Below are 55,441 nucleotides of genomic sequence, written 5' to 3'. Positions count from 1 at the left end.
ATCGTCATCTACGACGCCACCCGCTCGGCTCTGATGGTCGGCATGGTGGGCGTCGCCCAGTTCGGACCTCAGCTGCTGCTCACCCCGACCAGCGGCAAATGGGCCGACACCGGGAATCCGGTACGGCAGATCCTGCTCGGCCGAGTGTTCTGCGCGATGGGCTCCGGCCTGGTGGCGGTGTGGTTGTTCGCCACGCCGTCGGCGCACGGAACGGCGGCAGCAGCGGCGGTGCTGCTCGGCTCGCTGCTCGTCGGCTTCGGGTTCGCCGTCGGGGGTCCGGCGATGCAGTCCATCGTGCCCAGCCTGATCAGGGACGGCGAGCTGTCCACGGCCATGGCGCTCAACAGCATGCCCATGACGATCGGCCGCATCCTCGGTCCCGCCGCCGGCGCGTACCTGGCCGCCCACCTGGGACCGGCGTACGCGTTCGCTGCGAGCGCCGGTCTGCACCTGGTCTTCGCGGCACTCCTGATCGTGGTGCGCTTTCCGGCACCCGCGCCTCGGCGCGCGGGCGCCGACTACCGGGTGCGTGTCGCGGTCCGCTACGTGCTGGGCGACCGCAGGCTACTGCTGGCACTCATCGCGGTGACGGTGGTCGGCGTCGCGTCGGACTCGTCGATCACCCTCACTCCGTCGGTGGCCGACGCGCTCGGCGGTGGCCCCCGGATGGTCGGCATGCTCTCGGCGGTCTTCGGGATCGGCGCCGCGGTCGGGATGGCACTGCTGGCGGCGCTGCGCGGCCGCATCGCGGCCGACCTCGTGTCGTGGCTCGGGCTCTGGGGGCTGGCGGCGGGCTGCGCGGTGCTGGCGGTCGGCGGCGTCGCCGCCGTGGCCGTCGCCGGGTTCGCGCTGGCCGGGCTCGGTTTCGGGTGGGCGATGACCGGACTCGGCACCGTCGTGCAGGAGCAGGCGCCCGAGGAGCTTCGCGGCCGCATCATGGCGCTATGGCTGGTGGGTTTCCTCGGCTCACGACCGCTGGCGGCGGCACTGCTCGGCGGGACCGCCGACGCAGTCAGCGTGTACGCAGCGTTCGGCGTCGCCGCCGTGCTGTGCGGGGTCGTCGTGATGCTGTGCCGACCACGTCAGATGACACCGTCGACCGGAACACCTCCGGCCACGTCACCACACGGCAGCTAACCGCAGCGGGCCCGGAAGTCGACCGAGGGCTGCCGGATCGCGCGCAGCGAGTCCCCCACATCCGGGCGTGCGGTGACGTACGCCTCGACCGCGGCCTTCATGTCGTCGCGGCTCTTGTCCCGCAGGCTGGTGAAGAAGTCGTTCACGTCCGGGTGGGTGAACAGATAGGCCGAGGTGGCGGCGGTGACGCCGGCCATGACGCCGGCCAGGTCGGCGGCCGTGCAGTTCGGCGGCGGGGCCGGCGCCGGTTGGGCGGACGCCGGGCCCGCGACGGCCAGCAGCGCCGCTGCCGGTGCGAGTGCCGTCATCACGGCACGGGCGAGGAGAGTGCTCATGGTGCTCCTGTTCGCGTTCAGTTGCGTCCGGGCGAGAAGATGATCGAGAGCCCGCCGTCGTCGCAGTACCAGTCGTAGTCGCAGGGATAGGGCCACGCAGGTCCGGTGTCGAGCGTTCCGGGACCCTGCCCGTTGTTGGTGCCACGCACGGAGCCCTGCGAGCAGACCGTGGTGCCGTTGGAGCTGACGCACTCCGCACCGGCCGCCGGCGCGACGGCCAGCGCGGCGGCGAACAATGCCGACGACCCGTACAGTGCCGCCGCGGCCCGCAGCCTAGACACAGCCACTCACGCTGATGCACACGTCAGCCGACGCCGTGGGCGCAGACACCGCACCGCTCAGCAGCGTCGCACCCAGACCGGCCAACACGCCGATGCGCCGATGACTCAGCAGGCACGTCACACGTGAGATTCTGACGCTGCCGTCACGCCTCGTCCAGATTTCGCGCGTATCGGTGACGGAAGTCCTTTCCGCTACCGTGCGAATGGAGACATGCGCATCGGGAGGGTCGATGACCGAGACCACCGCCGCGGGAGCCGCACCGCGCCAGGGTGCGCTCGACCTCTACCGGTCCGCCGCAGTGCTGCTCGTCGTGATCGGGCACTGGCTGCTGTCGGTGATGACCTACCGCGACGGCTCCTTCGGTCGGGACAATCCGCTGGTCCTGATGCCGTTGACGCAGTGGATCACGTGGTTCTTCCAGGTCGTACCGGTCTTCTTCGCCGTCGCCGGATACGCCAGCGCGACATCATGGGAGCGGCTGCCCGCCGATGCGGGTACCGCGGGCAGGCAGGACTGGATCCGGCGCCGAGTGGCCGGCACGCTGGGTCCCACCGGCGTCTATGCGGGATTCATCGTGGTGGTGATGGCGGTGCTGCTGGCGCTGGGCGTCAGCGGATCGGTGCTGGAACTGGGCGGTTGGGCCGTCGCGATGCATCTGTGGTTTCTCGCCGTGTACCTGATGGTCGTCGCGCTGACACCGTTGGCCGTCGCGGCGAACCGGCGGTGGGGGCTGCGGGTGCCCCTGACCCTAGGAATCTGCCTGGTGCTCGTCGACGTGGTCGGCATCGCGGCGGATCACGCCGAGATTCGCATGGCGAACTACTTCTTCTGCTGGGCCGCCGTCTACCAGCTCGGCATCGCGTTCCATGACGGCCTGCTGAGCCGGCGTGTGCTGCTCTCCACAGCGGCGGCCGCTGCGCTGACGCTTCCCGCGCTGGTGACGTGGGGGCCCTATCCCATCGCGATGATCGGTGTCCCCGGCGACCGCGTGGAGAACAGCGCACCCCCGTCGGCGGCGCTGCTGGCGCTGGCCCTGCTGCAGTTCGGGGTGCTGTTCGCCCTGGTTCCGGCGCTGAACCGGGTACTGGCGCGTGGTGTCTGGCCGCGGGTGATCGGCCTGGCCAACCAGAACGTGATGGCGCTGTACCTGTGGCACATGCTGCCGGTGATCGTCGTGACCCTCGTCGGCTATCCCACCGGGCTCCTGCCGCAACCACCGCTGGGCTCGGGCGCGTGGTGGCTGGCCCGCCTGGAGTGGGAACTGGTGCTCGCGGTGGTCGCGGCGGCACTGCTGGCGGTGCTGCACTGGCAACGCCGATTCGTCGCGGCCGCGATGCCGACGCTTGCCGTCCCGCTGCCGGGGGTGGTCGCCGAGGCAACGCTGTACGCGGGTACCGCGGCATGCGCTTTGGCTCTGGCAGTCCTGTCGGCACAGGGATTCGCGCCCGGCGGCCGCCTCCCGGTGCTCGCGGCGGCACTGTTCGTGGGTGGTGCACTGCTCGTCGCGATGCGCCCTCGCGCCGCGGCTCAGTCGCGGTCGGCGTCGGGCATTCCCTCGGGCGGCGGCGTCGCGTAGGCCGGGTTGGCCGGCGGCACGCCCTCTCCGGAATCGGTGACGGACTGGTCCGGATCGTCGCGAGTTGGGTCGGTTGTCATGGCAGCGGCGTTACCCGTTTCCGTCCCGAACACTCCTGCGTGACGGCGCTCACTGTCCGCAAACTCACACGTCAGCAAGTTGATTTACGTGGAATTAACACGGAAGCATGTCCGGTTGTGCCTGCTGGGCGGGCGATCCTCGCCCCGCAGGCCACACCGAAGCACCCCGGCACCCCGGGAACCGAACAAGGAGTACACGCACCATGTCTGTCGCGCAGTTCCGCGCCAACCTCAAGCTCGCCAGGGATCGGCGTCGTCTGTACGCGCGGATCCGTTCGCTGCCCGATTCGTCGATCCGCGACGAACTCGTGGCCGTCGCCGAGCGGTACGAATCCGCTCAGGGCTGACGAACGCACAGCGACGCGCTGGGGAACGCCCAGTGAAGCCGTAGAAGCCGGTGACCTCGCGGTCACCGGCTTTTTTGGTACTCGTCCATGGTCACGTCCCTGGCCGCCCACAGTGCGGAGACCGCTTGCGGAACGAGGACCAGAGCGAGCACGGTCATCGCGACGGTCCACGATCCCGTCACGTCGTGCAGCGCGCCGATCGCGACCGGCCCTATCGCCGCCACGACGTATCCGACGCTCTGCGACATGCCCGACACCTGGCTGGTCTGGTCCGTCGAGGTGCTGCGCAGGACCATGAACAGCAGCGCCAGGCTGATCGATGCACCCGGGCCCGCCATCACCAGCATCGTCCACAGCGTCGGGGCCGACGTCGTCGTCACCAGACCGACGAACCCGACGGCGGTCAGCGCCAGCGCCGCCAGCGTGACGGCGCGCTGGTCGGTGAACCGACCCGCCACGATCGGCGCCAGCAGCGACATCACGAGCCCGGCCACCTGACCGAGAGCCAGTACCGCGCCGGCACTGCTGGCCGACATGCCGCGATCCACCAGGACCTCGGGCAGCCAGGCCGTGAATGTGTAGAAGATGAACGACTGCGACGCCATGAAGGCGGTGACGGCCCAGGCGATCGGATTGCGCCACAGCGACGCCGCGGGGCGCCCGGCGCTGACCCGGTGCACGCGGGCCAGTTGCGGCACCCAGATCAGCAGCGCCGCCGCCGCGCAGACACCCCAACTCGCCAGCGCGAGCCGCCAATTGCCGCCCAGCGCATCGTCGATGGGGATGGTCAGCGCCGCGGCCGCGGCGGCGCCACCCGACAGCGTCATCGAGTACAGGCCGGTCATCAGGCCGGAATGATGAACGAAGTCGCGCTTGATCAGCGACGGCAGGACCACGTTGCAGATCCCGATGCCGACGCCGGCGAGCGCGGAACCGGCGAACAGCGCCCACGGGCTGGGAACCAGCCGCACGGCGCTGGCGACGACGAGAACCACCAGCGCTCCGAACACCGTGCGTTCGATGCCGAAGCGCGCCGCGCACCGGGGCGCCAGCGGAGAGACGAGGCCGAACACCAGCACCGGCAGGGTGGTGAGCAGGCCGGTGACCCCGCTGCCCCACCCGGTTGCCGACTTGATGTCCCCGACCAGGGGCGCCACCGCCACCACGGCCGGCCGCAGATTCGCCGCGACGAGCATGATCGCGACAGCCGACAGAATCGTCACAACTCCCATCCGCGGCCGATGATGCGTTACCGTCGAAGGAACAGCTGCAGTGCTGGGGGCCTTGCTCACTTCTTCCAGGGTGGTCCGACCACTGCAGTCAAGGCAAATCGCTTCAGCGCTGTTCCGGCGTAGAGTGATCAACAACATCGAATGGGGGTTGACGTGCGTAAGAACGCTACCCCCGAACTGGCCGTCGGCGCTGTCACCGAAACCATCGCCGCAGAGCCCACCTGGGACCCCACCTGGGCCAAGGTCCCTCACCCCGTGATCGTCGTGGACGCCGATGGCGTCGTGAGCGCCGCGAGCGCCGCCGCGCTGGCGCTGCTGCCCGCGGCCCGGCCCGGCGCGGCGCTGCTCGACTGTGCCCCCGACTGGCTGATCGCCGCCCACATGGGGCTGCCCGCCACCGCCGTCGGTGAGGTCGCCGGCCGCGAGATCGAAGCGCGACCGACCCGGTTGCCCGACGGTGCGATCGCCCTGGTGGCTCTTCACCGACATCGACCAGGCCCTGCTGCTCGCCCAGGAGGCCGTGGGTCGCGAACGCGACCGCGCCGCGTTCCTCGACGAGGCCTCCACAGAACTGATGGCCTCGCTCAACGTCGAGCGCTGCATGGAAGCCACTGTCCGGATGGCGGCGCGGCACCTCGCCGACGCCGCGGTCGTGGTGGCGCCCGCGACGCGCCGACAGATCTCGCTGGTGTGCGCGGGTCCCGACGGCACGGTTGTGCAGCGCACCGTGGAGGGCGGACCTGAGCTGGTCGCCGGCCTCGCGGAGGCCCTGCGGGGATTCCCGCCGGTGCCGTCGCGGTGGATCGATGCGGCCACGGTCCCCGAATGGCTCATTCCGGAGGGTTTCTCCGGCCCCGTCGGCTCCGTCGTCATCACGCCACTGCCAGGCCACGGTGTCCCCGCGGGCGCGTTGGTGCTACTGCGCCAGACCTCGCAGATGGCGTTCAGCGACGGCGAGGAAGTCTTCGCCCGTCTCTTCGCCGCCCGCGCCGGCACGGCGCTGTCCGCCGCCCGCCTCTACGGCGAGCAGGCGGCGATCACCCGCACGCTGATGCGGGACCTGCTGCCCCCGCAGCTGCATCGCTTCCACGGCATCGAATTGGCAGGCGGCTACCGCGCCTCCGAGGACGACCACCTGGTCAGCGGTGACTTCTACGACGTGCATCCCGCGGCGAGCCCGGAGGACGAGACGTTGGTCGTGCTCGGCGACGTCTGCGACAAGGGTCTCGAGGCCGCGCTCGTCACCGGGAAGATCCGCAACACCCTGCAGGCGCTGGCGCCGCTGGCCGACGACCACGCCGGCGTGCTGCGTCTACTCAACAGTGCGCTGCTGTCAGCCGAGCACACGAAGTTCGCCACGCTCGTGCTGGCGTCGGTGTGCCGCCGCGACGGCCAGGTCTGCCTGCGCCTGACCAGTGCCGGACATCTCGCGCCGCTGATCGTGCGTGCCGACGGTCGGGTGGAAGAGGCCGATACGCGCGGCACTCTGGTCGGGGCGCTGCCCGAGATCAGGTCGTCCACCTTCGAGACCACGCTGGCTCCTGGCGAGACCTGCCTGCTGTTCACCGACGGGGTGACCGAGGCACACGGCGGGCCGACGGGCTCGGAGATGTTCGGGGAACCACGGTTGACCGCTGCTCTGCGAGAGTGCGTCGGTATGCCCGCCGAGGCTGTCGTCGAGCGCATCATGATGCTCACCTCGCAATGGGTGAAGGGCCGCCCTCACGACGACATCGCCGTCGTGGCGATCACATCGCCCCGCCGCACTCACCTCAGCGCGGTCGACGGGCACACGGCCGGGAGGTTCACGGCGTCCGCATGAGCACCACCATCGACAGGCTGTGGGCCGCGCTCCTCGACGGTGACGAATACGCCGCCGCAGCAGCGGTTCTCGAGGCCGCCGACGCCGGGGTTCCCTGCGAGGAGCTGCTTCTCGACGTCATCGCGCCCGTGCAGCGTCGAGTGGGCACGGAGTGGGCGGCCAACCGGATCACGGTCGTGCAGGAGCATGTGGCCACCGCCATCAACGACCGGGTCATCGCGGCCCTGGCGCACCACGGTGCGTGCCGGTCGGCGCAGGCATCAGCGGGCCGCGTGACGGTCGCGTGCGTCGACGGTGAGTGGCACGCGCTGCCCGCGCGGCTGCTGGCCGAAGTACTGCGGCTGCGCGGGTGGCAGGTCGACTTCCTCGGCGCCCAGGTACCCACGCCCCATCTGATCGCGCACCTGCATCATCACGGCCCCGACGCGGTTGCGCTGTCGTGCATGATCCCGACCCGTCTGCCCACCGCGCACGCCGCGATCACGGCGTGCCAGGCCGCCGGAGTCCCGGTTCTCGCCGGTGGCGCCGGCTTCGGAATCGACGGCCGCTACGCCACACTTCTGGGCGCCGAGGCGTGGGCGCCCGACGCGAGGACCGCAGCCACGTTGCTCGCGGACGGGGTGCCGCGCCGTACGCCGTGCGCGCCGCACCAACCCATCGACGACCTGCCGCACCTGGCCGACCAGGAGTACACGATGGTCAGCACGGCGGCAGGCAACCTGGTCGCGACGACGATGACCGAGCTGGAAACCCGCTTTCCCGCGATGCGCGACTACACCGAGCAGCAGCGCCAGCACACCGTCGAGGACCTCGCGCACATCGTCGACTTCCTGGCCACCGCGTTGTACACCGACGACGATGCGCTGTTCACCGACTTCGTCACCTGGACCGCCGAGATCCTCTCCGCCCGTGGGGTGCCTGCGGCGTCGCTGCATCCCGCGCTCGACTCGCTGGCCGCCCACCTGTCCGAATTCCCCCGTACCCAGCGCCTCCTCGCCGCGGCACACCGTGCACTCGGCAGGGCCCCGATCGACCAGGCAGCATCTGCATGAATCTCACGCTGAGCACCGACTTCGACGGCACGTCGACCAGGCTGACCGTGGCCGGAGACCTCGACTACGAGAGCACGCCGAGGCTCGTCTCGGCCGTGACGGACCTGCTGGCCGGTTCGCCGTCGGTCACCGACCTGCGCCTCGACTTCGCCGGCCTGACGTTCTGTGACTCGGCCGGTCTGTCCGGCCTCCTGCTCGTTCATCGCAAGACCTCTGTCTCAGGGGTGCAGTTGCACCTCGACCGCCGGCCTGCGCAGTTGCAGCGGCTGCTCGACATCACCGGCGTGCTGGACCACCTGACCACCAGGCCCATCCGCGAAGCGGCGAGCGAATCCCGCAGCGTCTGAGACCGCGTGCCCGAGGGTGACACCGTCTACGCGCTGGCCCGGCGCCTCGATGACGCCCTGAGGGGCCGCACCCTCGTCCGTGGCGACCTGCGCGTGCCCGCGCACGCGACCGACGATCTCTCGGGCCACACCGTGACGGCGCACCTGACTCACGGCAAGCATCTGCTGACGCGGCTCTCCGGCGATGTCACGCTGCACACCCATCTGCGCATGTCGGGATCGTGGACGGTGTCGCCGACCGGGCGCTGGCTGCCGCGGTCGGTGATGCCCGACGTCCGGGTGGTGCTGCGCACCGACGGGCCGGCCGCCTACGGGGTGAGGCTGCCGGTGGTCGAGCTGGTGCGCACGGCCGACGAGGATCGCTGCGTCGGCCACCTCGGACCCGATCCGCTGCGCGACGACTGGGATCTCGACGAGGCAGCCCGGCGCGTCGGCGCCGACCCGCAGCGACCGCTGGTCGCCGTCCTGCTCGACCAGCGGTGCGTCGCCGGGTTCGGCAATCTGTGGGCCAACGAGCTGTGCTTCCTGCGTGGGCACGATCCGTGGACACCGGTCGGACAGGTCGACGTCGCCGCGCTGCTGGAGTTGGGTGCGCGGGCGTTGCGCCACTCCGCGACGGTGCCGGGCGCGATGCAGGTGACGACCGGGGTGCGACGCAAAGGCGAGCAGCACTGGGTGGCCGGGCGCGCGGGACGTCCGTGCCTGCGCTGCGGGACGACGGTGCGGGTGGTCGCTGAGGTGGCGGGAGATCCGGAGCGCAGGCGCACCTGGTGGTGCCCGACCTGTCAGAGATGAATCGAATGGGCCGCGGTGGGCACCCGAGCGTCATGGACACCATCGAGTACGCACCGGGCCGCCACGCGGACATCTACGGTGAGCCGGCCGATGCGCCACTGCTGCTGTGGCACGGGACCCAGACCGACGCCCGTGCCACCGTCGCTCGGCTGGCCACCGCGCTCGTCGAGTGGGGCTTCGGAGTGGTGGCGCCGGATTGGAATTCGCATGCACCCGATCACGGCCGGTCGGACCTGCTGGCGTCGGTCGACTGCGTGCGTGACTGGGCGGCCGCCCCGGATCGGCTCACGCTCGTCGGATGGTCGCTCGGGGGTGCTGCGGCTGCGGGCCTGACACTGCACGCCGACGAGTTGGACGTGTCACTGGCGCACACGGTGTGCCTGGCCGGCGCGTTCATGGTGGCCGATCCGATCAGCGGGGTACCGCCGGCTGATGCGCTCCCGCGAGCCGTTGCCGGCGCGCCGTTCACGCTGCTGCACGGCCGTGCCGACGACGTCGTCGGCGTGGAGGTGAGCCGTCGGTTCGCCCAGCGGCTGGAATCCGCCGGGTGGCCTGTGCGCGTGGTCGAACTCGACACCGATCACGGCGGGATCGCCGGGGCTTGCTACGACGCCGCCGCCGACCGCTACGCGCCGTCGGACGACCCGTCCGCACTGCTCGCTGCGCAGCAGGTGGCCGAGCTCATTGCGGCTGTGCGGCAATAGTTTCCAGCGCAGCACGCATCGCCTCGGGAATCGGCACCGCCGTGCGCTGCTCGCGGTCGACGAACACGTGCACGAAGCGGCCGTGGGCCAGCGCCGCCGTGTCGTCGGCGCCGAAGATCGCCACACCCCAGGTGACCGAGCGTCGGGACATCGCATCGACGCGCAGGCCCGCCCGGAGTTGGTCCGGGTAGGCGGCCGGGGCACTGTAGGTGCACGACGACTCCACGACGAGCGCGATGACCGGTGAGGTGTGGATGTCGAGGCCGCCCTCGGTGATCAGGAAGTGGTTGGCGACGGTGTCGAAGTAGCTGTAGTACGTGACGTTGTTGACGTGGCCGTACACGTCGTTGTCCATCCACCGGGTGGTGATGGGCAGGACGTAGCCGTAGCTGTCGATCCCGGTGTCAGGCCCGCGATCAGGCATAGCTCAGGGCCTCCCGAAAGATGGTGGCCAACAACGCTTCGTCCACATCGATCGGTGCGTTGCCCAGCAGCCGCTGCTGCGGGAACGCCCCGGCGGCCAGCGCCTCGACATCGGCGTCGGTGTAGCCCACGTCGGCGAGCCCGGCCGGCATCCCGACCGCGGCCATGATGCCGGTCAGATGCCCGGCGAGCACGTCCCCCGCATCGGCGTCGATCGCGTCCGTGACGTCGGCGCCGAGGTGCCCGGCTGCCGCGAGGTGGCGGGCCGGGTCCGCCGGCGCAGTGATCCGAAAAGCCGCAGGCGCGTTGAGTATCACTGACATGCCGTGTGGCACAAGGGGTTTGTCATCGGGATATCCGGACGGCCGGAATTCGCGGACCTGACCGGCCACCGCGTAGGCCATCGCATGGGGAATGTGCACGCCCGCATTGCCGAACGCGATACCGGCCAGCGTTGCCGCCCACATCGTCTGCTCCCTGGCTTCGCGGTCCGTCGCATCGGTCACCGCGCGCACCAGGTAGCGGCCGAGCAGTGCCAGGGCTTCGCGGCTGCCCAGGTCACTCCACGGGTTTGCACCCTGGCTCATGGGTCGGGCGCTGGCCCGCGCCGGTGCGTCCCGCCGGGTGAACGGGCGGGCGGTGTAGGACTCCAGCGCATGGGAGAGCACGTCGAGACCGCTACACGCGACGACCTCGCCGGGCAGGGTGTCGGTGCTGTCGGGGTCGACGAGCGCTTCGGTGGGCCGCAGTGCCGGGCTGGCGATGCCCGTCTTCGCGTGCAGCGAGAGCAGATCGAAGATCGCGATGCCGGTGACTTCGCTGCCAGTGCCCGAGGTCGTCGGGCAGGCGATGTGCGGCGCCAGCGGTCCGGGCACCGCTCGCCCCTGCCCGATGGGGGCGTTGACGTAGGTCTCGAAGTCGGCCGGATGGGTGGCGTAGAGGTTGGCGGCCTTGGCGGTGTCGATGACTGATCCGCCGCCGACCGACACGTATCCGTCAGGTCGGGAGTCCGTGGCGAAAGCTGCTGCAGCGCGGAAGGATTCGTCGGTGGGCTCGACGGCCACGTCGGCATAGGTGACGACGTCGAGGCCCGCGTCGCGCAGCGCGCGCTCTGCGTGGGCGAACAATTCGAGCCGGGCGATCGACGGATCGGTGAACAGGGCGACGCGACGCATCCCCTGCGCCGCCGCCCGATCGCCCACCTCTCGGATACAGCCGCGGCCGAATGTGATGCGGGAGGCGTCGACGGTGAAAGCGGTGTCGAATCCGGTGTCGAATCCGGCGTCGAGGCCTGCCTCGTGCTGACAGCTCATGGCTCGATTGTGCCGCCGTCGTCACCGGGGCTGCGGGCGGCCCGCGCGCTGACCGCCAGGGCGGCCATCACCGCGGCGATACCGGCCGCCTCGGAGACGGTGGGCCGCTGCGCGAGAGCGACGGCGCCGACGACCGCCGCGGTGGCGGGCAGCAACGCCAACAACAGCGCGAACCGGGCTCTGCCGATGGTGGCGAGCACCGGCTGATCCAGTGCGTACGGGATGGCGCTGGAAAGCAGCCCGATGCCCGCGCCCCAGAGCCAGGTTCGCGCTTCGGTCAGGACAGACGCGTCGACGGCGGCCTGCGTCGAGAGCAGGATCGGTGCACTGACCACCGCGGCGACACCCATGCCCACGGCCAGCGAGTCCAGTCCGGCTCCCGCATCGGCGACCTTCTTGCCGAGCACGATGTACCCCGCCCACAGTGCGGCGGCCAGCAGCGCGAATGCCACACCGACGGCGTCGACGTCGGATTGCACCCCCGCAAGCAGGTAGACCCCCGCCCCGACGAGCGCCACCGACAGGTAGTCGAGGCGGCGCCGTGAACCGAGGACTGCGACCGCGACCGGGCCGGTGAACTCGATGGCGACGGCGGTGCCCAGCGGTATCCGGGCGATCGCCTCGTAGAACGCCACGTTCATCGCGAGCGTGACGGCGCCGAACGCCGCGGCGACACCGACACCACGCCGGGTCCAGCGCCTCCGCAGCGCCGTATTCCAAGGCCGTCGCCACGCGAGCAGGACCACCGCGGCGCCCAGCGCTCGCAGCCACGCCACGGTTGCGGGCTCGGTGGTCTCGAACAGCCACACGCCGATCGCCGCGCCGACGTACTGGGAGATCGCGCCGACGACGAAGAACAGCGGCACCGACCACGTCGGAATCGCGCGTGCGGACACGCCTGCGAGTACAGCAGAGTCAGTTCTCGACGAGATCCTTGAGGCGTCGCAGCGTCTCGTCCATCGTGCGGGTCACCTGGCTGGCGGCCACGCGGTCGGCGATCAGGCCGAGCAGCCCGCCGGGCGCTTCGTAGGCGAGCCGGAACGTCACCTTGGTGCGGCCGTCGCCGGCGTCACGCAACCGGAAGCGGCCACGAAGGGTGATTCCGGTGATGCCGATCCACGCCAGGTCGCGCGGCTCGTCGAACTCGGCCACCTCGATCACGCCGCCGATGGGCACCGAGCCCACCTTCCAGTGCACGGTGTAGCGCGCGCCCGCACCCATGGGAGTGTCGGTGACGATCTCCCAGCGTTCGAGGTTCGCCATGAATTCGGGGTAGCAGCCGGGATCACTGACGTGTTTCCACACGAGGTGCGGTTCGACGCCGACGACGATGCTGCGTGACAGTCGCATCTCTCCCCCTATCCGATCACCGGGAAGCGACGCTCGGTGGCCAGCCGGTCCACCGCACCCTGCAGGCTGGCCAGCACGCGGTCGTTGACATCGTCGTCGTCGGAGTCGGCGATGTCGGCGGCCTCGATCGGTTCCTGGACCTCGATGACGACCTTGGTGGGCAGCGGCAGCCGCGGCACCATGTCGCTGACCGTCAATCCCCACGGCGGGGCGAACAGGATGGGCACGCTCTTGAGCCGGGCGAGCTTGTCGACCATCAGCAGTTTGGCCAGCCACTGTCCGCGATCGAGGAACAGCGCGGCCTCCTGGCCGCCGACACTGGCGATCGGGACGATCGGCACGCCCGCCTCGCGCGCCAGCTTCACGTAGCCCTTGCGTCCGCCGAAGTCGACCTCGTGGCGCTCCCACGTCGGCCGGAACACCTCGTAGTCACCGCCCGGGTAGACCAGGAGCGCGGCACCCGACTTCAGCGCGAGCGTCGCGTTGTCGTGGTTGGCCGCGATCGTGCCGAACTTGCGCAGCGAACCCAGCCCGGGCATGGAGACCACGAGGTTGTGCGCCAATTGGTAGAAGGGCCGCTCGACGCCGAAGTAGGTGCAGAACGCGAGCGTGAACACGAAGGTGTCCGGGGGCAGGTTGCCGCCGCTGTGGTTGCCGACCATCAGCACCGGGCCGTTGGCGGGGATGCGGTCCAGCCCGCGCACGTCGGCCCGGAAGTAGAGCGATGCCAGCAACCACAGCCCGGGCAGCTGCTCGAGGATGTAGTCGGCGTCGCGCTGATCCATGTCCGCTTTCGGCACGCGTGCCGAAATCTCGTGCTTGAGCCATTCCAGCGCATCACCGATCCCGGGCATGGCTGTGAGATTGACCACCATCGGCTCAGGGTAAACCTGCACCCGATCCTGGGAGCTGGCGAACGTCGTGCAAGATCGCCGGCATGGGCTCTTCCCCGAACTCCTCGCTGGTCGACGTCCTCGCCTCGTTGGACCTGACGCGCATCGACGCGCGCTCGTTCAGCGGCGAGCAGCTGCCCGCCCCCGCCAACCACATCCTCGGCGGGCACATCTCCGCCCAGGCACTGCTGGCCGCGAGCCTCACCGCGCCCGACCGCACCCCGCACAGCGTGCACGTCTACTTCCTCCGTCCTGGCGACGCGCGCCGGCCTGTCCGGTTCGACGTCGTCGACCTGCAGGAAGGTCGCACGTTCTCGGCGCGCCGCGTGACGGCCCGCCAGGAGGACCAGATCCTGCTCGAAGCGATGTCGTCTTTCACCGCGCTGACGCCGGGACCGACCTCCGACGGGTATCAGCCTGAGTGCCCGGAGGTGCCGGCGCCGGAATCGCTGCCGGTGGTCGCGCCACACCTCGCGGAATCGTCGGAGGCGACGGCCGGGCAGTGGGCCAGCCTGCGCTGGTTCGAGCGGCGGATCGTCGATGCCGCGTCGACGCCGCCGGCGCGCAGCCGGATCTGGTGGCGCCCCGACGGTCCGCTGCCCGATCAGGGTCCGGTGCGGACGGCGGCGCTGGTCGCCTATCTGTCGGCGGTGACGCTGACCGAGCCCGTGTACCGGGCGCGGGGCAGGGCCGGCGTCTCGTTGCAGCGCGACCACTCGCTGTGGTTCCACGCCCCGGCCGACCTGTCCGACTGGCTCCTCTACGACCAGTGCTCCCCCAGCAGCACCGGCGCGCTGGCGCTGGGCAGCGGATCGATGTTCAACCGCGACGGGCGGTTGGTGTGCACCGTGCGCCAGGAGCTGTATTTCGCGCCGCCGCGGGGGTGACCGGGGCGCGAGTGGGTACTCGCGCGCGATGGACACCGACCAGCGCGAACTCGGCGATTCCGACAGCCCTATCGAGGACGCTCTCGAGCAGGCCTTCAACCGGATGGTCGACGAGGGAACCCAGCGTCTGCACCGCACTGCGCGCGAAGTCCTGGTCACCGGTTTCTTCGGCGGCACCGAGGTGGCGATGGGTGTGCTCGCCTACCTGTCGGTGCTGCTGGCCACCGGTAATCCGCTGCTGGCCGGGCTGGCCTTCTCCGTCGGCTTCCTGGCTCTGCTGCTGGGACGCAGCGAGCTGTTCACCGAAGGGTTCCTGGTTCCGGTCACCACCGTGGTGGCCAAGCGCGCGAGCGTCAGCCAGCTGCTCAAGCTCTGGGCCGGCACACTCGCCGCGAATCTCGTCGGCGGCTGGCTGATCATGTGGCTGGTCATGACGGCGTTCCCGAAGCTGCATGCCCAGACGATCGAGTCGGCGCAGCATTTCGTGGATGCACCGCTGAACGCCGAATCCGTCGCGCTCGCGCTGCTGGGCGGCATGGTCATCACGTTGATGACGCGCATGCAGCACGGCACCGATTCGATGCCGGCCAAGATCGCGGCGGCCGTCGCCGGCGCGTTCCTGCTGGCCGGCCTGCAGCTGTTCCACTCGATCCTGGATTCGCTGCTGATCTTCGGTGCGCTGATCGCGGGTGGCACCTCGTTCGGCTATCTGGAGTGGCTGTCGTGGTTCGGCTACACCCTCGTCGGCAACATCGTCGGCGGTCTGGCGTTGGTCACGCTGCTGCGGCTCATCCGCAGCAAGGACCGGCTGAAGGAGGAACGCCGCGAGGCCGAGTCGCCGGCAGGCGAGGAGCGTTAGAGCGCAGGAACGCGGTCGAACCAGGGGACGGCCCGCTCCAGTTGCGCTGCGAGGCGGAGCAGCAGCGACTCACCGGCCAGCGGCGCGACGAACTGCACCCCGAGCGGTAGTCCGTCGGCGGTCCAGTGCAGCGGAACCGACATGGCCGGGCGGCCGGTGAGGTTGGCGAGCTGGGTGTAGGGCACCCAGCCGAGGTTGTCGTCGACCATGTCGTCGACGATCTTGGTGAACCGCAGCAGCTTGGCTGTCCGGGTCTTGAGCAGCACGTCGGCGCCGCGCGCCAGCGCAGCGGGCAGGTCGAACGCCCCGATCACGGGCGGGGGACTGGCCAGCGTCGGCGTCAGCAGCAGGTCGTAGGTGGAGAAGTAATCGGTGAGCCGGCGCGTGTGTTCGTGGCGGCGGGCCACGGCGTCGACGTAGTCCACCGCACCGGTGGCCCGGCCGAGCGCGGCCATGATCAGCGTGTCCCGTTCGAAGGACTCGTCGCCGGCGCCGGTCAGCCTCTTCGCTTCATCGACCTCGTGAGCGAGCGTGACGAACCATGTGAGCAGGAAGTCGCGGGCCAGGGCGGCATCGTCGAACGGCGGCGCGGAGAGCTCCTCGACGTGGTGGCCGAGGTCGGTCAGCACCCGGGCGGCGTGGTCGACGGCCGCGTAGGCCTCCGGATGCGGGGACGGGGTGATCGACGAGGGGACGCGGTAGCCGATGCGCAGTGGGGCGGGGTCGGCGTTCAGGGTGGCTGCGAACGGCTCGTCCGGCATCGCCGGCACGTACGGAGCGCCGGGCTCGCCGCCACGCAGGAGATCGAGCATGACCGCGGTGTCGCGGACCGAACGGGACACGACACCGTTGACGGCGGCGCCGTGCATGGGTTCCCCGGCGCTGGGGCCCGACGGGATGAGGCCGCGGCCGGGTTTGAGGCCGAACAGCCCGCAGCAGCCGGCCGGGATGCGGATCGAACCGCCGCCGTCGCTGGCACCCGCGCACGGGACGATGCCGGCGGCGACTGCGGCGGCCGATCCGCCCGAGGAGCCGCCGGGGCTGTGGGCGAGGGCCCACGGGTTGCGCGCTGCGCCGTTCGCGATCGGTTCGGTGATGCCCTTCGCGCCGAACTCGGGTGTGTTGGTCTTGCCGAAGACCACCAAGCCGGCATCGAGCCAGCGTTGGACGACGGTCGAGTTCTCGGTGGCCGGCCGCGACGCCAACGCGCGCGATCCCGAACCCGTGGGCAAGCCGGCGATGTCCTGGCCCAGATCCTTGATCAGGAACGGCACTCCCCGCAGCGGTCCGTCGGGAGGCTCGGGCGCGGGCACGTCGCGCACGATCGCGTTGATGCGCGGGTTGACGGCTGTGGCGCGTTCCCGGGCGACGGTCAGCAACTCGTCGGCCGACACCTGCCGCGTGGCCACCAGCTCGGCCAGCCCGACGGTGTCGTACGTCCGGTAGTCGGCGAAGTCCATCACGCGACCGTATCGCGGGACGGGAATGTTTCAATCGTTATCAAGGTTTGTCTCATTTGTCACATGGGTAACTCCAGTAACGACGCGTCAGACGCGTCACCCACCACCGAGAAAGTGACGAATGGATCATCGCCATGAACACCATCCTGTACTTCAGCACCCAGGGCCTGGTTTATGAAACACGCGCCTACACCCGCGCCGATATCGACCGTCTCGTGCACGACCGCGGACTGCAGTCGCTGACCAGCGCCGACCGTCAGTTCGATTTCTGGTTCAGCTCCTCGGCGGGGCTTGGCAGTCGAATTGGCTGCCAGCGCCGCATCAACCGCCATGCCACCGAATTGCTCATGGCGACAACCAAATTCACCGCCAAGAACGTGCCTCTGCTGCGCGGTGCCGTCGTCGTGGCGACCCACGACGCCGACGGCGACCTCGACGGCCTGAGCTGGCAGCAGCTCGACGTCCTGTCGGAGCGCATCCGGTCCGTCAGCGATCGCGACGAGCGCCAACTCACCCGTCGGATCGTGCGCGATCAACGCCGCCGACGCCGCGTGGCCGCACCCGCCGCCACACCGTCGCAGCCCGTCGGCGCACCTCCGCGCATCGCCGCCGCGAGCTGAGTCAGCCGAACTGCGCGACCCGCTCGGCCAGCAGGTCGAGGATGCGCAGCGAGTCATCGCGCGACTTCGTCGGCAGCAGCAGACCCGCCTCTTCGAACCCGAGATCGGCTGCCCCCAGCCAGTATTCGGGGTCGTTCGGCGCCGAGAACAACCGCAGGGGCACCTCGTAGTCCGCCCGATCCCGAATCTGGCCGACGCGATCCCGCAACTCCGGCAACGGAATCGGGTTGGCCAGCCACCCGGCCCGATGCCGGACGATGCGAGTCACCGTGGCGTTCGAGTTGCCGCCGATGAACACCGGCGGATGGGGTGTGCGCACCGGTTTGGGCCGGATGAAGGACGACTCGATGTCCACATGACGACCGTGGTACTCGGCAGGCTCGGTGGTCCACAACGCGATGATCGCCTCCAGGCGCTCGTCGAGCAGTGCGCCCCGGGTCGCGGGATCGGTGCCGTGCTGGCGCATCTCCTCGAGGTTCCACCCCGCGCCGACCCCGAAGACGAAGCGTCCCCCGGAGATCAGGTCGATGCTGGCGGCTTCCTTGGCGGTGATGATGGGATCGCGTTGGATCAGAAGCGCGATCCCGGTGATCAGCTCGATCGACGACGTCACGGCGGCCGCGGCGGCCAGTGTGACGAACGGGTCCAGCGTGCGGTAGTACACCGACGGCAGGTCACCCCCGCCGGGATACGGCGTGGCGCGGCTCGCCGGGATGTGGGTGTGCTCCGCGATGCCGAGCGAGGTGAAACCGCGCTCCTCCACCGCCCGGGCAAGTGACACCGTGTCGATGGCGTCGTCGTTGACGAAAGTCGCGATGCCGAACCTCATTTCTAGAAGGGTAGACCCCTCGTTGGGGCGGCCACCCCTCGTTTGGGCAGGCTAGGTTTGCTGGTGACCTGCGCGGTTTCTCGCTACGGTGGCGCGGTGAGCACCGAAACCCACCCCGACGAGCCGCATCTCGGTTCCGTTGCCGCCAAGCTGAATTGGTTGCGGGCCGGTGTCCTGGGGGCCAACGACGGGATCGTGTCGACCGCCGGTCTGGTGGTGGGGGTCGCCGCGGCGACCGCCGAGCGGGCGCCGATCCTGACCGCCGGCATCGCCGGCCTGGCCGCCGGTGCGGTGTCGATGGCGCTGGGCGAATACGTCTCGGTGAGCACGCAGCGCGACACGGAGAAGGCGCTGCTGAACAAAGAGGAGCGGGAACTGCGTGACGACCCCGCAGCAGAACTGGACGAGCTCGCAGCGCTCTACGAGGCCAAGGGCCTGAATCCGGCCACGGCGCGTACGGTCGCCGAAGAACTCTCCTCGCATGACGCGTTCACCGCGCACGCCGAGGCCGAATTGGGCATCACGCCCGGGGAATACACGAATCCTTGGCAGGCGGCGCTGTCCTCGGCGCTGTCGTTCACCATCGGTGCGCTGCTGCCGATCATCGCGATCGTTCTCCCGCCGACGGCGTGGCGAGTGCCGGTCACTGTGGTGGCGGTGCTGGCCGCGCTGCTGCTCACCGGAGCGGTGTCGGCAGGGCTCGGCGGCGCACCGAAGCAACGTGCCATGGCCCGCAACGTGATCGGTGGCAGCCTGGCGTTGCTGATCACCTACGGGATCGGGCACGTGGTCGGCGCCGCCGTCTGAGGCGCGGTGTAACGCTCGCCCATCGGGGTACAGAACCGCGGTGACCACCGATCCCGCGCCCGTGCCCGACGACCTGCGCCGGCTGGCCGATGCCCACGGCGTCGCGACGTTCTACCGCAACGAACGTCGCGAGCCGGTGAATGTCGATGCCGACGTCGTGATCCGGGTACTCGGTCTGCTGGACGTGGAGGCCGGCACCGAGGCTGCGCGCCGCGCCGAACTCGCCCGCCTCGAGGAGCGCGAGCGCGCAGGCGTGCTGCCGCCCACGCTCGCTGTGCGGTTGACGGGCCAGGCGCGGCCGGTTCCTCAGGCCAGCCTGCTGGTCGCCGAGGACGGCTCCCACATCGAGGTGCACGACGAGATCCCGGCGGACCTGGCGCCGGGATGGTACCGGTTGCACACCCGCGACGGCCAGGAGGTCACGGTCGTCGCCGCTCCCCCGACTGTGCCGACCGCCCCGGACACCTGGGGGTGGATGCTGCAGCTCTACGCACTGCGGTCCGAGCGCTCATGGGGAATCGGCGATCTCGGCGACCTGACGGAGTTCGTCCAGTGGACGGCAGCCGAACACGGCTGCGGCGCAGTCCTTCTCAATCCACTGCACGCGCCGGGTCCCACCCACCCGGTCCAACCCTCGCCGTACACGCCGTCGAGCCGGCGGTTCGCCAACCCGCTGGCGCTGAGGATCGAAGACCTGCCGACCTACGCCGACGCTGATCCCGCGACTCGCGCCGATGTCGACGCGCTGCGGGTGTCGGCGACCACGGAACGCATCGACCACGACCTGGTCTGGGCGGCCAAGCGCTCGGCACTGGAGCTGCTGTGGCACTCGGCGGGACGGCCGGATCCGTTGGCCGACGGTGCATCCGACGGCTTGCGCGATTGGGCCACCTACTGCGCGCTCGCCGAACGGCACGGCGGGCGGTGGAGCCGATGGCCGACAGAACTGCGTCAGGTGGGCGGCGATGCGGTGGCGTCGGCTCGTCGTGAGTTGGCTCCGCGGTTGGCTTTTCACGCATGGGTTCAGCAGCAGTGCGAGGCGCAGCTCGGCGCGGTTCGGGAGACGGCCAAGGCGTCCGGTATGGCACTGGGGGTGCTACACGACCTCGCGGTGGGCGTCGACGCGGACGGCGCTGACGCGTGGGCGCTGGCCGATGTGCTGGCGAGCGGGGTGAGCATCGGCGCGCCGCCGGACAACTTCACCCCGCGCGGCCAGGACTGGGGCCTGCCGCCGTGGCGCCCGGATCGCCTGGCCGCCAGCGGTTATGCACCGTTGCGCGACATGCTGCGCGCCGTGCTGTCCCACGCCGACGGCCTGCGTATCGACCATGTCGCCGGGCTGTGGCGGCTGTGGTGGATACCGCCGGGTGACGGGCCCGATCGCGGCACCTACGTCCACTACGACGCGGAGGCGATGCTGGCGGTGTTGGCCCTGGAGGCCCATCGCGCCGGCGCCACCGTCGTCGGGGAGGACCTGGGCACCGTCGAGCCGGAGGTGACCCAAGCGCTGGCGGACAACGAGATGCTGGGCTGTGCGGTCGCGTGGTTCACCCGCGACCTCGACCAACCCGACGAACCGCTGCTCCCCCCGGCGCGGTGGCCCGAGCGCGCAGCCGCGAGCATCTCGACCCACGACCTTCCGACCGCCGCGGGCTTCCTCCGGGGCGAGCATGTGCGGGCGCGGTCCGATCTCGGCTTGCTCAAAGACGTGCCCATCGAGCAGGCGAACGCGGATGCCGAACGCGCAGAGTGGTTGGCGCTGTTGCGATCTGAGGGTTTGCTCGACGCCGATGAGTCCGATGAGGCTGTCGTGCTCGCAATGCACCGGCTGCTGGCCCGCACGCCGAGCCGGTTGAAGCTGATCTCGCCCTATGACGTCATCGGCGAGATACGTCAGCCGAACCTGCCGGGCACCGTCGACGAGTACCCGAACTGGCGGCTGCCGCTCCCCGAAACGCTGGAGGAGCTGCGCGCCGATCCGCGGGTCGCCGCGATCACGGCCGCGATGCGCCACCCCTGACCGAACCACGCCCCCATCAACTACGGAGAACTAGCCCTGAAACTGGGGCAGCACGTCTTGCTGCCAACTCGTGAAGAACCCGTCGAGATCTGGGCCGATCTGTTGCACGTAGATCTCGTCGACCCCGGCCTCGACGTACTGACGCACCTGGGCTGCATGCGCATCCGCGTCAGGGCCACACGCCACGGACTCGGCCACCATGTCCCGCGGAACCAGAGTCGACGCCGCCATGAAGTCACGCGGCCGCGGCAGTGTCTGCGCCAGCTGCCCGGGCAACGCCTCGTTCGCCCACAACCGGTGTGCCGCATCGAGTCCGGCATCGGCATCGCGATCCCAGCTCACCTTCGTGCCCGCCTGCACCGGCTTGTCACCGCCGCCGGAGTCGCGGAACGTCTTCACCAGTTCGGCGTCGGGCATCGTCGTACAGAACCCGTCGCCGATCCGTCCCGCGAATTCCGCTGCCTGCGGCCCGAATCCGGACACATAGATGGGTACCGGCTGCTCGGTGCGGGTGTAGATGCGGGCTTCCTGCACCTCGTAGTGTTCGCCATGGTGGCTGACCTCGTCACCGCGATGCAGCAGGCGGATGACCTCGATCGCCTCCTCGAGCATCTCCAGCCGCACCCCCACCGATGGCCACGGATCACCGAAGATGTGCTCGTTGAGCAGTTCTCCGCTGCCCACGCCGAGCACGAATCTACCGTCGAGCTGCACGGCCGCCGTCGCTGCGGCCTGCGCGATGATCGCCGGGTGAATCCGCATCGTCGGGCACGTCACCGCGGTGCTGACCGGCAGCGAGGTGACCTGCGACAGTGCACCGATCACTCCCCACACGAACGGGCTCTGCCCTTGCTCGTCGTTCCACGGGTGGAAGTGATCCGATATCCACAACGCCTCGAATCCGGCGTCCTCCGCGCGTTTCGCCTGTTCGATCAGACCCGCAGGGGTGTACTGCTCACAGGACAGGAAGTAACCGATCGTCGCCATGCGGGCGCGGTTACCCGGTGACAGTGCCACTATGCATCCGCGTTTGGCCATCTCCGGCCGGGGAACGGCGACGGGGTGAGTGCACCCGAGCTCGATCCGGTCACCTCCGCGCTGGAGGACACCGCCAACCGGACCGACGGCTACGTGGCGCTGCGCGACTACGCCCCGATCGGCGACGGGCGCACCGTGGCCCTCGTCGCCCTCGACGGGGCGATCGACTGGCTGCCGTTGCCGCGCCTCGATGCCCTGCCGGTGTTCGGCGCGTTGCTCGATCCCGCCAACGGGGGCCGCCTGGAGCTGTGTCCGGACGTACCGTTCACCGCGACCCGCCGCTACCTGGGTGCCACGAACGTCCTGCAGACGACGTTCGTCACCGAGACGGGCACCGTGCGGGTCACCGATTCGATGAATGTCGGTGTCGCCGGCCGATTGCCGTGGACCGAACTCGGTCGGCGGATCGACGGCGTCCAGGGCAGCGTGCCGATGCGGTGGCGCGTCGCGCCGGGGACGTGCTTCGACACCGCCTCCCCCTGGACGCGCGAGACGCCGCACGGCACCGTGTTGCGCTCTGCGACACTGAGCATGAGCGTCTGCACGTCGCCCGGCCTCGACGTGACGCTGACCGACCAGGCTGCACTGGGCACCTTCACGGCGCACGCGGGTCAGCGGTACGTCGTGGGCCTCCTCAGTGCTGACGACGAACCACTGATGCTCTCCTCCGCCGACGAGGTGGACCGCGGCATCGACCGCGCGATCGAGGCCTGGTCGACGTGGGCCGCGCAGATACCCCGGTACGAGCACTTCGATGCCGACCTTCGCCGCAGTGCACTGTTGCTGAAGTTGTTGATCGACAGCGGCACCGGATCGATCGCCGCAGCCGCCACCGCGTCACTCCCCGAACGCCCTGCCGGCGGCAAGAATTGGGACTATCGCTTCGCCTGGGTGAGGGACACCGCGTACACCGTCGACGCGCTGCAGCGCCTCGGGCTGCGGGAGGAGACGCACGCCTCGGTCAGCTGGCTGCTACGCACCATTCGCCGGCACGGTTGCGAGGCCGGCGTGTTCTTCACCCTCGACGGGTCGCAGCCGGCGCCGCCGGTCACCCATGACGTGCCGGGGTGGCGCGGCGTCGGGCCCGTCGTCACCGGGAATCCTGCGGCCGGTCAGCTGCAGTTGAGCATTTTCGCCGACCTGTTCAACACCGTCCGGCTCTACGTCGACGGCGGGCACGCGCTCGACACCCATACCGGCCATCTGCTGGCGACCTTCGCCGACGCCGCGTGCGATGCCTGGCGGCGCACCGATTCCGGGATGTGGGAGCTCGAGGAGGTGCGGCATTACACGAGCTCCAAACTCGGCTGCTGGCAAGCACTTCGGTGCGCGGTGCATCTCGCCGAGCTCGGCCAGATCCCCGGCGATCAGCAACGGTGGGCCGCCGAGGCCGACCGTATCGCCGACTGGATCCGCCACCGCTGCTGGTCCCCGGAGGTGGGTGCTTACGTGTGGTTTCCGGGAACCGACAAGCTGGACGCCTCGGTGCTGTTGCACGCAGGCAGTGGATTCGACCGCAGTGAGCGGATGTCGGCGACCATCGACGCCATCCGCGACCGACTCGGCGCCGGCCCGCTGATCTACCGCTACAGCGGTGCCCGGGAGGAGGGTGAGGGTGCCTTCGTGGCGTGCTCGTTCTGGGTGGTGTCGGCGCTGCGGGCGGTCGGCCGCGACGGCGAGGCGCGGGGGCTGCTGGCCGAGTTGCTCGAGTACGGCAACGACGTGGGGATGTTCGCCGAGATGATCGATCCGGCGGATCGGGGCTTCTTGGGAAACCTTCCGCAGGGGTTGAGCCATCTCGCGTTGATCGGCGCTGCACTCGACGTACGACACCCCTGACTGCGCCCAAACCGACGTATGGGCTTGAGGACAACCCGTTTTCGCGCCCAGATGTCGGTTTGGGCGGGGGTCAGCCACGCTTCAGAGGTCCAGGGCCACCGGTTCGACGGGTGACGCGCAGCAGATCAACACGTTGCCTTCCGCGGGCGGTTCGAGCGGCTCGGGGTCGTAGCGCACCGACCCGGACAACAGCGCCGTCTCGCAGTTGTGACACACCCCGGTGCGGCAGGACCACCGCGTCGGGACATCGCACGCCTCGGCGAGTTCGAGCAGGCTCATGCGGTTCGGCCCCCACGGCACCGCGAGCCCGCTGCGGACGAACTGCACCTCGGGACCCGGACCGGGGTCGCCGTCGGGGTGATGCGCAGTGAGCGTGGTGGCGGCGATGCCCGGAGTCAGCGCCGGCCCCGCACCGAAGATCTCGGTGTGCACCCGCGACGGGTCCAGGCCGTGCGCCAGCAGCGCCGCCTCCATTCCGGTCATGAAGGGCTGTGGCCCGCACACGTAGGCGGTGGCCTCGCGAGGAATGGCCAGCGCCTCCAGCGTCGCCGCGGAGAGCCGGCCGGGCTCGCTGTAGTCGATCCCGGCCCGGTCGGCAGAGCCCGGCTGGCTGTAGACGACGTGAGACATGCTGTGCGCCAGCGTCTTCAGTGCGTCACGGGCTTCGACACCGAACGCGTGCTCGGCCCCGTTGCGCGCACCGTGCAACCACCACACCGGTCGCGCCGACGCCCTGGAGACCAATGCGTTGAGCATCGACAGCACCGGCGTGACGCCCACGCCCGCGGAGACGAGGACCACCGGCGACTCGTCGTCGGCCAGCCAGAACGTGCCGCGCGGCGCGGCGACGTCGAGCGAGTCGCCGGGGCGCAGCGTCGTGTGCAGGTAACCGCTTGCCGCACCGTGGGGTTCGCGTTTGACCCCGATGCGGTATACGGCGCTGCCGGGCGCGTTGCACAACGAGTACGTCCGCACGACCGCAGCGGCGCCGTCGACACGTGGCAGCCGGACCGTAACCGATTGTCCGGCAAGCCATTCTGGAAGCGGAGAATCCGACGGGTCGGCGAGCATCACCGAGCGCACCGACTGGCTCTCCTCGACCACGTCGCGCACGACCAGGGTGCAGAAACCCACCCACGCTGGCGGGGGGCCGGCGGCCGCCAAGCCGGGATTGCCGGTCCCCGCAGCGTCCTGGTCGGCCAGTGCGCGCAGGGAACCCTGCCAACCCGGGCTGAGGGCCGGGATGCGCAGCGCCCGGGCCAGCCCGTCGCGGGGATGGCCCGGGAGATAGAGCAGCGCATCGCTCTCGGCGACGGTCATCTGTTCCGGGCCGTCGGAGATCTTGACGATCTCCTGGCCCGCCTCCACGTCACCCTCGGTGATCACCCGGCAGTAGAACCCCGGTCGACGGTGAGCGACCAGCAGCGCGGCCATCCTCGGCTCCCCGATTCGCATTCCAGCGCGGTAGCAGGTGACCCTGGGCTGGGTGACCTCGAGGACTGCATCGCCCACGGACAAGCGGTCGCCGATACAGACTTCGTCGTCGGGCAGCCCTTCCACGGTGAGGTTCTCCCCCAGCCATCCGGGTTCGAGGTCGTCGCGGCCGAGCTCTCGGGCCCAGTGCCGGTAGGAATCCATCTGATACACGAGCACGGCACGGTTCTCACCGCCGTGCCCACCCAGATCGCCCTGCCCGTCACCGTCGATGTTGAGACGACGCACCCGCCGGGGTCCGGCGACCGGATCTTTCCAGGCGCCGGTGTACACCGTGCGGCCGTGCCACGACACATCACGGGGCATCCCCACGTTGACGGACACCACGGTGGCCATCCGGTCATCCTCCTCGGATCGGTGCGGCAGCGCAGCCAAATACACCCGCAGGCGGGGCAGCTGCGCTATGACAGAGCAATGCCCGAGACGGTTCGTCCACCGACGGCGCCCACGGCCTTCCGCTACCCCGGCGTGAGCGCCCGCCGCACGCGGCTGCGCAACGGCGTTCGGCGGCTGACGCGGGTCGACCCGTTTCCGAGTGACGCCGTGTCCCGGGCCTTCATGAATGGCCTCACCGAGGGTGATCCGGTGGCCGAGCGCTTCGTCGCCGAGACCTACCACGGCGAGCTGGGAGCACGCCGCGCACGCGATCTCGTGGAGCAGGCCCAGCGCGACGGCATCGATAGCGTCCCGGAGGCTCCGGAATCGATGCGGGCGCTGTTCGCCGAGTTCGAGCAGATGCCCGACTGGCTGGACCCCGAGCTGGTGGAGCAGGGCGCCGCGGTGTGGCGGCGGTGGGCGTATGCCCTTGGTGCGCTCGGCAACGCCGGCACCACCGACACCTACACCGAGGGCTGGCTCGCGGTCCCTCTGTCCCTGTCGGGCGGCTATGCCGGTCAGCGCGCGCTGCACCGTTACCTCGAGACGTCACGGTGGTGGATCGAGGTGTGCCGCCCCGGTGCGCTGCTGACGCCGGGCTCGCTCGGCCGGCAGATCTCGCTGCACGTGCGCATCATGCACGTCAGCGTCCGTGAGCGGGTGCGGCAGCACCCGGAGTGGGACGCTGCGCGATGGGGTCTGCCGATCAGCCAGTCAGCGATGCTGCTCACGCTGCTCGGCGGCAGCGTCGCGCCGGCGCTGGGGCTGTTCCTGCTCGGCCACCTCACGTCCCCCGCCGAGATGCGCGCGGTGCTGCACTTCAACCGGTACTGCGGTCACCTCGTCGGGGTGCGCTGCGACGGCTTCTTTCCCGAGACGGTGGCCGACGCGTGGCGCATCCTGCTGATGGCCGATTCGGCCCGCAGCCACGACAGTGGTTCCAGCGGAACCGAACTCGTCGAGTCATTCGTGCCGGCGTTCGCCCCGACCGCCGCGCACCGCGGGCTCGCCCGACTGCGCGCCGAGTACCACTACCGGGTGCAGGCAGGCTATCTCGGCCTGTACATGCTGCCGTGGAATCGCCGCCGCTACCGGTTGCCGTCGGCCATGCCCGGTGTCGCGCTCCTGCTCGCCCGGGCTCCGGCGATCGTCGCGCTGGAGATCGGCCGACGGACCTGTCCTCCGCTGGACCGGTGGTGGCAGCGGACGAACATGCACCGCTGGGAGCGGTGGTTGTCGTGGCAGTCGGCGGGCAAGGCGGCTCAGTTCGAGGCGGCGGTTCCGCTGCGCCGTTGAACGACATGCCGCCCGCGTGCGTATTTCCTGACGACACTCCTCGTCGCGAAAGGCAGCACGCATGTCCGTCCTCTCCACACGCCCCCTCTCCCTCGATCACGTGACCGCCACCCGAGCGTCGGGGGCTGTGGTCCTGATCCGCCTCTATGTCGGCCTGATCTTCGCCGGCGAAGGTGTGCTGAAATTCCTGCGCCCGGACGCGTTGGGCCCGGGCCGGTTCGACAAGGCGGGCATACCTCTGCCGGCAGCACTCGCCTACGCCGATGGCGTGGTCGAAATCGTCTGCGGTGCCGGCATTCTCGCGGGGCTAATGGTTCGGTTGGCGGTCATCCCGATGATCGTCGACATGATCGGCGCGCTGACGATCACCAAGGTGCCGCTGCTGTGGCGCGATGCCCCGCTCTATCCGTCCGAAGGCGGTGTCTGGGATTTCTTCCACGAAGGCCGCCTCGAGATCGCCATGCTCTGCGGCAGCATCTTCCTGTTGATCGTCGGCGCCGGCAGCGTGTCCCTGGACGCCCGCAAGGGACGCCGGACAGCTGACGCGCGCGGCCTACGATGAAGAGATGGCCGAGCAGTTCGCGATTCCCGATGTTCCGTTCACCCACGATCCCTGGGTGGCCTCGGCCCAGCGGTACAGCGAGATGCCCTACCGGAGGGTGGGGTCCTCGGGACTGCTGCTCCCGGCGATCTCGCTGGGTCTCTGGTACAACTTCGGCGACAACCGGCCGTTCGACACGCAGCGAGAAGTGTTGCGGCACGCCTTCGATCGCGGCATCACCCATTTCGACCTCGCCAACAATTACGGCCCGCCCTACGGTTCGGCGGAGGAGAACTTCGGCCGCATGCTGCGCCGGGACTTCAAGCCGTACCGCAACGAACTGCTGATCTCGACCAAGGCCGGCTGGGACATGTGGCCCGGCCCGTACGGTCAGCTCGGTGGTCGCACCTATGTGCTGAACAGTCTCGACGAGTCCCTCGATCGGCTCGGCCTGGACTACGTCGACATCTTCTACTCGCACCGCATCGATCCCCACACCCCGCTCGAGGAGACGATCGGCGCGCTGGACACCGCGGTGCGCACCGGCAAGACCCGCTACGTGGGCATCTCGTCGTACTCGCAGGCCAAAACGGCCGAAGCTGCCGCTATCGCACAGAGTCTGGGCACCCCGCTGGTGATCCATCAGCCCTCGTATTCACTTCTGAACCGGTGGATCGAGGACGGCCTCACCGCGGAGCTGAACACGGCGGGCATGGGCGCGATCGCGTTCACCGCCCTGGCGCAGGGCCTGTTGACCGATCGCTACCTGACGCAGCCCGCCGACGGGGTGGAGCGTGCTACCGCCCGGCCGACCTTCGACGACGAGCAGGTCACCGACGACGTGCTGGATCGGCTGCGAGGCCTCGCGGCCATCGCCGAACGTCGCGGCCAGTCGCTGGCCCAGCTGGCGCTGGCATGGGTTCTGCGCGAGCCGACGGTTGCCTCGACGCTGATCGGCGCGTCGAGCGTGGCTCAGCTGGACGAGAACCTGGGCGCCCTGACGAATCTGGACTTCACCGACGAGGAGCTCGCCGAGATCGACCGCTTCGCGATCGAGTCCGGCATCGACCTGTGGCGGGAGAGCTCCGACGTCTGAGCGGGTCTCGCTCGAGCGGCTGGGCGCCTGGGTGATCAAGGTCAACCCGCGCCTCACACCGGTCGAGCCCATGGTCTCGGCGGGGCACGCCGCGCCACAGTGGTGCGTGGCCGACAACTATCGGACGCGGTTGATGCAGCCGGGCCAGCGGGTGGCGCTGTGGGTGACGACGCGGCCGGACCGCGGCATCTGGGGGCTGGGCCGGATCACCGGGGACGTGGTGGTCGCCGACGGCCGGCACCGGGTGCCGGTGCACATCCCGCTGTTGTCGGCGCCGCTGACCGCCGCACGACTGCGGACAGTCCCGGAGTCGGCCGACCTGGAGGTGTTCCGCGTTCCGATGCAGTCGAATCCGTCGTGGGCAACGGCAGCCGAGATCGCGGCCATCGATGCACTGGTGCGGGATTCAGTCCAGTGACTGCTCGTCACCACCGATGCCGGCCATCCCCGACACAGCTCTGAACGCCCGGCCGAATGGGCCCGCGGCGATGCGACCGACGGTGTGCACGGCACCGACTCCGAAGCGCGATCGCGGATTGGCCAGCCGCAGCGTCCCCTCCCGCACGGTGGGTGCCGTCGCGACGAACGGCGCCATGACGTCCTGGTAGCGGCGCAGTGCGACGCGCGGGTCGTCACCGGTGGCGAGTTCGCGGGCCAGCAGGTAGCCCCCGATCAGGGCGAGGCTGGTACCTGCGCCACCGAACGTCGCGTTGCAGAAGGCGCTGTCGCCGAGCAGTCCGATGCGCCCCTTGCTCCAGACCGGCGGGTGCACCTGACCGACGGCGGAGAAGTACATCGGCGCACCGGCATCGAGCGCGTCGAGGATGCGCGGTGCGGCGCCGTCGACATCGGCGAACGTGCGGCGCAGCAGCGTGAGCAGGTCGCCCCTGCCGAGGTCCTCCAGCCCTCGCACGTCGGACATGAACGTCAGCATCCCGCGTGTGGTGCCGAGGTTGTCGGGCCGTAGGTGCACGCTGCGGGACTTGGTGGCGTGCTGCCATGTCCACCACCGCTCGTCGGAGTCGTCCCGGGGCAGCGTGGCGTAGGCGCAGTACATTCCCAGCGTGTGGACGTCGACGGGGGTGACGAAGCGGCGCGACCGCGAGTACAGACCCTCGGCGATGACCAGGACGTCGGCGTCCAGCGTCGAGCCGTCGCTCAACGCCACCGTCACCGCGTCACCGTGGTCGGTGACGTCGACGAGCTGGGTGTCGAACCGGTAGTCGGTCTGTCCTTCGGTGTGCTCGATGAGAATGCGCGAGAGTTCCCCGCGCAGGATCTCCAGTTCCGCAGTGGGGCCGTCGGAGTGGCCCCCGCTGCCGACGGGGAACGACGCCACGACCCGGCCGTCTCCGGTGACGAATCGGGTTCCGATCTCGGTGGTGTTGGCCGCGCGCACGTCGGCGTCGACACCCATCCGGCGGATGACGTCGCGGGCGGCGCCGCGGATGTCGACGTTCTGTCCCTCGTCGCGGCGCTGGGGGTAGCGCTCGAGAACGGTGGTGCGCCATCCGCGGGCGTTGAGCTGATGGGCCAGGGCGGGACCGGCGATGCCGGAGCCCGAGATGATCGCGTGTGAGGGCACGATCCATTGTGCCTGCGCCCACGAGACGACGGATTCCGTAGGTGCTCAGCCGCTGTTTGCCTCCTGCGTCAATATCCCGCGGGTGCGCGCTCCGCAGATGCGCTGCTGGCGAGGCATGCACGAAGAATGGAGACAGACCTTTCGCTCAAACGAAATCCGTACTATCTTGACTTTGGTTGAGCTTCCAGCCCGCGGCCTGTCCACGAGTTCAACCGATCCGAGGTTTCCCGCCATGACCGCCGTTGAGAAGCACCGTAGCTTTTCACTCCACCACAGCTCGGAGTACGAGCAACAGCGTTGTGGCTCAGCTGTTTTCGAGGCTCGACACTGCTCCTCCACCCGAGTTGCCATCGCGGTGATCGGCGCCATCGACGCGATGAACGGCCGCGAGTTCGGCCGTTATGTGCAGCGGCACACGCGAATATCCAAACAACTCGTGCTCGACTTGCGCGCAGTCGACTTCTTCGGCACGGCCGGTTTCACTGCGCTGTATTACATCAGCGTGCACTGCACCCGCAGCGATGTCGACTGGACCATCGTGGGTGGCGACCCGGTCCGCCGGATGCTGTCGATCTGCGATCCCGACGGCGAACTGCCGCAGGCCGTCGATCTGTCGTCCGCGCTGGCCCGCCTGGATCGGCTGGGGCACGGCCTCGCCCACGTCATCTGGACGGCGCAGTCGGGGTGGCACCGGCCACCGGGCCGTTCGGCGTCCCCGCAGCGGGTCCGCGGCTAAGCGCGGGCACCAGCCCACGTCGTCGTCTCGGCCAGAGGACGTCTGAGGGTGTCGGGAACGTCCGGCGCCTCAGCCGGTGGTGCACCGATGCGGATGAGCATCTGCGGGCGCCTGGTCCCGTCGAACACGTCGCACGCCAGCGCGACTCTGTCCCGCGCCGAGCGCAGCGGCTCGGTCACCAGGCACGAGGCCAGGCCCAGCGCCGTCGCCGACAGGAGGACGCGGCTGGCCGCCTCGCCCGCACGCAGCCGGGCCGCATCGCTGTCGTCCTCGGTGCCCAGCGCGAGCAGCACACCGTCGCCGACAGCAGCAGACGGCCCGCCGTCGCCGAAGTGCAGATGTACCTGACCGGTGTCGTCGCGGTGCCAGCGAGCGGTGGGGACCACCGCGAGATCCACACCGTGACGCGCGGCGCGCACCAACAGCGTTTCGATCGTCGTGTCAGGCAGCCTGGCAGAGCCGTAGTGGCGACGATCCGATCGGCGACGGTGGATGACGTCGGCGAGTTCGGCCGCGGCCGGCACCGGAGCCGATGCGATCATCTCGAAGGTCGCCAGCCGCCCGGGTTCGAGCGCGACGTCAGGGAACCGACGGATCCGGGTGGCCCAGCCGGCAGCGCGCAGCGCGATCGCGCAGTAATCGAGGACTGCGCCGCAAGCGAGCAGGACATCGCAGCGATCGAAGGGCGAGTCACCGAGCCCACGGGCCCAGTCGGCATCCAGATGCAGGCCGTCGGGGTCGACGTGCCAGTGCCACGGTTGCGTGTTCTGCCGGGACGGCGCCCATCCGGCCGCTTCCAGCACCCGTTCCAGCGTCGCGGTATCGGGTCCGCTCGCCACCGCCTGTCCTTCCGCCTGGGGTCGTGCGGAAGAAATCCTACGCGGCGGGCACTCTCACCAGCCGGCGTTGCGGGCCAGGTCGATGGCGTACTGATTGACGAATGTGCCGGCTCCCGGCTCTCCGTGACCGCACGAACCGTCGGACTCGCCGGGCCTCTTGACCCACAGGAAGGCGTCTACCTGGGGGTTGCCGGTGTTCGCGGTCGGCGCCACACCGAGGGCCCGCCCTTCGGGGTTGCACCAGTACAGCGGATCGCCCTCGACGGGTCCGGCACCGTTGCGGGAGGTGTCGATGACGAAGGGCTTGCCGCCGGTCATGCCGGAGATCGCCGAGCCGTAGCCGACCTCTTCATCGGTGGTGAAGAAGTTCGCGGTGTTGAGGCTGAAGCCGCGGGCCTTGGCGACGCCCACCTGGTTGAGCCGGTTGGCCATCTCCTCGGCGCTGACCCAGCGCGAGTGCCCGGCATCGACGTACACGGCAGTGCCGGGATTGCGGGTCAGTGTGTCGACGGCATAGGAGATCAGATCGAACCGCTCCTGGCGCTGATCACCCGAGAGACAGTCGGCCATCGCGAGGGCGTCGGGTTCGAGGATCACGGCGGCCGGGCCGCCGCCGATGGCGCCCGCGACTCCGTCGATCCAGTTGCGGTAGGCGCCCGCCGACCCGAAGCCGCCCGCGGCGAAGCTGCCGCAGTCGCGGTGCGGAATGCCGTAGAGGGCGAGGATCGGCATGGTCCCTGCCGCCTGCGCGGTCGCGATGTACTTCGCGTCCACCGCCGGGGTCGAGAGCTGGTCCATCCAGTACGCGGTCGGCGTGTTGACCACGCGGTCGAGCGTCGGATTGCCGGCACCGCGCGCCGCCCGGACGCCCTTGGAATCGGGGTTGACGTAGAACGGCAGGCCGGCCAGCGGGTTGCCGTCGGCGGCGAGCCGGATCGACGGCTGTGGGGCAGACGGGTGGGACACGAGGCCTGCGACGGTCAGAACCGCCAGGAGAGGAACGGTCCAGCGCGCGATGACGCGCGCAGCGCGGGAGATCACCCCGAGAAACATAGTGCCGGTCGCCGACGCTTGACCAATCCGAGATGCCAATCAGAGGGGCCGATCCGAAGCGATCTCACGCTGCGACGGCGGTTCCGCAGATTCCGCAGACCTCGAACTCCTGCCGCTTCCACCGCGCGACCGGGATGAAGAACAGGCTGAACTGGCGGAACTGCCGCATCCGCATCCACTGCGTGGTGTTGTGGCACCGAGGACAGGTCCGCACGCCTCCCACGCCCATGGGCTTGCGCTTGGTCCCGAATCCGAACAGCAAGAACAACACGTCACCACCGTAGCGACCATACCGGAATAGGTGACATGTCACGCATGTTGTACGGCGCGTTCACCGCGACGAAGGGAAACATCATGGGACAGCTGGATGGCAAGACCGCATTGGTCACCGGCGGGACATCGGGGATCGGGCTGGCCGCCGCACAGCGGCTGGCCGCCGAGGGCGCGCACGTCGTGATCACCGGCCGGCGGCAGGACGCCCTCGACGCGGCGGTCGCGTCGATCGGTGCCGACGCCACGGGGGTGCGCAGCGATGTGTCGAAGCCCGAGGAACTCGACGCGGTCGTGGACGCGATCACGCAACACGGCACGGGGCTCGACATCGTGTTCGCCAACGCCGGCGGCGGCGAGTTCGCTGCACTGGGTGACATCACCGTCGAGCACTTCACCACCACGTTCACCACCAACGTCGGCGGCACGCTGTTCACCGTGCAGAAGGTGCTGCCGCTGCTCAATCGCGGAGCCTCGATCATCCTGGCGGGCTCCACCGCGGCGTCCAACGGCACGCCGTCCTTCAGTGTGTATGCGGCGACGAAGGCCGCGATCCGCTCGTTCGGCCGCACCTGGGCCGCGGAGTTGGCGACCAGTGGCATCCGGGTCAACACGATCGTCCCGGGGCCGGTGGAGACGCCCGGACTCGTCGGACTCGCTCCCGGCAACGAGCAAGGGCTGCTCGACGAGATGGCGGCGGACGTGCCGTTGGGTCGCGTCGGCCGACCGGACGAGATCGCCGCAGCGGTGTTGTTCCTGGCCTCGGATCAGAGCAGCTTCATGACGGGCTCGGAGGTGTTCGTCGACGGCGGTGCAGAACAGGTCTGAGCTATCCGGCCGGTGGGCCGAACTCAGGCGGGGGCAGCGACCCCTTCCGCAGCAGCGAGTCGTAGACCGTGGTCAGGACGTCGGCCAGTGCCGTCTCCTGGCCGCGGTCCGTGTCGGAGAAGACGGTCTCGCGCACCCAGGCCGCGTGCAGCGGGGCTGCCGCCCGGAACCTGCGGGCGCCGTCGTCGGTGAGCGTGATGTCGGCGGCTCGGCCGTCAGCAGCCGATTGCAGCCGGTCGATCAGCCCGCGCGTGGCCATCCGCTTCAGGTGGTGTGAGAGCCGGCTGCGCTCCCACCCGATGACGGTGGCCAAGCTGGACAGTTGGGCACGGCGCCCCGGTGCGTTGTCCAGCGCGTTGAGGACCGTGTAGTCCGCGAGCGACAGGCCGCAGTCACGCTGCAGATGCCGATTCATCTCGTACTCCAGTCGGTGGTACACCCGCATGTAGCTGATCCACGCCCGCTGCTGGGAGGCGGTGAGCCCGTCGCGCGCCGCCCTCGCCGACCGTTCTGCCATGCCGATTAGTGTGCAATCCATGACTGCCGCAGCAGGAACGTCGCCCTTGGAAGCCCGTGTCGGGCACTACTACCAGATGGACGGCACGTACCTGGTCGGCCGCGAGAAGCTCCGCGAGTACGCCCGCGCCGTGCAGGACTATCACCCCGCGCACTGGGACGTCGACGCCGCCGCCGCGCTGGGCTACTCGGATCTGATCGCCCCGCTGACCTTCACCTCGGCACCGGGTATGCAGTGCAATCGCCGGATGTTCGAGGAGGTCGTGGTCGGCTACGACACCTACATGCAGACCGAGGAGGTCTTCGAGCAACACCGCCCGATCGTGGCCGGTGACGAGCTGAAGATCGACGTCGAGCTGACCTCGGTTCGCCGCATCGCCGGACGCGACCTGATCACGGTCACCAACACGTTCACCGATGCTGCGGGCGAGCGCGTGCACACGCTGCACACCACGGTGGTCGGCGTGACGGCCGAGGACATCGGCGCGGACGTCAAGACCGCGGTGCAGAAGGCGATGATGCACGACATGAACATCCTCGACATCGGGGGATCGCCGGAGAGCTACGAGAAGACCGTGCGGCCCGATGGCGACGTCCGCCTCTCCGATGGTGGCTCGACCCGGACGCCAGGCTCGCGGGCGTTCGAGGACGTGTCCGCGGGCGAGGAGATCGCGCTGCACCACACCCGGCTGTCGCGGGGTGACCTGGTCAACTACGCCGGCGTGGCCGGCGACGCCAATCCGATCCACTGGGACGAGGACATCGCCAAGCTCGCCGGGCTGCCCGATGTGATCGCCCACGGCATGTTGACGATGGGGCTGGGCGCCGGGTTCGCATCGACGTGGACGGGAGATCCCGGTGCGGCACTGCGGTTCGCGGTGCGGTTGTCTTCACCCGCGATCGTCTCGGCGAAGGAAGGCGCCGACGTCGAGTTCAGCGGCAAGGTCAAGTCCGTGGATCCCGAGACGCGGTCAGGTGTCCTGATCGTCGGCGCGAAGTCGGCGGGCAAGAAGATCTTCGGCCTGGCCACCCTCGCCGTCCGCTTCGCCTGACTCACCAGGGCTGCGGCCCAACGACACTCGGCTCGGATCTTCGCCGGATGCCGGCAGCCTGACGATCCCGACCCACCCGTGGGAATGCTTCGACAGTGAAGCGAGTTACTCCTCCTAGTTGCTTCGAATTCGAAGCACTTTATCGAGGAGGACATCATGAAGGCAGTGCGATTCCACCAGTACGGCGGCAGTGAGGTGCTGCGTTACGAAGACGCGCCACGCCCGGTGCCGGGCCCACAGCAGGTGGTGGTCGAGGTTGCGGCGACGTCGTTCAACCCGGTCGACGCCGGTATCCGCGGCGGCTACCTGGCCGAGGTCTACCAGGTCCGGTTCCCCCACATCCCGGGTGTCGACGTGGCCGGCACGATCGCAGAGATCGGTGACGGCGTGACCGGATGGAACGTGGGCGACCCTGTGGTCGCGTTCCTGCCCCTGGACGCCGATGGCGCGGCCGCCGAGTACGCCCTGGTGCCTGCCGACGCGTTGGCCGCGGCGCCCACGTCGGTGCCCCTCGCCGACGCCGCAGCCCTGCCCGAGCCCGCGCTGACGGCCTGGCAGGCCCTGTTCGAGATCGCCGGACTCACGGCCGGGCAGCGTGTGCTGATCAATGGAGCGTCCGGGGCCGTCGGCGGCTATGCCGTTCAGCTCGCTGCGCGGGCCGGCGCCCACGTCACCGCGACGGCCAGAGAGCGCGATGCGCAGCGGCTGAGCGATCTCGGCGCCGATCGCACCGTGGCCTACATCGACTACGACCGGTCGCCGATCAGCGTCGAGGGCGCACCGTTCGACGTGGTGCTCAACCTGGTGTCCACCACGGACGAGCAGACCGAGGAACTCCTCACGCTGCTGACCGACGGCGGTTTCCACGTCGGCACCATGGTGTTCGGACCGCAGAACCCGCCGCGGGGCATCCGCACGCAGCGTGTGTTCGTTCGCAGCGATGCCGGTCAGCTGGCCGCGCTCGTGGACCGCGTCGACGACGGCCAGCTGCGCATCGAGATCGCCGACCGCCGTCGTCTCGATCAGGCCGCGGCCGTGCACGACGATTCCGACAGCGGCCGTCTGCACGGCAAGACTCTCCTGATCCCCGTCCGGTCCTGACGCCCGTCGGCCGCCCCCCAGTCAGTCGGCGCGGCGCTTACGGGGGGCGGCCGAGCGCGGTGGGCGGGCGCGCATGTGGTCGCGGGCCCTGCTCATCATGTCCCCGAGTGCGCGCACGTCGCGGGGGGACAGCGCGTCGAAGAGCAGTTCCTGCACCACGCGGATGTGTCCCGGCAACACGGTCGCGACTCGCTCGCGGCCTTGCTCGGTGATGTCGACGACGGTGGCGCGCTGATCGTCGGGGGACGCAGTGCGAGTGATCAGGCCCTGCTTCTCCAGCAAGCCGGCCTGATGGGTCAATCCCGATCGGCTGTAGACTACGCCGTCGGCGAGATCGGTCATCGTGAGCGGCCGATCGCTGTCCGAGAGCTTGGCGAGGATCTCGAATTGCACGTAACTCAGGCCACCGTCGTCCTGCAGCTGTTGTCGCACCGAGTACTGGAGCAGGCTGACGGCCTCCATCAGGGCGAAGTACGCCCGCAGCTGAGTCGGGTTCAAGGAATCGGCCACGGCCCGACCTTAGTGCTTCGATGTCGAAGTGCTGCGAACTGAATCCCCGCCGGCAAGCATCGACCGTTGGCCCACCGTAAGCGACTCTGTCGGCGGATGGTGAGACTGGCTACCTTGTCGCCGACACTGTCGCTCGGGCTGGGCCGCTGGGCAGGAACCCCGCGATCATGTCGCGGGACTGGCAGCCGGATCCGAAAGCTCCGACGCAACGGCGACGATGAGAGACGCCTTCTCGAACGAGCGGATCTGGTCCTCGGTGACGTCACCTCAAGATCGCGGCCGCGGCGCACCTCAAGGCTGCGAGCGACGCGCCCGGCGGGTCATGACGAATCGCGCCAGCCACAGCACCACGGCGCCGATCACGAGGTACTGCAGCACGGCGGTGTAGGGGTCGATGGCGTGCCAGTTCGCCCCCAGCAGGTAGCCGGCGCCGATCAGCGCGCTGTTCCACACCAGGCTGCCCAGCAGCGTCAGCACCGTGAACAGCGCGACGTTCATGCGTTCTGCACCTGCGGGGATCGAGATGAAGCTGCGGAACAGCGGAATCATGCGGCCGAACAGCACCGCCTTGGCTCCGTGCCTGGCGAACCACGCCGTCGTCTTGTCGACGTCCTCGGCGTCCACCAGGGGCATCCGCAGGATCAGTGCACGCATCCGGTCGTGTCCGAGCCACGCGCCCAGGGCGTAGAGCAGCCATGCGCCGACGAGGGAACCCGCGGTGGCGCCGGCGATCGCCTCGGCCAGGGAGAGGTCACCGAGACGGGCGGCGAAGCCCGCCATCGGCAGGATCACCTCACTCGGCACGGGCGGGAAGAGGTTCTCGGCCGCGATGGCGATGCCCGCGCCGAGTCCTCCCCACCGCTCCATCAGCTCGACCGTCCAGCCGGCAAAACCATCCACAGCGGTCGCGGATTGTGTCGACAACGGGGGCGCCTTTCGTGAGGGGATCACCCGCGAGGGTACCGACGCGCGCCGCGACCACCCTTCCTGTGTCGTTGCTGTGAGCGTGCGTCACAAACAGTTAGCCCGGGTAACCTTCTCGGTGGAACGTGAGGAGTGACACCGTGGGACTCGGCCTGTGGGGTGATCTGGCGGCATTGGCCGCAGTCGCCGAAATCGTGTTTGCTACATGCGTTTTCGTGTACATCGGCCGCCTGGAACGGCGGACGTCGCATCCGTTGGGCGACACCGTCGGCGCGCACAAGGACGTCCTGGCGAAGCTTCGCAAACGGCAGCCGCTGACGCGTGACGAAGCCCACTATGCAGCTGAGTTGATCGACGACGCCCGCTCCCCGCTCGCGTACGCCATTCCTGCGGCACTGTTCACCCTCGGCTTCTTCTATGTCGTGGGGTGCCTCTTCGTCTTGCACCTCGACGGAGGCCACCCGTCGTTCCGCACGTTCATCGGCGGTATCCCGATGCTGACGTCGATGAACATGGCCAATCAGCTGCGGCGCGTCGCGGCGCTGAAGGGCAACCTGCGCGACGCCGAGGTGCTCGACACCGAGCCGATCGAACAGCGCGAACCCGCGCACGTCTAGGCCCCGGCTGGCGCGCTCACGGCGAGCCGTCCCGTCCGCAGGCATCACCCACTACGGCCCAGCGTCAGCGACTCCGTCGGCGCCAACTGAGCCTGACTAACTACCCGTCGACAAAGTCGCTCACTGTGGGCACCTCATCAATCGCCCTCCGCTCACTTCGCGTGCTTGACCGCCGGGTCGTCGTCCTCCCACAGGAGTAACTGCCGCACGGCCGCGCGCGACCCGTAGGGCTGCAGCATGGCGCTCGCCGGACGCGGCCGCACCCGCAGCGGCCACCAGAACCAGCGACCCAGCAGAGCGGCCACCGCCGGGGTCATGAACGACCGCACGATCAGGGTGTCGAACAGCAGCCCGAGCGCGATCGTCGTGCCGATCTGACCGAGGATGCGCAGATCGGCGAACAGGAATGACGCCATCGTCGCCGCGAACACGAGCCCGGCCGCCGTCACGACCGACCCGGATCCCGCCATCGCCCGGATGATCCCCGTGTTCAGTCCTGCCCCGATCTCTTCTTTGAAGCGCGAGATGAGCAACAGGTTGTAGTCGGAGCCGACGGCCAGCAGCAGAATGATGGCCAGCGCCAACACGATCCAGTACAGCTGGATGCCCAACAAGTCCTGCCAGATCAGCACCGACAGTCCGAACGACGCGCCCAAGGACAGCGCGACTGTGCCGACGATGACGAACGCCGCGACGATGCTGCGCGTGATGAACACCATCACCAGCAGGATCAGGCACATCGCCGCGATGCCCGCGATCATCAGGTCGTATTTCGCGCCGTCGGCGATGTCCTTGTAGGTGGCCGCGGTGCCGGCGATGAAGATCCGCGAGCCGGCCAGCGGTGTGCCCTTCACGGCTTCGACCGCCGCGTGCCGGATCGAGTCGATGCGCGAAATCCCCTCAGTGGTCGCGGGATCCCCTTCGTGGGTGATGATCATCCGCGCGGCCTTGCCGTCGGGTGAGAGGAAGAGCTTGAGCCCCCGCTGGAATTCAGGGTTGGTGAACGCTTCGGGCGGCAGATAGAACGAGTCGTCGGTCTTCGACGCGTCATACGCCGCGCCGAGCTGCGTCGAATTCTCCAACGCCCGCGAGTTCTGGTCGTTGAGACCCGATTGCGTCGCATAGTTCGTCATCGTCAGATCGCGGTTGGTCTCCTGGTTGCTGATCTGCGGAGGGATCAGGGCCAGCAACTTCGGTTGCAGCGCATCGAGTTTCGCGATGCTCCCGGCGACGTTGGCGAGCTGGTCGGTCAGGTCGTTGATGCCGTCGAGCGCATCGAACAGCGACCGCAGCGCCCAGCAGATCGGGATGTCGTAGCAGTGCGGCTCGAAGTAGAAGTAGTTGCGGATCGGCCGGAAGAAGTCGTCGAAGTTGGCAATTTTGTCCCGCAGATCCTGTGCGGTCGCGACGGTCTGCGCGAATGCCTGGGTCTGCTCATCGGTCACCGCGGCCGACTGTTGTTGCAGCGCATACTGCTGGCGCAACGTGTTGATTCCGTCGTTGATCACGCTGACCTGTTTGAGCAGATCAGCGGTGCGGGCCTGTTGGAACGGCAGCGAGTTGATCTGCGCGGCACTGCTGGCGCTGAGCTGGAACGGGATCGACGTGTGGTCCAGCGGGGTGCCGAGCGGGCGGGTGATCGACTGCACCTGCGCGATGCCGTCGGTGTGGAAGACAGCCTTGGCCACCCGCTCGAGCAGGATCATGTCGGTCGGGTTGCGCAGGTCGTGGTCCGCTTCGACCATCAGCAGTTCTGGCTCCAACCGCGCCTGGGAGAAGTGCCGCTCGGCGGCGGCGTAGCCGACGTTGGCCGGGGAGTCGGCGGGCATGTAGGTGCGGTTGTCGTAGTTGGTCTTGTAGTTCGGCAGCGCCAGCAGACCGATCAGGGCGATCGCCACCGTCGCCACCAGGATCGGGCCGGGCCACCGGACGATCGCGGTTCCGATCCGCCGCCATCCCTGGGTGCTCATCGGCCGGGCCGGCTCGAAGAGCCCGAAATGCCGGCCGATCGATAGCAGGGCAGGCGCCAGCGTCAGCGCGGCCACGACGGCGACCAGCACGCCGATGCCGGCAGGCACCCCGAGGCTCTGGAAGTAGGGCAATCGGGTGAAGGTCAGGCACAGCACCGCACCGGCGATCGTCAACCCCGATCCCAGGATGATGTGCGACGTGCCGTGGTACATCGTGGTGAACGCCGCGATGCGGTCCTGCCCCGCATAGCGGGCCTCGTGGAACCGGCCGAGGATGAAGATCGCATAGTCCGTGCCTGCCGCGATGACGAGCAGGGTCAGCAGGTTCGTCGAGTAGGTGGAGAGCTCGATGATGCCGGCGTTGGCCAGCACCGCGACCACACCGCGGGAGGCGGTCAATTCGATCATCACCGTGAAGATCACGAAGAACACCGTGGTCAGGCGCCGGAAGTAGACCATCAGCATGATCGCGATCACGCCGATCGTGATCAGTGTCGTCTTCAACGTGCCTTGCCGGCCGACTTCGAACTGGTCGGTGATCAGCGGCGCCGGGCCCGTCACGTATGCCTTGACCCCTGGTGGCGCGGGGGTGTTGTTCACGATGTCACGCACGGAATCGACCGACTCGTTGGCCAGGGACTCGCCCTGGTTGCCGGCGAGGAACACCTGCACCAGCGCGGCCTTGCCGTCGGAGCTCTGCGAACCGGCCGCGGTCAGCGGGTCCCCCCAGAAGTTCTGGATGTGCTGGACGTGGGTGGTGTCTTGTTCCAGCTTCGCGACCAAGCCGTCGTAGTAGCGATGCGCGTCGGCGCCCAGCGGTTGGTCGCCTTCCAGCACGATCATCGCCGAGCTGTCGGAGTCGTACTCGCCGAAATCCTTGCCGATGCGCTTGCTGGCCTGCAGCGACGGCGCATCCTTGGGGCTCAGCGACACGTTGTGTGACTCGGCCACGGTTTCCAGCTGGGGCACGAACACGTTGGTGATGACCGCGGTCGCGAGCCAGAACAGCGCGATCAGCACCGAGAATCGCCGGATCAGATCCGGGATCGAGCGCCACGACATCTGGGCGCTCATCCGGACTTGTCCAGGCAGAAGGTGTAGGCGTTCAGCGTGTTCACCTGCTTCTCGTCTTTGACCTCGCCGTCGATCGTGATCCGGCAGCCGATGGCGTCACCGTTGGCCTGGGCGGCGACATTGACGAACACGGCGGGGTCGGTGGTGATGGCGTCGTAGGACCAGGGCAGCGCGACCCCGAGTGCCTTCTGCGGCTGTGCGTGCACGTCGAGGTAGGTGACCGTGGCGGTGGTGCCGGGCGGACCGAAGACGTCGAGAACGACGTGCTTGGGGTTGAAGGGCACGATCTGGCTGTCGGATCCGCTGGGTGTCGCGGTCACGTCCTCCGAGGCGAAGATCCCGTGCAGCCGGTACACCGCGAATCCGGCCACCGCGATCACGACGATCGCGGTGAGCAGCGGCCACCGTCGCCCGAGCCGCCGAGCGAACGAGTTCCGCTGCATGCGTTGGCCTTTCAGGAGCGGCGACGAGGCGCGGACCCTCGGAGAATCGCTAGGGTCACTAATCAACTTCGTTGACGGTACGACACGGGACCGTACTGCACAACATCAGGCCTCGACATCGCCGGCAGCGGCCCGAATCCCAACTGCCCCAGGCTTTCAGGAAGTTGACAGGTTTCTCGTCGACGAACCGGGTACGCGTACCCCACCGTCCAGCCCACCGCCGCGATTCGAGAGGAACAGCCTGTGTCAGGTTGGCCGATGTGGGCCCTGCTGATCGCGTTCGCCGCGGCCGCCGCAGCGATCTGGGTCGCCGGCATCTCGCTGTCGAACCAGACCGATGTGCTGTCCACCCGGCTTCATCTCGGGTCAGCGCTCGGTGGGCTGATCCTGCTGGCGATCGCCACCAACCTCCCCGAGATCGCGATCGTCGCGAGCGCCTCACTCTCCGGCAATCTGGGCGTCGCAGTCGGCAACATCCTCGGCGGTATCGCCATTCAGACCGTGGTCCTCGTGGCACTCGACGCGTTCGGAGTCCGCGGAGCACGGCCGCTGACCTACCGCGCCGCCTCGCTGGTTCTGGTGCTGGAAGCCGCGCTCGTGGTCGCAGTGCTGGCGCTGGTGATCGCCGGGACGCAGCTGCCGGCCACATTGATCGCCTGGCGCGTCACCCCCGCCGCCCTCCTGATCCTCGTGGTCTGGGTGGGTGGACTGCTGTTGCTGCGCCGAGCAGGTGAGTCACTGCCGTGGCACGAATCCGGTCAACCGCCCGACGGTCAGGCCAAACCCCGCGGTCACAGCACCGCAAGTAATGAGAGCGAGGCGACCACACGCGGCGTCAGCACCGCGAAGGCGGCACTCATCTTCGGCCTGGCCGCCGTGGTGACTCTTGTCGCTGGCGTCGTCCTCGAGCGCAGCGGTGATGCGATCGCCGACGGCATAGGTCTGTCGGGCGTCCTGTTCGGCGCGACCGTCCTGGCCGCCGCGACATCACTGCCCGAGCTGTCGACCGGTCTGGCGTCGGTGCGTAACGGGGACTATCAGCTCGCGGTGTCGGACATCTTCGGCGGGAACGCCTTTCTCCCGGTCCTCTTCCTGATGGCCACCCTGCTGTCGGGTGACGCCGTGCTGCCACACGCGGAACGCACCGACATCTACCTCACCGCGCTCGCGATCGTCCTGACGTTGGGCTATGCGGCCGGACTGCTGTTCCGGCCGCAGCGGCGCATCGCCCGGATGGGCATCGACTCGCTGGCAGTGCTGGTCGTCTATGTCGTCGGCGTCGTCGGGTTGTTCGCGATCGCGCACGCCCGCTGATGGCGCTCCTCGACCCGTAGGCTGTCGTAGACCATGACAACGGTTCCCAGCGGCCGGGTGGCCGCGCTGCGCCGCTACCCGGTGAAGTCGATGCTCGGCGAGGAGTGCGCCCGCCTCGAGCTCGGTCCACTCGGTGTCGCCGGCGACCGCCGGTTCGCCTACGTCGACGACGAGACGGGCCGCGTGGCCACGGCGAAGAACCCTCGCCTGTGGCGGCGACTACTGCACTGCGCAGCGAACAGCGGGGACAGCGGTGTCGTGGTCACCCTGCCCGACGGCCGCGCGATACCGGTCGGACAGTCGGCTGATGCGGTGTCGGACGTGGTGGGACGGCGCGTGCACCTGGCCGACGAACGCAGCGCGGGGGCCACCGTCGAACGCTCCGATCCGGTCGACATTCTGACCCACGGCATCGATACCGACATCGAGGCGGAGATCCTCGAGATCGCTCAGGGCACTCCGGGCGGCGCCTTCGTCGACCACTCACCCGTGCACCTCATCACCACCGCCACGCTGGATGCCATCGGGCTCGACCTCGCCGAGGCCGTGCGCTACCGGCCGAACGTCGTGATCGAGACGCCCTCGGGCTTCCGACCGTTCGGGGAGAACGACTGGGTTGGTGCCACCGTCCACATCGGCGGCGTGGAGCTGCGCGCGACACTGCCCACCCCGCGGTGCTCGGTACCCACACTCGAGCACGGATCGCTGCCGCGCTCCGCGCACGCCGTGCGCTACACCCTCGAGCACAACCGCGTCCAGGCGGGCGAATTCGGGGTTCTCCCCTGCGCCGGTCTCTACGCCGAGGTCGTCACCGGCGGAACACTCGGTATCGGTGACGAGGTCCGGATCAGAGGCGATGCAGTTCCTGCGGATCGGTGACCGCCGCCTGGCCTACGAGGTGCGCGGGCCGTCCCGCAGTGCCGAACCGCCGCTGATCGCTCCCGCCTGGTGGGTGAGCCACCTGGAGCTCGACTGGCAGCAGCCGGGAGTGCAGCGATTCTGGACCGGTATCGCCGGCGACCGGACACTGATCCGCTACGACCGCCTCGGCGTCGGTATGTCCGATCGCGATGTGCGCGAGGCCGACCTGACCCTCGAGGCCGAGGTGGCGACGCTGCGGATGCTGTGCGACGAACTGCGGCTGGACCGGGTCTCGCTGCTGGGCGGGTCCTCAGGCAGCGCGACCGCAATCGCTTTCGCCGCAACGTATCCCGAACGCGTGGATCGACTGGTGCTCTACGGCGCGTATGCGAGCGGCGACATGCTCGCCCCACCGGAGGTCGGCCGGGCGATCCTCTCCGCGATCGAGGCCCACTGGGGTCTGGGCGCCCGCGTGCTCAGCGACGTGTTCCTCGGTGGCGCTGACACCGCCGAGCACGATCGATTCGCTCGATCGCAACGCGCCTCGGCCACGGCGAAGACGGCTGCGGCACTGCTCGACATGGTCTATCGGCTCGATGTCCGCGCGCATCTGGCCGGTGTGCGTGCGCCGACGACGGTCGTGCATCGCCGCGACGACCGCGCGGTCCCGTTCCGGCTCGGACGGGAAGTCGCCGCCGCGGTTCCCGGGGCCAGTTTCGTTCCCCTGCAGGGTGATTCACACTTCCCCTGGCACGGTGACATCGACGCGGTGATCCGGGCCTGCCGAACCGGTCTCGCCGATGTCCCTGACGTGACGACTGCGGATGCGTCGCCGTTGTCGGTGCGCGAACGCGATGTCCTGGGATGTGTGGCGCGCGGGCTCAGTGATCGCGAGATCGCCGAACAGCTGGCCATCAGCCCCCACACCGTGCACCGTCACGTCGCCAACATCCGCCACAAACTCGGCTGCCCGTCTCGCAGCGCGGCCGTCGCCGAAGCAACGCGCCGCGGGCTGCTCTGACTCACCGGGACCGGCCATCGGACGACGGTGGCCGATTCGGGCGATGCGGCGCGCGCCTGCTGGCTCCTACATTCGATCCGTGAACCAGGCGTGGTTGCGCGTGATGGCGCTGCTCTACGACCCGTTCCTATGGCTGGGCGAGGTCGCGGGGATGCGTCGACGTCGACGGGCGCTGCTCGCCCAGGCATCCGGGCGGGTGCTCGAGATCGGTGCGGGCACCGGTCTCAACCTGCCCTGCTATCCGGAGACGATCGGCGAGCTGATCCTGGCCGAACCGGAGCCCGGTATGCGGGCCATGCTGGACCGTCGGCTACGCAGTCTCGGCCGAGTGGCCCGGATCGTCGACGCGCCGGCCGAACGTCTCGATCTGCCCGACGCGTCGGTGGACACGGTGGTCTCGACGTTGGTGCTGTGCACCGTCGCCGAGCCCGAGCGTGCGCTGCGCGAGATCGCGCGGCTGCTGGCTCCCGAGGGGCGGTTGCTGTTCATCGAGCACGTGCGGGCGCGATCACGGTGGTTGGCAGCGTGCCAGGATCTGCTGCTGCGGCCATGGCGTGCCTTCGCGGGCGGATGTGTCTGCAACAGAGACACTCTCGAGACGATGGCGGCCTGCGGTCTCGTCCCGGAGGTCGAGCACGCGAGCTGGCGCGGTATGCCGGCGATCGTCGGCCCACTCGTGATCGGGCAGGCCGTGGCGCAGCCAGTTTCCCTACGCTGACTTTTCCGGTCTTGCGTTGTAGCTCTGATGCACCGGCGATTCCCACGTGTAGGGCTCTTCGGGATGGCCGGAACCGCCCAGGATGAAGGTGCGGTCGCTGCGGTTGGCCCGGGCGATCGTCGCCATCCACGTCCCGACGGTGCTGAACCTGTTGCGCACGCCGGTCAGGAACGCGATGTGGATGAAACCCCAGCCCAGCCAGCCCGCGGTGCCCGCCAGTTTCACCGGTCCCGCTTGCAGCAGTGCGTTGCCTCGGCTGATGTAGGCGGCGGAGCCGAGGTCGCGGTAGCGGTAGTTCTTGCGCCGTTTCCCGCTGACATCGCGACGGATGCACGCCGCGGCGTGCAACCCGCCCTGCATGGCGTTCTCCGCCACGCCGGGCAGACCGTCGCGACCCGCGAGGTCACCGATGACGAAGACCTCCCGATGGCCGGGCACCGACAGGTCGGGATCGACGGTGACGCGGCCGGAACGGTCGGTCTGTGCACCGAGAACGTCGGCGGCGTGCCGCACGAACGGCACCGCTTCCACGCCGGCCGTCCACAGCACCGTGCGGGTGGCGTAGTTCTCCTCCGGACCGCCACCTTTCGGGCTCACGGTCACACCGTCGCGCCGGACGTCGGTGACGTGGACGCCGAAGTGCAACTCCACCCCGAGCTTCACCAACGTCTCCTGCGCCCGCCCGGCCAGCGCGGGGGCGAAGCTCTTCAGCACGCGATCGCCGCCGTCGAACAGCAGCACCCGCGCCTCACGCGGCTGGATGCTGTGGAATTCGTTGGCCAACGCGCGGGTCGCCAATTCCCGGATCTGTCCGGCCAATTCGACGCCAGTGGGACCGCCGCCGGCCACGGCGAACGTCAACCACTCGTCCCGTTCCGGCCCCGGCGGCAGCGTCTCGGCGATCTCGAAGGCGGCGAACACCCGCCGCCGGATACTCAGGGCATCGTCGAGCGTTTTCATCCCGGGCGCCCACGCGGCGAACTCCTCGTGACCGAAGTACGACTGACGCATGCCGGCCGCGATCACCAGGTAGTCGTAATCGAGCTCGTAGGTGGTGTCGTCGGGCCGGCGCGCGGTCACCCGTCGCGCGGCGGGGTCCAGGTCGACGGCCTCTCCGAGCAACGTCTGGACATTGGGATGGTGCTGCAGTTCCTCGCGCAGAGATCGGCTGATCTGACCGATGCTGAGAGTGCCCGTGGCGCATTGGTAGAGCAGGGGCTGGAAGACGTGACATGCGGCTCGGTCGAGCAAGGTCACGTCGACGTCGATGCCTTGGAAGCGGCGGGCGCAGAACAAGCCGCCGAAGCCGCCGCCGATGATCACGACCTTGGGACGCGCGTTAGCCATGGCACCGTCGATACCCGTTTCTCATCGGTTGCACCCGCCGACACGCTAGCCTCGATTAGAAGGATCGGGCCGGCGGGGGCGGGTATGTCAGCAGACGATACCGACGCCATCACGGCGCCGGTGGGCAGCGCAGAAGGCGTCGAGCAGCGTTTCCGCGCGCTGTTCGACCTGGCCACCGACGGTATCTGTGTCCACCAGGACGGCGCGATCGTGTTCGCGAACACCACCGCGGTGCGGTGGATGGGGCTGCGGGGACGCAGCGATCTGATCGGCAGGAAGGTGTCGGACTTCCTGTCCGCCGATGTCATGCCGTCCGTGCAGCGTCGGCTCGACGGCCTGCACAACGCGGGTGACAACGCTCCGCCGGCCGAGGTCGCGATGAGCCGGTCGCGTGGCGCGATGCGTGACGTCGAAGCGACGTCGACCCGGATCGACTGGAACGGCCGGCCCGCGATCGTGACCTACTTCCGAGACCTGACCAAGAGCCGGGCGGCGGAGCTGCTGCGCTATCAGGCGGCTCTTCTGGATCACGTCAGCGACGGGGTCATCGGGTTGTCGCCGGCGGGCATGGTCAGCAGCTGGAACGCCGCCGCCGAGAAGATCTACGGCCGTGCCGCTCACGAGGTGCGTGACCGTCCCGTGCGGGACGCGGTGGGCGCCGACGTGGATGCCGAGCGGCTGATCGACACGCTCGGGGTTCTGCACACGACGCATGTCGCCGCCGACGGTTCGCCCCGCTCCATCCGGCTCACCGCGGCGAGAACCGCCTCGGGCTATGTGCTGATCTGCGCCGACATGACCGCTCTGCGCCGGGCCGAGCGACACTTCGAAGCCGTCCTCACCGCGCTCGACGCCGGGGTGGTGGTGTTCGACCCCGACGGTTCAGTCATGTCGACGAACCCGGCGGCGCAGCGCATCCTCGCCGGGATACGACCCGTCGACGCGCCGTTCGCCTCCGATGTCTCCCTGGTCGACGCTCAGGGACGCGCGCTGCCTGTCCTGCAGCAGCCGGTATGGCAGGTCGCGCATTCGGGTGTCCCCCAGGTCGATCGTGTGGTGGGCGTCGATTGCGAGGACGGCAGCAGGGTGTGGCTCTCGATGAGCACCCGGTTGCTCAGTCCCGACGATCGGTTGCGTTCCCCGGTCGTGTCGACGTTCATCGACATCACCGCCCAGAAGGTGGCTCACGAACGCGCCGAGCACGAAGCCGTGCACGACGTGCTCACCGGACTGCTGAACCGCTCGGGGGCCTTCTCACTCATCGCGGCATCCCTGCGCCCGGATGCGGTACGGCGGCTCAGCGCTGTGCTGTTCATCGACCTCGACGACCTCAAGTCCGTCAACGACTCCTTCGGTCACGACGCCGGCGACGCGGTGCTCACCACCGCGTCGGCGCGGATGAAGCACGCGATACGGGACTCCGACGTCATCGCTCGATTGGCCGGCGACGAGTTCGTGGTGTTGCTGCTGCAGCGCATCGAACAGCAGGAACTGGATCAACTCATCGATCGATTGCATTGCGCAGCAACCGATCCCATCTGGTATCACGACGTCGAGATCACGGTCACCGCCAGCATCGGGGTGACGCTCGTCGGACTGAACGACGTGCGGGACGCGCTCGAACTGCTGCGTGCCGCCGACGAGGCGATGTACCACGCGAAAGCCTCCGGCCGCGGCCGCACCCGCTACGCGGTGTGAACCCGCCCGACGATGTTTCATGATGGTCGCCATGGAGGCGACGCGCGTGGACCGTTGGCTGTGGGCGGTCCGGCTGACCAAGACGCGTCCGGACGCCGCGGAAGCCTGCCGCGGGGGTCATGTGCGGGTCAACGACAGGCCCGCCAAGCCCTCCACGATGGTCGGCCCCGGCGACACGGTGCGCGCCCTTGTCGGCGATCGCACCAGGACCGTGGAGGTCGTCAGGGTGATCCAGAAGCGGGTCGGAGCCGCTGACGCGGTGACCTGCTATCTCGACCGCACCCCGCCACCACCTCCGGCCGTCGCGTTACCGGTGGCGATGCGCGACCGCGGCGCCGGACGGCCGACCAAGCGGGACCGCAGGCTGCTGGACAAGTGGCGCGCACAGCAGGGGTGAGAGCGCATCCCTCACGCTCGACTGCTCTCCCACAACGCGAGAAGGGCGCCCGCTGTGGCGGGCGCCCTTTCGTGGTGGTCGTCGATCAGGGGTGGACGGTGGTGTCCACGTGCGGCACGTGTACGTGGGGGAACAGCTGGTCATACCACGGGTAGTAGTCGTTGCTGTATCCATATCCGTGGTGGCCGTAGCCGTATCCGCCGAATCCGAAACCGCTCTGGTCGGCCTGCGCCGGACCGGCGAAACCGATCACTGCGGCGGTCATCGCACCGGCGACCATGCTCATCAACCCGAACTTCTTCATCGCTCTCGCCTCTTCTTGTCTCTGCTGGGCGGTGGTGCCGCCTATGCAGGGTCAAACAGCACTGTGGGCGATTTGATTCCACCGACGTCCGCCTGAGCGCGTCCAAACAGGAAGCCCTGTCCCTGCGGGCAGCCCCACTCGAGAAGGCGATCGCGTTGTTCAGGTCGTTCGATGCCCTCGGCGATGACGGTCATACCGACGCGGGGACCGAGGTCGACGATCGCCCGGGTGAACGTCGCGCACCGGTCTTCGTCGAGCACCCCCTCGATGAACTGCCTGCTGATCTTGATGATGTCGACGGGAAGATCGACGAGCTTCTGCAGGCCGTTGAAGCCCGTGCCGACGTCATCGATCGCGATCTGAACCCCGAGTTCGCGAAGCGACTCCAAGTCGCCGGGAAGGGAACCGGCGATCCGGCCGGCGTGTGTCTCGGTCAGCTCGAGCACGAGCCTGCGCGGGTCGAGGCCGCTCGCTTCGAGTGCGGTGAGGACGTCGCTGCGCAGGTCCCCTCGCTCGATTTGACGGCCTGAGACGTTGACGTGGACGCCCGCCCCGGACCAGGAGCCGGTCCACAACGCGGCCTGGCGAAACGCCTCGTCGAGCACCCGACGGCCTATCGCCGGCATGTACTCCGACGCTTCTGCGACGGTCAGGAACTCACTGGGCAGCAGCAAGCCGCGTCGCGGATGCTGCCACCGCAGCAGCGCCTCTGCCGCAACGCTTTTCCCGTTCTCCAAGGTCACGATGGGCTGAAAGTGCACGGCGAACTCGTCGCGGTCGAGGGCGCGGGACAGTTCGGAGAGAAGCTGCAATTCCTGACGCGGGACAACCTCCTCTGCCGCGTCCACGCCCATGGTGACGCAATCCTTGCCGCTGCGTTTTGCGGAGTACATGAGGTTGTCGGCGCGCTGGAGCAGGGTCTCCCCGCTGCACCCGGCGTCGGAGAGCACCACGCCGACACTGACAGACAGCTGATCATAGGTGCGCCCGACGGCCAGTCGCACCGGTCGACGCAGTTCTGCTCTGATGCGTTCGGCGGCCCGGTGCAACGCTTCCGCGTCGCGCACCTGCGGGCAGAGTACGGCGAACTCGTCGCCACCCAGCCTCGCAGCGGTGGCCGTCGCGTCGATGACCGAGTTCAGCCTCGCGGCAACAGCTTTGAGCACGAGATCGCCCTGAGCGTGACCCCAGGTGTCGTTGACGGTCTTGAATCCGTCGAGATCGAAAAAGATCAGGCCGACCGCGTCCGCCGCGGTCCGCACGGCGGAGGTGAGCGCCAGGTCCACACGTTCCATGAACAGAGCGCGGTTGGCGAGCCCGGTCAACGGGTCATGTGAGGCCAGATGCTTCAGCTTCGCTTCGGAGGCCTTGCGTTCGGTGATGTCGGTGGCCACGCCGATGTATCCGACACACGCGCCGTCGCAGTCGGTCATCTGCGAGATGGCCACACTGACGGGTACGTGGGTGCCGTCACGGCGGAGGTAGGTCCATTCCCGCACGTCGGCGGTCTGCGGGGTGAGGCGCTGGAGGAAGACGTCGTGGGCCGTGGTGATGCCCAGCTCAGCCGCCCTGTCCAGGACTTCTGGCAGGTGATGGAACACGATCGGGGATCGTCCCATCACCTCTGCGGCAGACCAGCCGAGCAGACGTTCGGCCCCCTTGTTGAACACGGTGATTCGCCCGGCCGCGTCGGTGCCGATGATGGCCTGTTCATAGGCCGCCTCCAGAACGCCCGCGAACAGGTCGCGTGCCGCGCGCAACTGCTCCGCATGATGCCGCTCTTCGGTGACGTCACGAAATGCGGCGACGGTGAACGACGTTCGATGGGTCAGCGGGGCGGTGGTGAGCTCGATGATCCGGTTCTGCGCCTCGACGACGAGATCGCGCCGCGCGGCGGACGTCCCGGTGTCGCGCGCGGCGTCCACGACGTCAGCGATGTGGCCCGACGACGCGGCTTGCGAGTTCTTCAGTATCACCTCTCCGTCGGCATCGGTGAGGACGACGCTGTCGTGAATGCTGTCGAGCACGGCGCCCAGCAACTCGGAGGTGCGGTCGGCCGCGTGGCGGGCCGACGAGAGCTCGGCGATCAGCCGGCTGCGAGAGTCGCGGTAGAGCGCCAGCGTCAGGACGATGATGGTCAAGCTGCAGACCATCGCCTGTGCGAGCAGCGCGCGCGTCTCGACATCGGGGACGATCAGCGCGCCGCGGTGCCACAGGGTCGCGCCGACGATCCAGGCACCGGCGAGCACCAGGAACACCGTCGCCGCCGTGGTGCTGTACCGCAGAGCCAGCCAGACCGCGGGCACCAGCACGATGAATGCGATGGGCACTCCGGTGTTCAGCCAGAACGCGTACAGGAACGCGATCACAGCGGTGGCCGTCACGGCAAGAGCTTCGGGGATCGCACTCGCGGTGACACGGGGTCGGGCCCAGGTGATCTCGTGGGCGCGCAGCCATATCGAGACACCCAGCAGAACCGACGCGCCGTTGCGGACGGCGAACAGCGCGAAGGTCTCTCCGAGAGGGGCGCCGTCGACGACCCGGAAATAGCCTGTCGCCAACACGGCCGCCGCACTGGTCCCGAAGACCACGGCCACGACGAGGTGGGCGAAGTCAGCCGGGTCTCGCAGCGCGGCCGCGCGTCCGCCGCGCGTCAAGACCGCCACGGTCACCGCTGCGAGCACCAGGTTCACCACCACGAACCAGGCGGCGAGCACCGTGGATGCGCCGGTGGTCAGGTTGACCGCGAACGTCAGAGTCAGCAGCAGTGCGATGTGCGCGAGCCGATGCGGCCGGCGGCATTGCTGTGTGGCCAGGAGCCAGATGGTCGCCACCGCGGCGGCGGGCCACACCAGTGAGATCTCGTCGCCGCCAAGCCGGGTCGCACGCCCCGCGATGATTGCCACCGTGTAGGCGATCGGGAACGCGACGAGATACGCCATACACCGACCGCGGTCCTCCATCGCCACCCTTTTGCTTGAGCGTCAATAAACAGCATGAGCGCTCGACGATGTTTTCGCCGGTTAATGCGGCGGGTCAGTCCCTGGGCCAGACGATGAGCGGCACGGGCAACGCCCGCAGGATCTTGGTGGCCGATCGGCCGAGGAACAACCGCCGCGGTGCGGCGAGTCGGCTCGAACCCACCAGGGCGACCTCGCTGTCGGAGAACTCGACACCCGCGACGGCGTCTTCGAGGGAATCGCCCCGGCCGATGATGCTGCTCACCGGACAGTCGGCCGGCAGCTGCTGCGCGGCGGCGTCGACTAGGCCGGACGCATGCTCCTCGGCAGCCCGGGCCCACTCGCCACCGTCGCCGTTCGCGTCCTCGTCCAGGGCCACCAATGACATGACGCGCAACGGAACCCGCCACTCGCCTGCCAACCGAACCGCGTTGTCGAACAGCACCTCGTTGCCGGGCCGCAGCCCCACCGCACAGGTGATGCGGGTGACCCCTGGCTGCGCCTGGTACTGCGCCGGCGCGAGTGCGACGGGCACGGGCGAGGCGTGCAGCAGCGCATCGGCGAGACTGCCCAGCCCGAAGCGGCCACTACGCACCCGGTGATAGGTGCCGACCACGATCAGCGCCGCGTCGCCGCGGTCGGGATCGGTGGCCGCGTCGAGCAGGCCCTGGGTGATCGAGTCGGCGCGCTGCACCACACCCTCGGCGGTGACGTCGTCGGGAACGCGGGACAGGCCGTCGCGCAACCACTCCCGACCCTGCTCCTCCAGTTCGGCATTGAAGGCCTGGTCGGGCGAGTAGCGCTGGAATGTGGGCGCGTCGCTGGGCAGCACCGACACCAGATCGAGCGTGGCGCCCGAGGACCGTGCCAGGGTGGCCGCGACGTTGACTCCGTCGACCCCGCGCTGACGCGGACCGTACCCGACGACATACCGCATGGCTGGTCACGCTACAGAGCCGCCGAGGTTGTGGTAAGCCCCGTGAGTACGTTTCTTCCTCGACCGAGATGGCGGTGCCACGATGACTCAGTCAGCCTCCGGCTCATCGGGTTCGCCCGTGCTGGCCCGCACCCTGGGTCTGTGGGCGATCGTCTTCCTCGGCCTGGGGTACATGACCCCGACGGTCGTCTTCGACACGTTCGGCATCGTCTCCGACGAGACCGGCGGTGTGGTGCCGACGGCCTACGTCTTCGCGCTGGTGGTCATGGCGTTCACCGCCATCAGCTACGGCCGCATGACGACGGTCTTCCCCTCCGCCGGTTCGGCGTACACGTACACCTCGGCGACGATCAGCCCCAACTTCGGCTTCCTGATCGGCTGGGCCGCCCTGCTCGACTACCTGCTGCTCCCGCTGGTGAACGCCCTGATCATCCGCAGCTACCTGTACTCGTTCTTCCCCGACGCACCCCAGTGGCTCTTCGTCGTCGTCTACGTCGCCGCGATCACCGGGATGTGTCTGTTCAGCATGACCAACACCTCCCGGGTCAACATGCTGCTGGTGGTGTTCGAGGTCGTGTTGATCGGCGTGTTCTTGATCCTGGCCGCCAAGTCACTGATGGACGGGATGGGCAACGGGACGTTGTTCTCGACGGAGCCTCTGTGGCACGAGGGCGTGCATCTGGACCTGGTGATCACGGGAGCGACGATCGTGGCGTTCTCGTTCATCGGGTTCGACGCGATCACGATGTACACCGAAGAAGCCAAGGACGCCTCGACGGTGCCGAAGGCGATCCTGTTCGCTCTGCTCATCGGCGGCGCCATCTTCTTCGTCGCCGCCTTCTTCACCCAGTCGCTGTTCCCGGACGTGTCGAATTTCAGCCAGGAGTCCCTGGAGAACAGCGCGCTGCCGGAGGTGGCGTTCAACGTCGGCGGGCATCTGTTCAAGATCCTGCTGACCGCGGCCCGCCTTCGCCGCCACGGTGGCGTCGAGCCTCGCGTCGCACGCATCGGTGTCGCGTTTGCTGTTCGTGATGGGACGCAACGGTCGCGGACCGGTCGGTCGGTTCTTCGGCTACCTGCACCCCAGCTTCCAGACCCCGTCCTACGCGATCGTTTTCGTGGGCCTGGTGTCATTGCTGGCGATCGCGTTCAACCTGGATTTCGTCGCCTCGCTGATCAACTTCGGTGCGCTGATCGCGTTCACGATGGTGAATCTGACCGTCATCATCTACTTCGCGTATCGCCGCCGCGAGGTCAGCGGGGCGGGACAGATCTTCCGCAACATCGTGCTGCCCGGCATCGGAGTCGCGGCCACCGTGTTGCTGTGGCTCTACCTGTCGCCCGAGTCCACCCGGTACGGAATCATCTGGTTCGCCATCGGAATCGTTGTGCTGCTGTGGCTTACGCGATTGTTCCGCCGCCCGCTGTCGGTCAACATGGGCGAGGCGATTCCCGACGCCGACGAACTCGACACGCCCCCGAAGACGGCGACCTAGACTGGCGGCGCATGGCCCTAA

Annotated in this window: 55 protein-coding genes and 1 pseudogene (1 of these 56 cut by a window edge); 30 read left to right on the top strand and 26 right to left on the bottom strand. The window is 68.9% G+C overall.

Going from position 1 to position 55,441, the window contains the following annotated elements:
• On the top strand, positions 1-1,137 hold the 3' portion of the coding sequence (locus PGN37_RS16955) for an MFS transporter (RefSeq protein WP_335332269.1). It extends 84 nt beyond the left edge of the window; 1,137 of the gene's 1,221 nt are visible here — the last part of the coding sequence; the start codon falls outside the window, past its left edge; its stop codon occupies positions 1,135-1,137.
• On the opposite strand, the gene PGN37_RS16950 is transcribed toward PGN37_RS16955, so the two are convergent.
• Together PGN37_RS16950 and PGN37_RS16945 are read right to left on the bottom strand one after the other, a co-directional pair.
• Entirely contained in the window at positions 1,134-1,472 is a 339-nt protein-coding gene (locus PGN37_RS16950; RefSeq protein ID WP_442932948.1) for a heme-binding protein, read from the bottom strand. The genes PGN37_RS16955 and PGN37_RS16950 overlap by 4 nt on opposite strands.
• 17 nt (positions 1,473-1,489) lie before the next feature.
• Positions 1,490-1,753 carry a hypothetical protein gene (locus tag PGN37_RS16945; RefSeq protein WP_335332164.1) on the bottom strand — a complete coding sequence of 88 codons (264 nt, stop codon included), beginning with the start codon at positions 1,751-1,753 and terminating at the stop codon, positions 1,490-1,492.
• Between the two features lie 230 nt (positions 1,754-1,983).
• On the opposite strand from PGN37_RS16945, the gene PGN37_RS16940 reads away from it, so the two are divergent.
• Positions 1,984-3,330 (top strand): acyltransferase family protein, encoded by a 1,347-nt coding sequence (locus tag PGN37_RS16940; RefSeq protein WP_335332163.1) that lies wholly within the window; start codon positions 1,984-1,986, stop codon positions 3,328-3,330.
• On the opposite strand, the gene PGN37_RS16935 is transcribed toward PGN37_RS16940, so the two are convergent.
• Positions 3,282-3,410 (bottom strand): hypothetical protein, encoded by a 129-nt coding sequence (locus tag PGN37_RS16935; RefSeq protein WP_335332162.1) that lies wholly within the window; start codon positions 3,408-3,410, stop codon positions 3,282-3,284. The genes PGN37_RS16940 and PGN37_RS16935 overlap by 49 nt on opposite strands.
• Positions 3,411-3,613: 203 nt before the next feature.
• On the opposite strand from PGN37_RS16935, the gene PGN37_RS16930 reads away from it, so the two are divergent.
• Positions 3,614-3,757, top strand: coding sequence for a hypothetical protein (locus tag PGN37_RS16930; RefSeq protein WP_335332161.1), 144 nt, complete (start codon positions 3,614-3,616; stop codon positions 3,755-3,757).
• A 62-nt stretch (positions 3,758-3,819) separates the two neighbouring features.
• Here PGN37_RS16930 and PGN37_RS16925 read toward each other — a convergent pair whose 3' ends face one another.
• Positions 3,820-4,989 (bottom strand): CynX/NimT family MFS transporter, encoded by a 1,170-nt coding sequence (locus PGN37_RS16925; protein WP_335332160.1) that lies wholly within the window; start codon positions 4,987-4,989, stop codon positions 3,820-3,822.
• Positions 4,990-5,130: 141 nt separating this feature from the next.
• Here PGN37_RS16925 and PGN37_RS16920 point away from each other — a divergent pair.
• From PGN37_RS16920 to PGN37_RS16900, 5 genes and pseudogenes are all read left to right on the top strand, one after another.
• Positions 5,131-6,811, top strand: a pseudogene (locus tag PGN37_RS16920) (PP2C family protein-serine/threonine phosphatase).
• Positions 6,808-7,863, top strand: coding sequence for a cobalamin B12-binding domain-containing protein (locus PGN37_RS16915; protein WP_335332159.1), 1,056 nt, complete (start codon positions 6,808-6,810; stop codon positions 7,861-7,863). Before PGN37_RS16920 ends, PGN37_RS16915 begins: the two are co-directional and overlap by 4 nt.
• Positions 7,860-8,210 carry an STAS domain-containing protein gene (locus tag PGN37_RS16910; RefSeq protein WP_335332158.1) on the top strand — a complete coding sequence of 117 codons (351 nt, stop codon included), beginning with the start codon at positions 7,860-7,862 and terminating at the stop codon, positions 8,208-8,210. Before PGN37_RS16915 ends, PGN37_RS16910 begins: the two co-directional genes overlap by 4 nt.
• Positions 8,211-8,216: 6 nt before the next feature.
• Entirely contained in the window at positions 8,217-9,005 is a 789-nt protein-coding gene (locus PGN37_RS16905) for a DNA-formamidopyrimidine glycosylase family protein (protein ID WP_335332157.1), read from the top strand.
• Between the two features lie 32 nt (positions 9,006-9,037).
• Entirely contained in the window at positions 9,038-9,709 is a 672-nt protein-coding gene (locus tag PGN37_RS16900) for an alpha/beta hydrolase (RefSeq protein WP_335332156.1), read from the top strand.
• Here the strand turns inward: PGN37_RS16900 and PGN37_RS16895 are convergent.
• The 5 genes from PGN37_RS16895 to PGN37_RS16875 are packed head-to-tail and all read right to left on the bottom strand — an operon-like array spanning position 9,687 to position 13,649.
• Positions 9,687-10,133, bottom strand: coding sequence for an acyl-CoA thioesterase (locus PGN37_RS16895; RefSeq protein WP_335332155.1), 447 nt, complete (start codon positions 10,131-10,133; stop codon positions 9,687-9,689). The genes PGN37_RS16900 and PGN37_RS16895 overlap by 23 nt on opposite strands.
• A complete protein-coding gene (locus PGN37_RS16890; protein ID WP_335332154.1) occupies positions 10,126-11,445 on the bottom strand; it encodes a hydroxyacid-oxoacid transhydrogenase in 1,320 nt (439 codons plus the stop codon). The genes PGN37_RS16895 and PGN37_RS16890 overlap by 8 nt, the downstream gene beginning before the upstream one ends.
• Positions 11,442-12,341, bottom strand: a complete 900-nt coding sequence (locus PGN37_RS16885; RefSeq protein WP_335332153.1) for an EamA family transporter — start codon at positions 12,339-12,341, stop codon at positions 11,442-11,444. The genes PGN37_RS16890 and PGN37_RS16885 overlap by 4 nt, the downstream gene beginning before the upstream one ends.
• A gap of 19 nt (positions 12,342-12,360) precedes the next feature.
• Positions 12,361-12,795: an SRPBCC family protein gene (locus PGN37_RS16880; protein ID WP_335332152.1), complete on the bottom strand. Its 435-nt coding sequence runs from the start codon at positions 12,793-12,795 to the stop codon at positions 12,361-12,363.
• Positions 12,796-12,803: 8 nt separating this feature from the next.
• Complete coding sequence (locus tag PGN37_RS16875; RefSeq protein WP_335332267.1) at positions 12,804-13,649, bottom strand: 1-acyl-sn-glycerol-3-phosphate acyltransferase; 846 nt, start codon at positions 13,647-13,649, stop codon at positions 12,804-12,806.
• Between the two features lie 83 nt (positions 13,650-13,732).
• On the opposite strand from PGN37_RS16875, the gene PGN37_RS16870 reads away from it, so the two are divergent.
• Together PGN37_RS16870 and PGN37_RS16865 are read left to right on the top strand one after the other, a co-directional pair.
• The gene (locus PGN37_RS16870; protein ID WP_335332151.1) at positions 13,733-14,575 is read left to right on the top strand and encodes an acyl-CoA thioesterase; all 843 of its coding nucleotides are present in this window, start codon (positions 13,733-13,735) and stop codon (positions 14,573-14,575) included.
• Between the two features lie 28 nt (positions 14,576-14,603).
• On the top strand, positions 14,604-15,434 hold the full coding sequence (locus PGN37_RS16865; protein ID WP_335332150.1) for a formate/nitrite transporter family protein: 831 nt from the start codon (positions 14,604-14,606) through the stop codon (positions 15,432-15,434).
• On the opposite strand, the gene PGN37_RS16860 is transcribed toward PGN37_RS16865, so the two are convergent.
• Entirely contained in the window at positions 15,431-16,894 is a 1,464-nt protein-coding gene (locus PGN37_RS16860; RefSeq protein WP_335332149.1) for an amidase, read from the bottom strand. The two genes, PGN37_RS16865 and PGN37_RS16860, sit on opposite strands and share 4 nt — an antisense overlap.
• A gap of 134 nt (positions 16,895-17,028) precedes the next feature.
• Between PGN37_RS16860 and PGN37_RS16855 the strand changes: the two genes are divergently transcribed.
• A complete protein-coding gene (locus PGN37_RS16855; RefSeq protein WP_335332148.1) occupies positions 17,029-17,514 on the top strand; it encodes a hypothetical protein in 486 nt (161 codons plus the stop codon).
• 1 nt (position 17,515) lies between these two features.
• Here PGN37_RS16855 and PGN37_RS16850 read toward each other — a convergent pair whose 3' ends face one another.
• Positions 17,516-18,343, bottom strand: a complete 828-nt coding sequence (locus tag PGN37_RS16850; protein ID WP_335332147.1) for an LLM class F420-dependent oxidoreductase — start codon at positions 18,341-18,343, stop codon at positions 17,516-17,518.
• A gap of 96 nt (positions 18,344-18,439) precedes the next feature.
• Between PGN37_RS16850 and PGN37_RS16845 the strand changes: the two genes are divergently transcribed.
• Both PGN37_RS16845 and malQ read left to right on the top strand, forming a co-directional pair.
• On the top strand, positions 18,440-19,150 hold the full coding sequence (locus PGN37_RS16845; RefSeq protein WP_335332146.1) for a VIT1/CCC1 transporter family protein: 711 nt from the start codon (positions 18,440-18,442) through the stop codon (positions 19,148-19,150).
• Positions 19,151-19,190: 40 nt separating this feature from the next.
• Complete coding sequence (malQ, locus tag PGN37_RS16840; RefSeq protein ID WP_335332145.1) at positions 19,191-21,170, top strand: 4-alpha-glucanotransferase; 1,980 nt, start codon at positions 19,191-19,193, stop codon at positions 21,168-21,170.
• A 30-nt stretch (positions 21,171-21,200) separates the two neighbouring features.
• Here malQ and PGN37_RS16835 read toward each other — a convergent pair whose 3' ends face one another.
• On the bottom strand, positions 21,201-22,157 hold the full coding sequence (locus PGN37_RS16835; RefSeq protein WP_335332144.1) for a TIGR03557 family F420-dependent LLM class oxidoreductase: 957 nt from the start codon (positions 22,155-22,157) through the stop codon (positions 21,201-21,203).
• A gap of 75 nt (positions 22,158-22,232) precedes the next feature.
• Between PGN37_RS16835 and PGN37_RS16830 the strand changes: the two genes are divergently transcribed.
• Complete coding sequence (locus PGN37_RS16830) at positions 22,233-24,047, top strand: glycoside hydrolase family 15 protein (protein ID WP_335332143.1); 1,815 nt, start codon at positions 22,233-22,235, stop codon at positions 24,045-24,047.
• An 81-nt stretch (positions 24,048-24,128) separates the two neighbouring features.
• On the opposite strand, the gene PGN37_RS16825 is transcribed toward PGN37_RS16830, so the two are convergent.
• Positions 24,129-25,877: an MOSC and FAD-binding oxidoreductase domain-containing protein gene (locus tag PGN37_RS16825; protein WP_335332142.1), complete on the bottom strand. Its 1,749-nt coding sequence runs from the start codon at positions 25,875-25,877 to the stop codon at positions 24,129-24,131.
• A 78-nt stretch (positions 25,878-25,955) separates the two neighbouring features.
• On the opposite strand from PGN37_RS16825, the gene PGN37_RS16820 reads away from it, so the two are divergent.
• The 4 genes from PGN37_RS16820 to PGN37_RS16805 all read left to right on the top strand — a co-directional run bounded on the left by PGN37_RS16820 (position 25,956) and on the right by PGN37_RS16805 (position 29,267).
• Positions 25,956-27,212 (top strand): oxygenase MpaB family protein, encoded by a 1,257-nt coding sequence (locus tag PGN37_RS16820; RefSeq protein WP_335332141.1) that lies wholly within the window; start codon positions 25,956-25,958, stop codon positions 27,210-27,212.
• Between the two features lie 127 nt (positions 27,213-27,339).
• A complete protein-coding gene (locus tag PGN37_RS16815; protein WP_335332140.1) occupies positions 27,340-27,774 on the top strand; it encodes a DoxX family protein in 435 nt (144 codons plus the stop codon).
• A gap of 4 nt (positions 27,775-27,778) precedes the next feature.
• Positions 27,779-28,849: an aldo/keto reductase gene (locus tag PGN37_RS16810; RefSeq protein ID WP_335332139.1), complete on the top strand. Its 1,071-nt coding sequence runs from the start codon at positions 27,779-27,781 to the stop codon at positions 28,847-28,849.
• A 31-nt stretch (positions 28,850-28,880) separates the two neighbouring features.
• A complete protein-coding gene (locus PGN37_RS16805; protein WP_335332138.1) occupies positions 28,881-29,267 on the top strand; it encodes a hypothetical protein in 387 nt (128 codons plus the stop codon).
• Here the strand turns inward: PGN37_RS16805 and PGN37_RS16800 are convergent.
• Positions 29,256-30,434, bottom strand: a complete 1,179-nt coding sequence (locus PGN37_RS16800) for an FAD-dependent monooxygenase (protein ID WP_335332137.1) — start codon at positions 30,432-30,434, stop codon at positions 29,256-29,258. The two genes, PGN37_RS16805 and PGN37_RS16800, sit on opposite strands and share 12 nt — an antisense overlap.
• Between PGN37_RS16800 and PGN37_RS16795 the strand changes: the two genes are divergently transcribed.
• On the top strand, positions 30,400-31,170 hold the full coding sequence (locus tag PGN37_RS16795) for an STAS domain-containing protein (RefSeq protein WP_442932947.1): 771 nt from the start codon (positions 30,400-30,402) through the stop codon (positions 31,168-31,170). The genes PGN37_RS16800 and PGN37_RS16795 overlap by 35 nt on opposite strands.
• Here PGN37_RS16795 and PGN37_RS16790 read toward each other — a convergent pair.
• The 3 genes from PGN37_RS16790 to PGN37_RS16780 form a co-directional block, all read right to left on the bottom strand.
• Positions 31,167-32,009, bottom strand: coding sequence for a nitroreductase family protein (locus tag PGN37_RS16790; protein ID WP_335332136.1), 843 nt, complete (start codon positions 32,007-32,009; stop codon positions 31,167-31,169). The genes PGN37_RS16795 and PGN37_RS16790 overlap by 4 nt on opposite strands.
• Positions 32,010-32,063: 54 nt before the next feature.
• Positions 32,064-33,047 (bottom strand): glycoside hydrolase family 6 protein, encoded by a 984-nt coding sequence (locus PGN37_RS16785; protein ID WP_442932951.1) that lies wholly within the window; start codon positions 33,045-33,047, stop codon positions 32,064-32,066.
• A 79-nt stretch (positions 33,048-33,126) separates the two neighbouring features.
• Positions 33,127-33,330: a zinc-ribbon domain-containing protein gene (locus PGN37_RS16780; protein WP_335332265.1), complete on the bottom strand. Its 204-nt coding sequence runs from the start codon at positions 33,328-33,330 to the stop codon at positions 33,127-33,129.
• Between the two features lie 86 nt (positions 33,331-33,416).
• Here PGN37_RS16780 and PGN37_RS16775 point away from each other — a divergent pair, with 86 nt between their 5' ends.
• Positions 33,417-34,160, top strand: coding sequence for an SDR family oxidoreductase (locus tag PGN37_RS16775; RefSeq protein ID WP_335332264.1), 744 nt, complete (start codon positions 33,417-33,419; stop codon positions 34,158-34,160).
• Position 34,161: 1 nt separating this feature from the next.
• On the opposite strand, the gene PGN37_RS16770 is transcribed toward PGN37_RS16775, so the two are convergent.
• Complete coding sequence (locus PGN37_RS16770; RefSeq protein WP_335332134.1) at positions 34,162-34,677, bottom strand: MarR family winged helix-turn-helix transcriptional regulator; 516 nt, start codon at positions 34,675-34,677, stop codon at positions 34,162-34,164.
• Between the two features lie 19 nt (positions 34,678-34,696).
• Here PGN37_RS16770 and PGN37_RS16765 point away from each other — a divergent pair, with 19 nt between their 5' ends.
• Together PGN37_RS16765 and PGN37_RS16760 are read left to right on the top strand one after the other, a co-directional pair.
• A complete protein-coding gene (locus PGN37_RS16765) occupies positions 34,697-35,728 on the top strand; it encodes a fused (3R)-hydroxyacyl-ACP dehydratase subunits HadA/HadB (RefSeq protein WP_335332133.1) in 1,032 nt (343 codons plus the stop codon).
• Between the two features lie 156 nt (positions 35,729-35,884).
• Positions 35,885-36,829: an NADP-dependent oxidoreductase gene (locus tag PGN37_RS16760; protein WP_335332132.1), complete on the top strand. Its 945-nt coding sequence runs from the start codon at positions 35,885-35,887 to the stop codon at positions 36,827-36,829.
• A 21-nt stretch (positions 36,830-36,850) separates the two neighbouring features.
• Here PGN37_RS16760 and PGN37_RS16755 read toward each other — a convergent pair whose 3' ends face one another.
• Both PGN37_RS16755 and PGN37_RS16750 read right to left on the bottom strand, forming a co-directional pair.
• A complete protein-coding gene (locus PGN37_RS16755; RefSeq protein WP_335332131.1) occupies positions 36,851-37,339 on the bottom strand; it encodes a MarR family winged helix-turn-helix transcriptional regulator in 489 nt (162 codons plus the stop codon).
• Positions 37,340-37,630: 291 nt separating this feature from the next.
• The gene (locus tag PGN37_RS16750; RefSeq protein WP_335332263.1) at positions 37,631-38,206 is read right to left on the bottom strand and encodes a DedA family protein; all 576 of its coding nucleotides are present in this window, start codon (positions 38,204-38,206) and stop codon (positions 37,631-37,633) included.
• Positions 38,207-38,403: 197 nt separating this feature from the next.
• On the opposite strand from PGN37_RS16750, the gene PGN37_RS16745 reads away from it, so the two are divergent.
• Complete coding sequence (locus PGN37_RS16745; RefSeq protein ID WP_335332130.1) at positions 38,404-38,880, top strand: hypothetical protein; 477 nt, start codon at positions 38,404-38,406, stop codon at positions 38,878-38,880.
• A 152-nt stretch (positions 38,881-39,032) separates the two neighbouring features.
• On the opposite strand, the gene PGN37_RS16740 is transcribed toward PGN37_RS16745, so the two are convergent.
• Together PGN37_RS16740 and PGN37_RS16735 are read right to left on the bottom strand one after the other, a co-directional pair.
• Positions 39,033-41,924: an MMPL/RND family transporter gene (locus PGN37_RS16740; protein WP_442932946.1), complete on the bottom strand. Its 2,892-nt coding sequence runs from the start codon at positions 41,922-41,924 to the stop codon at positions 39,033-39,035.
• Positions 41,921-42,367: an MmpS family transport accessory protein gene (locus tag PGN37_RS16735; protein ID WP_335332129.1), complete on the bottom strand. Its 447-nt coding sequence runs from the start codon at positions 42,365-42,367 to the stop codon at positions 41,921-41,923. Before PGN37_RS16735 ends, PGN37_RS16740 begins: the two co-directional genes overlap by 4 nt.
• Before the next feature lie 258 nt (positions 42,368-42,625).
• Here PGN37_RS16735 and PGN37_RS16730 point away from each other — a divergent pair, with 258 nt between their 5' ends.
• From PGN37_RS16730 to PGN37_RS16715, 4 genes are all read left to right on the top strand, one after another.
• Positions 42,626-43,681 (top strand): sodium:calcium antiporter, encoded by a 1,056-nt coding sequence (locus PGN37_RS16730; RefSeq protein WP_335332128.1) that lies wholly within the window; start codon positions 42,626-42,628, stop codon positions 43,679-43,681.
• A gap of 33 nt (positions 43,682-43,714) precedes the next feature.
• The gene (locus PGN37_RS16725; RefSeq protein WP_335332127.1) at positions 43,715-44,560 is read left to right on the top strand and encodes an MOSC domain-containing protein; all 846 of its coding nucleotides are present in this window, start codon (positions 43,715-43,717) and stop codon (positions 44,558-44,560) included.
• Positions 44,514-45,563 (top strand): alpha/beta fold hydrolase, encoded by a 1,050-nt coding sequence (locus PGN37_RS16720; protein ID WP_335332126.1) that lies wholly within the window; start codon positions 44,514-44,516, stop codon positions 45,561-45,563. The genes PGN37_RS16725 and PGN37_RS16720 overlap by 47 nt, the downstream gene beginning before the upstream one ends.
• Positions 45,564-45,642: 79 nt before the next feature.
• Positions 45,643-46,281: a class I SAM-dependent methyltransferase gene (locus PGN37_RS16715; RefSeq protein WP_335332125.1), complete on the top strand. Its 639-nt coding sequence runs from the start codon at positions 45,643-45,645 to the stop codon at positions 46,279-46,281.
• Here the strand turns inward: PGN37_RS16715 and PGN37_RS16710 are convergent.
• Positions 46,273-47,628, bottom strand: coding sequence for an NAD(P)/FAD-dependent oxidoreductase (locus PGN37_RS16710; protein ID WP_335332124.1), 1,356 nt, complete (start codon positions 47,626-47,628; stop codon positions 46,273-46,275). The two genes, PGN37_RS16715 and PGN37_RS16710, sit on opposite strands and share 9 nt — an antisense overlap.
• An 84-nt stretch (positions 47,629-47,712) precedes the next feature.
• Here PGN37_RS16710 and PGN37_RS16705 point away from each other — a divergent pair, with 84 nt between their 5' ends.
• Positions 47,713-49,326 (top strand): sensor domain-containing protein, encoded by a 1,614-nt coding sequence (locus tag PGN37_RS16705; RefSeq protein WP_335332123.1) that lies wholly within the window; start codon positions 47,713-47,715, stop codon positions 49,324-49,326.
• Between the two features lie 31 nt (positions 49,327-49,357).
• A complete protein-coding gene (locus PGN37_RS16700) occupies positions 49,358-49,723 on the top strand; it encodes an RNA-binding S4 domain-containing protein (RefSeq protein ID WP_335332122.1) in 366 nt (121 codons plus the stop codon).
• 85 nt (positions 49,724-49,808) lie between these two features.
• On the opposite strand, the gene PGN37_RS16695 is transcribed toward PGN37_RS16700, so the two are convergent.
• The 3 genes from PGN37_RS16695 to PGN37_RS16685 form a co-directional block, all read right to left on the bottom strand.
• Complete coding sequence (locus PGN37_RS16695) at positions 49,809-50,027, bottom strand: hypothetical protein (RefSeq protein ID WP_335332121.1); 219 nt, start codon at positions 50,025-50,027, stop codon at positions 49,809-49,811.
• 41 nt (positions 50,028-50,068) lie between these two features.
• Complete coding sequence (locus PGN37_RS16690; RefSeq protein WP_335332120.1) at positions 50,069-52,969, bottom strand: bifunctional diguanylate cyclase/phosphodiesterase; 2,901 nt, start codon at positions 52,967-52,969, stop codon at positions 50,069-50,071.
• 94 nt (positions 52,970-53,063) lie between these two features.
• Positions 53,064-53,924, bottom strand: coding sequence for a universal stress protein (locus PGN37_RS16685; protein ID WP_335332119.1), 861 nt, complete (start codon positions 53,922-53,924; stop codon positions 53,064-53,066).
• An 82-nt stretch (positions 53,925-54,006) separates the two neighbouring features.
• Between PGN37_RS16685 and PGN37_RS16680 the strand changes: the two genes are divergently transcribed.
• A partial coding sequence (locus PGN37_RS16680; protein WP_335332118.1) for an APC family permease occupies positions 54,007-55,441 on the top strand: 1,435 nt, incomplete at its 3' end.

Origin of the sequence: Mycobacterium kyogaense (genome assembly GCF_036946525.1) — a bacterium.
Taxonomy (GTDB): Bacteria; Actinomycetota; Actinomycetes; order Mycobacteriales; family Mycobacteriaceae; genus Mycobacterium; species Mycobacterium kyogaense_A.
This window is presented reverse-complemented; position numbering and strand designations above follow the sequence as displayed.

What these genes read in the sequence shown, in the direction of transcription:
- PGN37_RS16825 (WP_335332142.1), bottom strand. Translation starts at nt 25,877, where the DNA reads ATGGCCACCGTGGTGTCCGTCAACGTGGGGATGCCCCGTGATGTGTCG.
- PGN37_RS16730 (WP_335332128.1), top strand. Translation starts at nt 42,626, where the DNA reads ATGTGGGCCCTGCTGATCGCGTTCGCCGCGGCCGCCGCAGCGATCTGG.
- PGN37_RS16835 (WP_335332144.1), bottom strand. Translation starts at nt 22,157, where the DNA reads ATGGCGACGATCGGTTACTTCCTGTCCTGTGAGCAGTACACCCCTGCG.
- PGN37_RS16695 (WP_335332121.1), bottom strand. Translation starts at nt 50,027, where the DNA reads ATGAAGAAGTTCGGGTTGATGAGCATGGTCGCCGGTGCGATGACCGCC.
- PGN37_RS16820 (WP_335332141.1), top strand. Translation starts at nt 25,956, where the DNA reads ATGCCCGAGACGGTTCGTCCACCGACGGCGCCCACGGCCTTCCGCTAC.
- PGN37_RS16895 (WP_335332155.1), bottom strand. Translation starts at nt 10,133, where the DNA reads ATGCCTGATCGCGGGCCTGACACCGGGATCGACAGCTACGGCTACGTC.
- PGN37_RS16740 (WP_442932946.1), bottom strand. Translation starts at nt 41,924, where the DNA reads ATGAGCGCCCAGATGTCGTGGCGCTCGATCCCGGATCTGATCCGGCGA.
- PGN37_RS16900 (WP_335332156.1), top strand. Translation starts at nt 9,038, where the DNA reads ATGGACACCATCGAGTACGCACCGGGCCGCCACGCGGACATCTACGGT.
- PGN37_RS16890 (WP_335332154.1), bottom strand. Translation starts at nt 11,445, where the DNA reads ATGAGCTGTCAGCACGAGGCAGGCCTCGACGCCGGATTCGACACCGGA.
- PGN37_RS16810 (WP_335332139.1), top strand. Translation starts at nt 27,779, where the DNA reads ATGGCCGAGCAGTTCGCGATTCCCGATGTTCCGTTCACCCACGATCCC.
- PGN37_RS16875 (WP_335332267.1), bottom strand. Translation starts at nt 13,649, where the DNA reads ATGCCCGGGATCGGTGATGCGCTGGAATGGCTCAAGCACGAGATTTCG.
- PGN37_RS16705 (WP_335332123.1), top strand. Translation starts at nt 47,713, where the DNA reads ATGTCAGCAGACGATACCGACGCCATCACGGCGCCGGTGGGCAGCGCA.
- PGN37_RS16935 (WP_335332162.1), bottom strand. Translation starts at nt 3,410, where the DNA reads ATGACAACCGACCCAACTCGCGACGATCCGGACCAGTCCGTCACCGAT.
- PGN37_RS16910 (WP_335332158.1), top strand. Translation starts at nt 7,860, where the DNA reads ATGAATCTCACGCTGAGCACCGACTTCGACGGCACGTCGACCAGGCTG.
- PGN37_RS16940 (WP_335332163.1), top strand. Translation starts at nt 1,984, where the DNA reads ATGACCGAGACCACCGCCGCGGGAGCCGCACCGCGCCAGGGTGCGCTC.
- PGN37_RS16750 (WP_335332263.1), bottom strand. Translation starts at nt 38,206, where the DNA reads ATGGAGCGGTGGGGAGGACTCGGCGCGGGCATCGCCATCGCGGCCGAG.
- PGN37_RS16770 (WP_335332134.1), bottom strand. Translation starts at nt 34,677, where the DNA reads ATGGCAGAACGGTCGGCGAGGGCGGCGCGCGACGGGCTCACCGCCTCC.
- PGN37_RS16685 (WP_335332119.1), bottom strand. Translation starts at nt 53,924, where the DNA reads ATGCGGTATGTCGTCGGGTACGGTCCGCGTCAGCGCGGGGTCGACGGA.
- PGN37_RS16860 (WP_335332149.1), bottom strand. Translation starts at nt 16,894, where the DNA reads ATGGACTTCGCCGACTACCGGACGTACGACACCGTCGGGCTGGCCGAG.
- PGN37_RS16925 (WP_335332160.1), bottom strand. Translation starts at nt 4,989, where the DNA reads ATGGGAGTTGTGACGATTCTGTCGGCTGTCGCGATCATGCTCGTCGCG.
- PGN37_RS16700 (WP_335332122.1), top strand. Translation starts at nt 49,358, where the DNA reads ATGGAGGCGACGCGCGTGGACCGTTGGCTGTGGGCGGTCCGGCTGACC.
- PGN37_RS16760 (WP_335332132.1), top strand. Translation starts at nt 35,885, where the DNA reads ATGAAGGCAGTGCGATTCCACCAGTACGGCGGCAGTGAGGTGCTGCGT.
- PGN37_RS16735 (WP_335332129.1), bottom strand. Translation starts at nt 42,367, where the DNA reads ATGCAGCGGAACTCGTTCGCTCGGCGGCTCGGGCGACGGTGGCCGCTG.
- PGN37_RS16855 (WP_335332148.1), top strand. Translation starts at nt 17,029, where the DNA reads ATGAACACCATCCTGTACTTCAGCACCCAGGGCCTGGTTTATGAAACA.
- PGN37_RS16765 (WP_335332133.1), top strand. Translation starts at nt 34,697, where the DNA reads ATGACTGCCGCAGCAGGAACGTCGCCCTTGGAAGCCCGTGTCGGGCAC.
- PGN37_RS16775 (WP_335332264.1), top strand. Translation starts at nt 33,417, where the DNA reads ATGGGACAGCTGGATGGCAAGACCGCATTGGTCACCGGCGGGACATCG.
- PGN37_RS16930 (WP_335332161.1), top strand. Translation starts at nt 3,614, where the DNA reads ATGTCTGTCGCGCAGTTCCGCGCCAACCTCAAGCTCGCCAGGGATCGG.
- PGN37_RS16725 (WP_335332127.1), top strand. Translation starts at nt 43,715, where the DNA reads ATGACAACGGTTCCCAGCGGCCGGGTGGCCGCGCTGCGCCGCTACCCG.
- PGN37_RS16795 (WP_442932947.1), top strand. Translation starts at nt 30,400, where the DNA reads ATGCCGGAGCCCGAGATGATCGCGTGTGAGGGCACGATCCATTGTGCC.
- PGN37_RS16880 (WP_335332152.1), bottom strand. Translation starts at nt 12,795, where the DNA reads ATGCGACTGTCACGCAGCATCGTCGTCGGCGTCGAACCGCACCTCGTG.
- PGN37_RS16690 (WP_335332120.1), bottom strand. Translation starts at nt 52,969, where the DNA reads ATGGCGTATCTCGTCGCGTTCCCGATCGCCTACACGGTGGCAATCATC.
- PGN37_RS16950 (WP_442932948.1), bottom strand. Translation starts at nt 1,472, where the DNA reads ATGAGCACTCTCCTCGCCCGTGCCGTGATGACGGCACTCGCACCGGCA.
- PGN37_RS16850 (WP_335332147.1), bottom strand. Translation starts at nt 18,343, where the DNA reads ATGAGGTTCGGCATCGCGACTTTCGTCAACGACGACGCCATCGACACG.
- PGN37_RS16865 (WP_335332150.1), top strand. Translation starts at nt 14,604, where the DNA reads ATGGACACCGACCAGCGCGAACTCGGCGATTCCGACAGCCCTATCGAG.
- PGN37_RS16915 (WP_335332159.1), top strand. Translation starts at nt 6,808, where the DNA reads ATGAGCACCACCATCGACAGGCTGTGGGCCGCGCTCCTCGACGGTGAC.
- PGN37_RS16710 (WP_335332124.1), bottom strand. Translation starts at nt 47,628, where the DNA reads ATGGCTAACGCGCGTCCCAAGGTCGTGATCATCGGCGGCGGCTTCGGC.
- PGN37_RS16870 (WP_335332151.1), top strand. Translation starts at nt 13,733, where the DNA reads ATGGGCTCTTCCCCGAACTCCTCGCTGGTCGACGTCCTCGCCTCGTTG.